Source organism: Shewanella hanedai (genome assembly GCF_007197645.1).
GTDB classification, from domain to species: Bacteria; Pseudomonadota; Gammaproteobacteria; order Enterobacterales; family Shewanellaceae; genus Shewanella; species Shewanella hanedai.
On sequence record NZ_VKGK01000012.1, the window covers coordinates 1 to 56,767 of the forward strand.

General features: G+C 43.4%; 56 protein-coding genes, 11 tRNA genes, 1 rRNA gene and 1 pseudogene (1 of these 69 cut by a window edge). 33 read left to right on the forward strand and 36 right to left on the reverse strand.

What is annotated here, in order from left to right:
- The 5 genes and pseudogenes from rrf to rimI all read left to right on the forward strand — a co-directional run.
- Nucleotides 1–112 (forward strand): 5S ribosomal RNA (gene rrf, locus FN961_RS11195); the annotation flags it as partial.
- A 393-nt stretch (nt 113–505) separates the two neighbouring features.
- Nucleotides 506–1,527: pseudogene (locus tag FN961_RS11200) on the forward strand (IS630 family transposase).
- A 728-nt stretch (nt 1,528–2,255) separates the two neighbouring features.
- A tRNA-Trp gene (locus FN961_RS11205) sits at nt 2,256–2,332 on the forward strand.
- A 279-nt stretch (nt 2,333–2,611) separates the two neighbouring features.
- Nucleotides 2,612–3,013, forward strand: coding sequence for a DNA polymerase III subunit psi (locus FN961_RS11210; RefSeq protein WP_229814688.1), 402 nt, complete (start codon nt 2,612–2,614; stop codon nt 3,011–3,013).
- A 47-nt stretch (nt 3,014–3,060) separates the two neighbouring features.
- The gene (gene rimI / locus FN961_RS11215) at nt 3,061–3,477 is read left to right on the forward strand and encodes a ribosomal protein S18-alanine N-acetyltransferase (protein WP_229814687.1); all 417 of its coding nucleotides are present in this window, start codon (nt 3,061–3,063) and stop codon (nt 3,475–3,477) included.
- Between the two features lie 60 nt (nt 3,478–3,537).
- On the opposite strand, the gene lipA is transcribed toward rimI, so the two are convergent.
- From lipA to ybeD, 3 genes are all read right to left on the reverse strand, one after another.
- Nucleotides 3,538–4,503, reverse strand: coding sequence for a lipoyl synthase (lipA, locus tag FN961_RS11220; protein WP_144040276.1), 966 nt, complete (start codon nt 4,501–4,503; stop codon nt 3,538–3,540).
- Nucleotides 4,496–5,155 carry a lipoyl(octanoyl) transferase LipB gene (gene lipB, locus FN961_RS11225; RefSeq protein WP_144040277.1) on the reverse strand — a complete coding sequence of 220 codons (660 nt, stop codon included), beginning with the start codon at nt 5,153–5,155 and terminating at the stop codon, nt 4,496–4,498. Before lipB ends, lipA begins: the two co-directional genes overlap by 8 nt.
- Before the next feature lie 152 nt (nt 5,156–5,307).
- Nucleotides 5,308–5,586: a DUF493 family protein YbeD gene (ybeD, locus tag FN961_RS11230; RefSeq protein WP_144040278.1), complete on the reverse strand. Its 279-nt coding sequence runs from the start codon at nt 5,584–5,586 to the stop codon at nt 5,308–5,310.
- A gap of 221 nt (nt 5,587–5,807) precedes the next feature.
- On the opposite strand from ybeD, the gene FN961_RS25820 reads away from it, so the two are divergent.
- Nucleotides 5,808–6,005 carry a hypothetical protein gene (locus FN961_RS25820; protein ID WP_185972776.1) on the forward strand — a complete coding sequence of 66 codons (198 nt, stop codon included), beginning with the start codon at nt 5,808–5,810 and terminating at the stop codon, nt 6,003–6,005.
- 27 nt (nt 6,006–6,032) lie between these two features.
- Here FN961_RS25820 and FN961_RS11240 read toward each other — a convergent pair whose 3' ends face one another.
- The 11 genes from FN961_RS11240 to leuS all read right to left on the reverse strand — a co-directional run bounded on the left by FN961_RS11240 (nt 6,033) and on the right by leuS (nt 18,212).
- Nucleotides 6,033–7,205: a serine hydrolase gene (locus tag FN961_RS11240; RefSeq protein WP_144040279.1), complete on the reverse strand. Its 1,173-nt coding sequence runs from the start codon at nt 7,203–7,205 to the stop codon at nt 6,033–6,035.
- 170 nt (nt 7,206–7,375) lie between these two features.
- Nucleotides 7,376–8,173 carry a septal ring lytic transglycosylase RlpA family protein gene (locus FN961_RS11245; protein ID WP_373293401.1) on the reverse strand — a complete coding sequence of 266 codons (798 nt, stop codon included), beginning with the start codon at nt 8,171–8,173 and terminating at the stop codon, nt 7,376–7,378.
- Nucleotides 8,160–9,167, reverse strand: coding sequence for a lytic murein transglycosylase B (gene mltB / locus FN961_RS11250; protein WP_373293400.1), 1,008 nt, complete (start codon nt 9,165–9,167; stop codon nt 8,160–8,162). Before mltB ends, FN961_RS11245 begins: the two co-directional genes overlap by 14 nt.
- A gap of 155 nt (nt 9,168–9,322) precedes the next feature.
- Entirely contained in the window at nt 9,323–10,429 is a 1,107-nt protein-coding gene (gene rodA, locus FN961_RS11255) for a rod shape-determining protein RodA (RefSeq protein WP_144040280.1), read from the reverse strand.
- Nucleotides 10,429–12,282 (reverse strand): penicillin-binding protein 2, encoded by a 1,854-nt coding sequence (mrdA, locus tag FN961_RS11260; protein ID WP_144040281.1) that lies wholly within the window; start codon nt 12,280–12,282, stop codon nt 10,429–10,431. Before mrdA ends, rodA begins: the two co-directional genes overlap by 1 nt.
- An 82-nt stretch (nt 12,283–12,364) precedes the next feature.
- A complete protein-coding gene (rlmH, locus tag FN961_RS11265) occupies nt 12,365–12,835 on the reverse strand; it encodes a 23S rRNA (pseudouridine(1915)-N(3))-methyltransferase RlmH (RefSeq protein WP_144040282.1) in 471 nt (156 codons plus the stop codon).
- Nucleotides 12,835–13,164: a ribosome silencing factor gene (gene rsfS, locus FN961_RS11270; RefSeq protein WP_144040283.1), complete on the reverse strand. Its 330-nt coding sequence runs from the start codon at nt 13,162–13,164 to the stop codon at nt 12,835–12,837. Before rsfS ends, rlmH begins: the two co-directional genes overlap by 1 nt.
- 128 nt (nt 13,165–13,292) lie before the next feature.
- A complete protein-coding gene (gene nadD, locus FN961_RS11275) occupies nt 13,293–13,916 on the reverse strand; it encodes a nicotinate-nucleotide adenylyltransferase (RefSeq protein WP_144040284.1) in 624 nt (207 codons plus the stop codon).
- A gap of 7 nt (nt 13,917–13,923) precedes the next feature.
- Nucleotides 13,924–14,964: a DNA polymerase III subunit delta gene (gene holA / locus FN961_RS11280; protein WP_144040285.1), complete on the reverse strand. Its 1,041-nt coding sequence runs from the start codon at nt 14,962–14,964 to the stop codon at nt 13,924–13,926.
- A gap of 61 nt (nt 14,965–15,025) precedes the next feature.
- Nucleotides 15,026–15,532, reverse strand: a complete 507-nt coding sequence (locus tag FN961_RS11285) for an LPS-assembly lipoprotein LptE (RefSeq protein ID WP_144040286.1) — start codon at nt 15,530–15,532, stop codon at nt 15,026–15,028.
- Between the two features lie 88 nt (nt 15,533–15,620).
- The gene (gene leuS / locus FN961_RS11290; RefSeq protein ID WP_144040287.1) at nt 15,621–18,212 is read right to left on the reverse strand and encodes a leucine--tRNA ligase; all 2,592 of its coding nucleotides are present in this window, start codon (nt 18,210–18,212) and stop codon (nt 15,621–15,623) included.
- A 120-nt stretch (nt 18,213–18,332) separates the two neighbouring features.
- Here leuS and FN961_RS11295 point away from each other — a divergent pair, with 120 nt between their 5' ends.
- Nucleotides 18,333–18,833, forward strand: a complete 501-nt coding sequence (locus FN961_RS11295; RefSeq protein WP_144040288.1) for a zinc ribbon-containing protein — start codon at nt 18,333–18,335, stop codon at nt 18,831–18,833.
- An 80-nt stretch (nt 18,834–18,913) separates the two neighbouring features.
- Here the strand turns inward: FN961_RS11295 and lnt are convergent, their stop codons facing one another.
- The 6 genes from lnt to FN961_RS11325 all read right to left on the reverse strand — a co-directional run bounded on the left by lnt (nt 18,914) and on the right by FN961_RS11325 (nt 24,910).
- Nucleotides 18,914–20,458 carry an apolipoprotein N-acyltransferase gene (lnt, locus tag FN961_RS11300; RefSeq protein WP_144040289.1) on the reverse strand — a complete coding sequence of 515 codons (1,545 nt, stop codon included), beginning with the start codon at nt 20,456–20,458 and terminating at the stop codon, nt 18,914–18,916.
- A gap of 42 nt (nt 20,459–20,500) precedes the next feature.
- Nucleotides 20,501–21,376, reverse strand: coding sequence for a CNNM family magnesium/cobalt transport protein CorC (gene corC / locus FN961_RS11305; RefSeq protein ID WP_144040290.1), 876 nt, complete (start codon nt 21,374–21,376; stop codon nt 20,501–20,503).
- A 50-nt stretch (nt 21,377–21,426) separates the two neighbouring features.
- Nucleotides 21,427–21,903: an rRNA maturation RNase YbeY gene (ybeY, locus tag FN961_RS11310; protein ID WP_144040291.1), complete on the reverse strand. Its 477-nt coding sequence runs from the start codon at nt 21,901–21,903 to the stop codon at nt 21,427–21,429.
- On the reverse strand, nt 21,893–22,936 hold the full coding sequence (locus FN961_RS11315) for a PhoH family protein (protein ID WP_144040292.1): 1,044 nt from the start codon (nt 22,934–22,936) through the stop codon (nt 21,893–21,895). The genes ybeY and FN961_RS11315 overlap by 11 nt, the downstream gene beginning before the upstream one ends.
- Nucleotides 22,937–23,083: 147 nt before the next feature.
- Complete coding sequence (gene miaB, locus FN961_RS11320; protein ID WP_144040293.1) at nt 23,084–24,508, reverse strand: tRNA (N6-isopentenyl adenosine(37)-C2)-methylthiotransferase MiaB; 1,425 nt, start codon at nt 24,506–24,508, stop codon at nt 23,084–23,086.
- Between the two features lie 99 nt (nt 24,509–24,607).
- Entirely contained in the window at nt 24,608–24,910 is a 303-nt protein-coding gene (locus tag FN961_RS11325; protein ID WP_144040294.1) for a hypothetical protein, read from the reverse strand.
- Between the two features lie 260 nt (nt 24,911–25,170).
- Here FN961_RS11325 and FN961_RS11330 point away from each other — a divergent pair, with 260 nt between their 5' ends.
- The 13 genes from FN961_RS11330 (at nt 25,171) to FN961_RS11390 (ending at nt 30,040) form a co-directional block, all read left to right on the forward strand.
- On the forward strand, nt 25,171–26,307 hold the full coding sequence (locus FN961_RS11330; RefSeq protein ID WP_229814692.1) for an FAD-dependent monooxygenase: 1,137 nt from the start codon (nt 25,171–25,173) through the stop codon (nt 26,305–26,307).
- Nucleotides 26,308–26,565: 258 nt separating this feature from the next.
- Entirely contained in the window at nt 26,566–27,150 is a 585-nt protein-coding gene (pth, locus tag FN961_RS11335) for an aminoacyl-tRNA hydrolase (RefSeq protein WP_144040296.1), read from the forward strand.
- A 143-nt stretch (nt 27,151–27,293) separates the two neighbouring features.
- On the forward strand, nt 27,294–28,385 hold the full coding sequence (ychF, locus tag FN961_RS11340) for a redox-regulated ATPase YchF (protein WP_144040297.1): 1,092 nt from the start codon (nt 27,294–27,296) through the stop codon (nt 28,383–28,385).
- 278 nt (nt 28,386–28,663) lie between these two features.
- Nucleotides 28,664–28,740 (forward strand) — tRNA-Met (locus tag FN961_RS11345).
- A gap of 84 nt (nt 28,741–28,824) precedes the next feature.
- Nucleotides 28,825–28,909 (forward strand) — tRNA-Leu (locus tag FN961_RS11350).
- A 45-nt stretch (nt 28,910–28,954) separates the two neighbouring features.
- Nucleotides 28,955–29,029, forward strand: a tRNA-Gln gene (locus FN961_RS11355).
- Nucleotides 29,030–29,049: 20 nt separating this feature from the next.
- Nucleotides 29,050–29,126, forward strand: a tRNA-Met gene (locus FN961_RS11360).
- Nucleotides 29,127–29,239: 113 nt separating this feature from the next.
- A tRNA-Leu gene (locus tag FN961_RS11365) sits at nt 29,240–29,324 on the forward strand.
- Between the two features lie 46 nt (nt 29,325–29,370).
- A tRNA-Gln gene (locus FN961_RS11370) sits at nt 29,371–29,445 on the forward strand.
- 99 nt (nt 29,446–29,544) lie between these two features.
- Nucleotides 29,545–29,629, forward strand: a tRNA-Leu gene (locus FN961_RS11375).
- Between the two features lie 21 nt (nt 29,630–29,650).
- A tRNA-Gln gene (locus tag FN961_RS11380) sits at nt 29,651–29,725 on the forward strand.
- 110 nt (nt 29,726–29,835) lie between these two features.
- Nucleotides 29,836–29,920 (forward strand) — tRNA-Leu (locus FN961_RS11385).
- A 45-nt stretch (nt 29,921–29,965) separates the two neighbouring features.
- A tRNA-Gln gene (locus FN961_RS11390) sits at nt 29,966–30,040 on the forward strand.
- 689 nt (nt 30,041–30,729) lie between these two features.
- Here the strand turns inward: FN961_RS11390 and FN961_RS11400 are convergent.
- From FN961_RS11400 to lolB, 3 genes are all read right to left on the reverse strand, one after another.
- Nucleotides 30,730–31,677 carry a ribose-phosphate pyrophosphokinase gene (locus FN961_RS11400; RefSeq protein ID WP_144040298.1) on the reverse strand — a complete coding sequence of 316 codons (948 nt, stop codon included), beginning with the start codon at nt 31,675–31,677 and terminating at the stop codon, nt 30,730–30,732.
- Nucleotides 31,678–31,742: 65 nt separating this feature from the next.
- Nucleotides 31,743–32,597 (reverse strand): 4-(cytidine 5'-diphospho)-2-C-methyl-D-erythritol kinase, encoded by an 855-nt coding sequence (gene ispE, locus FN961_RS11405; RefSeq protein WP_144040299.1) that lies wholly within the window; start codon nt 32,595–32,597, stop codon nt 31,743–31,745.
- The gene (gene lolB / locus FN961_RS11410; RefSeq protein ID WP_144040300.1) at nt 32,594–33,238 is read right to left on the reverse strand and encodes a lipoprotein insertase outer membrane protein LolB; all 645 of its coding nucleotides are present in this window, start codon (nt 33,236–33,238) and stop codon (nt 32,594–32,596) included. The genes ispE and lolB overlap by 4 nt, the downstream gene beginning before the upstream one ends.
- Nucleotides 33,239–33,513: 275 nt before the next feature.
- Here lolB and hemA point away from each other — a divergent pair, with 275 nt between their 5' ends.
- Genes hemA through prmC form a run of 3 tightly spaced genes read left to right on the forward strand, consistent with a single transcriptional unit; the run spans nt 33,514 to nt 36,766 of the window.
- Nucleotides 33,514–34,764, forward strand: a complete 1,251-nt coding sequence (hemA, locus tag FN961_RS11415; protein WP_144040301.1) for a glutamyl-tRNA reductase — start codon at nt 33,514–33,516, stop codon at nt 34,762–34,764.
- A 13-nt stretch (nt 34,765–34,777) separates the two neighbouring features.
- Nucleotides 34,778–35,863: a peptide chain release factor 1 gene (gene prfA, locus FN961_RS11420; RefSeq protein WP_144040302.1), complete on the forward strand. Its 1,086-nt coding sequence runs from the start codon at nt 34,778–34,780 to the stop codon at nt 35,861–35,863.
- Nucleotides 35,864–35,923: 60 nt separating this feature from the next.
- Nucleotides 35,924–36,766, forward strand: coding sequence for a peptide chain release factor N(5)-glutamine methyltransferase (gene prmC / locus FN961_RS11425; protein ID WP_144040303.1), 843 nt, complete (start codon nt 35,924–35,926; stop codon nt 36,764–36,766).
- Nucleotides 36,767–36,897: 131 nt separating this feature from the next.
- Here the strand turns inward: prmC and FN961_RS11430 are convergent, their stop codons facing one another.
- Nucleotides 36,898–37,203 carry a DUF6482 family protein gene (locus FN961_RS11430; RefSeq protein ID WP_144040304.1) on the reverse strand — a complete coding sequence of 102 codons (306 nt, stop codon included), beginning with the start codon at nt 37,201–37,203 and terminating at the stop codon, nt 36,898–36,900.
- Nucleotides 37,204–37,567: 364 nt separating this feature from the next.
- On the opposite strand from FN961_RS11430, the gene FN961_RS11435 reads away from it, so the two are divergent.
- Entirely contained in the window at nt 37,568–38,737 is a 1,170-nt protein-coding gene (locus FN961_RS11435; protein WP_144040305.1) for a hypothetical protein, read from the forward strand.
- A 122-nt stretch (nt 38,738–38,859) separates the two neighbouring features.
- Here FN961_RS11435 and FN961_RS11440 read toward each other — a convergent pair whose 3' ends face one another.
- Entirely contained in the window at nt 38,860–39,279 is a 420-nt protein-coding gene (locus tag FN961_RS11440) for a GNAT family N-acetyltransferase (RefSeq protein WP_144040306.1), read from the reverse strand.
- Between the two features lie 174 nt (nt 39,280–39,453).
- On the opposite strand from FN961_RS11440, the gene FN961_RS11445 reads away from it, so the two are divergent.
- From FN961_RS11445 to FN961_RS11465, 5 genes are all read left to right on the forward strand, one after another.
- Nucleotides 39,454–39,849 carry a SirB2 family protein gene (locus FN961_RS11445; protein ID WP_144040307.1) on the forward strand — a complete coding sequence of 132 codons (396 nt, stop codon included), beginning with the start codon at nt 39,454–39,456 and terminating at the stop codon, nt 39,847–39,849.
- Nucleotides 39,849–40,637 (forward strand): transglutaminase family protein, encoded by a 789-nt coding sequence (locus FN961_RS11450; RefSeq protein ID WP_144040308.1) that lies wholly within the window; start codon nt 39,849–39,851, stop codon nt 40,635–40,637. Before FN961_RS11445 ends, FN961_RS11450 begins: the two co-directional genes overlap by 1 nt.
- A 149-nt stretch (nt 40,638–40,786) precedes the next feature.
- On the forward strand, nt 40,787–42,040 hold the full coding sequence (locus tag FN961_RS11455) for a DUF819 family protein (RefSeq protein ID WP_144040309.1): 1,254 nt from the start codon (nt 40,787–40,789) through the stop codon (nt 42,038–42,040).
- Between the two features lie 64 nt (nt 42,041–42,104).
- Nucleotides 42,105–42,953 (forward strand): 3-deoxy-8-phosphooctulonate synthase, encoded by an 849-nt coding sequence (kdsA, locus tag FN961_RS11460; RefSeq protein WP_144040310.1) that lies wholly within the window; start codon nt 42,105–42,107, stop codon nt 42,951–42,953.
- 150 nt (nt 42,954–43,103) lie between these two features.
- The gene (locus FN961_RS11465) at nt 43,104–43,976 is read left to right on the forward strand and encodes a DMT family transporter (RefSeq protein WP_144040311.1); all 873 of its coding nucleotides are present in this window, start codon (nt 43,104–43,106) and stop codon (nt 43,974–43,976) included.
- 28 nt (nt 43,977–44,004) lie between these two features.
- Here the strand turns inward: FN961_RS11465 and FN961_RS11470 are convergent, their stop codons facing one another.
- From FN961_RS11470 to FN961_RS11480, 3 genes are all read right to left on the reverse strand, one after another.
- Complete coding sequence (locus tag FN961_RS11470) at nt 44,005–44,646, reverse strand: phosphatase PAP2 family protein (RefSeq protein WP_144040312.1); 642 nt, start codon at nt 44,644–44,646, stop codon at nt 44,005–44,007.
- A gap of 97 nt (nt 44,647–44,743) precedes the next feature.
- Nucleotides 44,744–46,771 carry a flavohemoglobin expression-modulating QEGLA motif protein gene (locus FN961_RS11475; RefSeq protein ID WP_144040313.1) on the reverse strand — a complete coding sequence of 676 codons (2,028 nt, stop codon included), beginning with the start codon at nt 46,769–46,771 and terminating at the stop codon, nt 44,744–44,746.
- Nucleotides 46,758–47,138, reverse strand: a complete 381-nt coding sequence (locus FN961_RS11480) for a MaoP family protein (protein ID WP_144040314.1) — start codon at nt 47,136–47,138, stop codon at nt 46,758–46,760. Before FN961_RS11480 ends, FN961_RS11475 begins: the two co-directional genes overlap by 14 nt.
- A gap of 167 nt (nt 47,139–47,305) precedes the next feature.
- Between FN961_RS11480 and FN961_RS11485 the strand changes: the two genes are divergently transcribed.
- Nucleotides 47,306–48,145 carry a LysR family transcriptional regulator gene (locus FN961_RS11485; protein WP_144040315.1) on the forward strand — a complete coding sequence of 280 codons (840 nt, stop codon included), beginning with the start codon at nt 47,306–47,308 and terminating at the stop codon, nt 48,143–48,145.
- On the opposite strand, the gene FN961_RS11490 is transcribed toward FN961_RS11485, so the two are convergent.
- The 4 genes from FN961_RS11490 to FN961_RS11505 form a co-directional block, all read right to left on the reverse strand.
- Nucleotides 48,146–48,250, reverse strand: a complete 105-nt coding sequence (locus FN961_RS11490; RefSeq protein WP_144040316.1) for a MetS family NSS transporter small subunit — start codon at nt 48,248–48,250, stop codon at nt 48,146–48,148.
- Entirely contained in the window at nt 48,247–49,731 is a 1,485-nt protein-coding gene (locus FN961_RS11495; RefSeq protein WP_144040317.1) for a sodium-dependent transporter, read from the reverse strand. Before FN961_RS11495 ends, FN961_RS11490 begins: the two co-directional genes overlap by 4 nt.
- Nucleotides 49,732–49,912: 181 nt before the next feature.
- The gene (locus tag FN961_RS11500; RefSeq protein ID WP_144040318.1) at nt 49,913–50,884 is read right to left on the reverse strand and encodes a ketopantoate reductase family protein; all 972 of its coding nucleotides are present in this window, start codon (nt 50,882–50,884) and stop codon (nt 49,913–49,915) included.
- A 16-nt stretch (nt 50,885–50,900) separates the two neighbouring features.
- On the reverse strand, nt 50,901–51,278 hold the full coding sequence (locus FN961_RS11505; RefSeq protein ID WP_144040319.1) for a VanZ family protein: 378 nt from the start codon (nt 51,276–51,278) through the stop codon (nt 50,901–50,903).
- Between the two features lie 177 nt (nt 51,279–51,455).
- Here FN961_RS11505 and FN961_RS11510 point away from each other — a divergent pair, with 177 nt between their 5' ends.
- The gene (locus tag FN961_RS11510) at nt 51,456–51,941 is read left to right on the forward strand and encodes a YajQ family cyclic di-GMP-binding protein (RefSeq protein ID WP_144040320.1); all 486 of its coding nucleotides are present in this window, start codon (nt 51,456–51,458) and stop codon (nt 51,939–51,941) included.
- An 82-nt stretch (nt 51,942–52,023) separates the two neighbouring features.
- Here the strand turns inward: FN961_RS11510 and FN961_RS11515 are convergent, their stop codons facing one another.
- The 4 genes from FN961_RS11515 to FN961_RS11530 form a co-directional block, all read right to left on the reverse strand.
- Nucleotides 52,024–53,460, reverse strand: a complete 1,437-nt coding sequence (locus FN961_RS11515; protein WP_144040321.1) for an AmpG family muropeptide MFS transporter — start codon at nt 53,458–53,460, stop codon at nt 52,024–52,026.
- A 161-nt stretch (nt 53,461–53,621) separates the two neighbouring features.
- Nucleotides 53,622–53,951 carry a hypothetical protein gene (locus FN961_RS11520; protein WP_144040322.1) on the reverse strand — a complete coding sequence of 110 codons (330 nt, stop codon included), beginning with the start codon at nt 53,949–53,951 and terminating at the stop codon, nt 53,622–53,624.
- A gap of 91 nt (nt 53,952–54,042) precedes the next feature.
- The gene (locus FN961_RS11525; RefSeq protein ID WP_144040323.1) at nt 54,043–54,627 is read right to left on the reverse strand and encodes a peptidylprolyl isomerase; all 585 of its coding nucleotides are present in this window, start codon (nt 54,625–54,627) and stop codon (nt 54,043–54,045) included.
- Between the two features lie 36 nt (nt 54,628–54,663).
- The gene (locus FN961_RS11530) at nt 54,664–55,230 is read right to left on the reverse strand and encodes a YajG family lipoprotein (RefSeq protein WP_144040324.1); all 567 of its coding nucleotides are present in this window, start codon (nt 55,228–55,230) and stop codon (nt 54,664–54,666) included.
- A 157-nt stretch (nt 55,231–55,387) separates the two neighbouring features.
- Between FN961_RS11530 and FN961_RS11535 the strand changes: the two genes are divergently transcribed.
- A complete protein-coding gene (locus FN961_RS11535; protein WP_144040325.1) occupies nt 55,388–55,963 on the forward strand; it encodes a porin family protein in 576 nt (191 codons plus the stop codon).
- A 105-nt stretch (nt 55,964–56,068) separates the two neighbouring features.
- Nucleotides 56,069–56,767, forward strand: the 5' portion of a protein-coding gene (locus tag FN961_RS11540) for a DUF2804 domain-containing protein (protein ID WP_144040326.1). 369 nt of this gene lie beyond the right edge of the window; the window shows 699 of its 1,068 coding nt (coding positions 1–699); it begins with the start codon at nt 56,069–56,071; the stop codon falls past the right edge of the window.

Sequence of the window (56,767 nt, forward strand, 5' to 3'; positions counted from 1 at the left end):
GAAACCATAGCATTGTGGCCCCACCTGATCCCATCCCGAACTCAGAAGTGAAACGCAATTGCGCCGATGGTAGTGTGGGGTCTCCCCATGTGAGAGTAGGTCATTTCCAGGCGCCTATTTATTCTCGAAAGAGAAGCGATAAATCCCTAGTACTTTGTACTAGGGATTTTTCGTTTAAGCCTGGGAAAATGACAGAACGAACATGGGGAAAGAAAATAGCGCATGCGAAGCATGCTTCCCTTCATGTGATAGGTAGAGATTTGCTCGAAGCTGGACCATTGGAAGGCGCCTTCGCTGCAGGCTAAAAATCACTACTTCCGAGAACAATTTCCGCTGAGCGGGCTCCCCCCAGTTCAGCTACTTCGTCACTTCTCGCTACAAAGTAGCTGAATGCTGCGCATCCAATACACTACTTTTTCGCGCCCATGTGTTCCCTTCGGGGATAATACCAATCAGTAATGAGTTGTGATCTAATAGATACACCACAAACCACCAGTATCCCTCTTTGAAAAATTACACAGCAGAAGAGATCTTGGCCCTATCTAGAGCTGAAAAGGAACCCCGTAAAAGGATCCGATTGTTGGCAGTGTCTCTATTTTTAGAAGGACACCGCCGGAATGAAGTCGCCAATAGACTTAAAGTTGCCCAGGGCAGTGTTAATACATGGGTAGCAAAATATCTTGCTCATGGCCTTAAAGGCTTGGATGCTAAAAAGAATAAAGGTAGAGATAGCTATCTTACAACACGGCAAAAGCAACAACTTAGCGCCTATATCGAATCAAATAGCATGAAAAACTCTGGTGGCAGACTGACAGGCGATGACATCCGAAAATATATTCAGCACTATTTCGATGTTGATTATCACCCTAACGCTATTTATAAACTATTAACTCAGCTCAACTTTAGCTGGATAACCAGCCGTTCCAAGCACCCCAAACAGTCACCTGAAGCCCAAACGGCTTTTAAAAAAGTTTCAACTGGAAACGATCCTTAACATCCCAGGTAGCGTAGCACTTGAACAGGTCGATATTTGGTTTCAGGATGAGGCTCGCCTTGGGCAACAAAACACAACGACACGTTTGTGGGCGAGAAAAGAGACGCGTCCTAGGGCGGTGCGTCAGCAACAATTTGAATATGTTCATTTCTTTGGCGCTGTTTGCCCGCAAACAGGAGAGACTGAAGCGTTAATTACGCCATACCTAAGTAAGGATATTATGCGTACTATCACTAACAAAGCCTGGTAGACACGCGGTTGTTGTTATGGATGGTGCAGGCTGGCACACCGACGATATCGCGGATGAATTTAACAATTTGAGTATCATCAAGTTACCCCCGTACTCGCCAGAGCTAAATCCGATAGAACAAGTATGGAGCTGGTTAAGACAGCATCATCTTGCTAATCGCAGTTTCAAAGGTTATGAGAATATAGTAGATGCTTGTTCGATTGCTTGGAATTACTTTATCAGTGACTCAAAGAGGGTAATGTCATTATGCCGAAGAGACTGGGTAATTATGACTAAGTGTTAAGATGGACCGGTATAAGTCGCGAGAAAACACAATTTCACATGCAGTCCAAAGCTGCTAACGCAGTGTGGCCGTTAATTGCGTCCATGGGGTTACGGCATTTCCGCCATCCATAGTGGTCAGGGTATCCTTGCTAGATACCTATTTAAGTGATTTGTTGGAAGGCTTCTAAGAGGAATAAAATCAGTTGTTCATGAAACGTGCTTTTTTCGTTTTGACTGGGAAGTTACCGAGTGAACTGAGGGAGGTTACGGGAATTGTAATTTCGAGTCTCCAATTAATATTAAAGATTGCTGCGATGTACGGGCTGTTTAGGGGGGCATACTTATGATGTTATTGCTTCTCATCACTAAGCGGGTGAAGTAACTGTTAATGGCCTAGTATGTCTCTAAATCGATTGCTGGTTTTTATAGGGTTCGTGCCTACGTGACAGTATGATAGCTGCCATGTCCTCAGAACTGGTTATAGGGCGCTTGGGATAGCATTTTGTCGGGGAGAGTTAGAATGGGTATCTTGAGTATGGGAGTTGGATATTTCTGGAGTTTCGTTAATACCATTTATTTGTATGAGGGGGGAGAGAATTGGGTTTTTCCTAGCTGTAATTTAGCTGGTTTACTATACTAAGTGTGGAAATGTTAAACTTCTTGAGTAAAAAGTGCTCGGTCGAACGTTATTATTCGAAATAGTACTTTACCTTTTAAGGGAGTTTACGCATAATGCGTCTCGTCAACAGGGGTGTAGCTCCAATTGGTAGAGCGGCGGTCTCCAAAACCGCATGTTGTGAGTTCGAGTCTCCCCACCCCTGCCAAATATAGAAAAAGCCGAGCATTAGCTCGGCTTTTTTGCATCTGAAATTCAATCAATTGATCAATGCGAGCCTATTTACACTGATTGGTATAACAGTATTGTTGATTGAGTATACTTCTCTAAAGGTGTCCCACACTGACATCATTCTCTCCATTTAATCGATGCCAGACTTCCATTTTGCGACTATTACAAAATAACGAATCAATGGTAGGTTGAGTACATCGTGCAGCCCGAATAACGATGAACTGATCATCGACTTTAGTGATATCGGTATAAGGATATGGCAGTAATAAACTGGTATCCTAGTGAGTATCAATCTTTACATTTAAGTGATCGAATCGTGGAAAAACCGGCATATCTGGACGCAATGGGAATTACAAGGTGGAGCCAGGAAAAAGAGGCGAAGCAGAGTTATATTGTTTTGGTTGATCAGGTCACCTCTGAATTAGAAAGTCATCCCATTATAACGACGGTATTGTCCTTAGTAGACTGTCCTTTTACTCATTGCACATTTACAAGTTCATTTGTTAAAGGCGCGGATGTTATTTGGGATATGCGCAGAATGAAACTGCCGAAGTCGAATGCTGTTTTAACCTCAGCTCCTTTGAATGAATTGGAGAAAACCGTTGAAAGTAAACGGGAGCTCTGGAGCCAAATAGTTGTTCAGCAAGAGGCTAACTGATGTCAGGTGTTGGGAAAAACATTGAAGTATCTCTTATTAGTGCTGATATGAGCACTCAAATGGCTGCTATTGCCACTACAGCACATTCCCACCCTATGAGCCTTGCTACAATAGAAAGTTGTTTTGGCCCCTTATACAGCTCTTTTGGTGTCTACATCGAAGGCCAATTGCAAGGCTTTGCCATTTCCCATCAGATTTTTGAAGATGCTACGCTAATGGATATCTGTATTGCACCAGATTCTCAAGGGCTAGGGCTTGGGCGTTCGTTATTAGACAGTGTGATCAAATCTGCTAGTGAGAAAGGGGCTGAGACACTTTTTCTTGAAGTTAGGGAGTCTGGCATCGCGGCAAGAGCGTTATACATCAAAGATGGATTTAGTGAGACCGGACGCCGTAAAGGCTACTACAGAACTGGCGACGGCAGTGAAGATGCGATCTTAATGGAACTAAGCTTAATTAGATAAAAAAATAGCGTCAATCAGGAGGCCTGTGACGCTATTTTCGAATAGAAAATGATATATGAATTACTTCACTTCTTTTCCTTGAGCTTGAAGGTCTGCATGGTAACTTGAGCGAACCATTGGCCCACAAGCTGCATGAGTAAATCCAATACTGTCAGCAAAAACTTTTAGTTCATCGAACTCAGCAGGCGGTACGTAACGCTCAACTGGCAGGTGGAACTTTGAAGGTTGCAGGTATTGACCTAGTGTCAGCATTTCAACATTGTGAGATCGAAGATCTCTCAATACTTGCGCTATCTCTTCGTTAGTTTCACCTAAGCCCATCATCAAACCAGACTTAGTCGGTACGTTTGGATGACGCTCTTTAAACTTTTTAAGCAGATCTAATGACCACTGGTAATTCGCACCTGGACGCGCTTTACGGTAGTGCATTGGTGCAGTTTCTAAGTTGTGATTGAAAACATCAGGTGGCTCAGTAGACAAAATATCCAATGCAGCGTCGATACGCCCACGGAAATCAGGTACTAAGGTTTCAATCTTGATCTCAGGGTTGAGTAGACGGATCTCGCGAATACAATCAGCAAAGTGCTGCGCACCACCATCACGAAGATCATCACGATCGACAGAAGTGATAACCACATACTTGAGCTTCATATCTCTGATGGTTTGAGCTAGCTTTTTAGGCTCCTCCGCATCAGGTTTAAGTGGTCTACCATGGGCAACGTCACAAAATGGGCAACGACGGGTACAAATAGCACCTAAGATCATAAACGTTGCTGTGCCATGGTTAAAACATTCTGCAAGGTTAGGGCAAGACGCCTCTTCACAAACTGAATGTAAGCCATTGTCACGCAAAGCTTGTTTGATTTCGACAATTCGTTGGCTTGATGCGGGAAGCTTTACTCTTAACCAGTCAGGCTTACGCAGCATTGTTTCGCGCTCAGAAGGAACGACTTTTATAGGGATGCGTGAGACTTTATCGGCATCTCTGAGTTTTACACCTGGTTGTAATCTTTCTGGCCTACTCATATGATTGTGACAATCCTTGATGGTGAACTAGATTCTGATAGCCTAAGTTTTGGCTAAATGTTTTCACGAGTTGCTCGCCTGCCTCTGCGACAGTTTGAGGCCCGCCTAATTGCTTGCATTGCACCATTTCCAAGCCTGCATAACCACAAGGGTTAATTCGCTGAAATGGGCTCATATCCATATCGACATTAAGCGCTAATCCATGAAAGGAACAGCCCTTACGGATCCTAAGTCCTAGTGATGCAACTTTGCGTTCATCAACATAAACGCCAGGTGCATCAGCTTTGGCATAAGCTTTAACTTCATAGCTTTCAAGCATCTGAACTATGCTATTTTCGATATCGGTGACCAGTTGACGTACACCAATCTTAAGTCGTTTGATATTGATAAGAGGATAAGCAACAAGTTGACCTGGTCCGTGATAGGTCACTTGACCGCCGCGATCGACCTGTATAACTGGAATATCACCAGGATTCAAAATGTGTTCACTCTTGCCAGCTTGACCTTGGGTAAAGACTGGAGGGTGCTCAACTATCCACAATTGGTCCGGGCTGGAACTATCTCGGTTATCCGTGTAGTCCTGCATCGCGTGCCATACTGATTCGTAATCTTGTTCACCAAGATACCTTACGTGCAACGTGCTCTGAGACAAGGGCAACCTCTCGCCTTAAACAATAATGGCGGTATTATACGCCTCTAACTTATAATTGTAAGCTAGATCACACTTACAAAGCAGCCTGATAATAGATCCGCGCTGTTGAAGCTTCAAACAATATCAAAACAAGTTATCAGCAAGGACTTAAATTATAGGACGCGTTTGACGCCTTCGATAGCTGCAAGCTCAATATAGAGGGATTCGATCTGCTCTTTGCTTTGAACTGTCACTCTGATTGTGATTGAGCTATAGGTGCCTTTGCTTGAAATTTTAGTACTTGGAGCATAGTCGCCAGGGACATGCTTTTGCACTACTGCGACGACTCTATCAGCCAGAGTATCACTTGCATCGCCAACTATCTTAAATGGAAAAGAGCATGGGAGTTCCATTAGTTCGTGAAATTTTGTGTTTAAGTCAGTGTCAGTCATAACGGGATTTTCCTAAGGAAGCCAAATACGAGTGGTTGGATCTATATGGTGCTAATTATACCAAATTCAAGTGGGCGTAGAAATAAGAAAGCCACCGAAAGGTGGCTTCAATTAACAGTTATTAATGGGGGGTATACCAATCAATATAAGAAAGTGATCTACTCAGAGTGTTTTTTGGCAAACTAGTTTAAGGCGAATGAATGAGGGAATGGTGCTCCCTTGTGAAGTTATTCAACGCAGAAGTGGGCAGCCAAAAGCACTCCTTAAAGGCGATTTTTAGCGTTCCAGATACTGTGTCAACGAGCTTAAACGTAGAACAACTATGTTCTTCACTCGTTGCAAGCCACATGGATGTGGTGAATGTCATTAATGCAGGAGCAATTAATGACCTTGTCTCTGAATCGCTAAATTATCGCTGAGCGAACACATCTTTACAATGTTTGGTATTAGCTAAACCAGCCTGTAAACATTTGCTGGAAATAATCCATTAACTTGCTAAACCAACTGCCTTCATTGACTTCTTGAAGTGTTACAAGTGGGAACTGAGCGATATCTTTACCATTTAGTTGGAAGTAGATACGGCCGACTGTTTCCCCTTTTGCTAAAGGTGCAGTTAGCTCTTTTGTTAGCTCAAAGTTTGCTTGTAGGTTTTTAGCTTGACCGCGACTAATGGTAATAGGGGTATCAGTGATAACACCTAAGTCCACAGTCTCTTTATCGCCATACCAAATTTTCTGAGTGACGAAGCTGTCGCCAGCCTTGTATGGTGTAATCGTTTCAAAGAAACGGAAACCATAGTTTAGGATTTTTTTGCTTTCAGCTTTTCGAGCTACTTCACTTTTGGTTCCCATAACAACAGCGACTAGGCGCATGCCGTCTTTTGTTGCTGAGGTCACTAAGTTATAACCCGCACCTGAGGTGTGGCCAGTTTTAATACCATCGACATTTAGGCTCTTATCCCACAATAGACCATTACGGTTATATTGTTTGATGCCATTAAAGGTGAAAGACTTCTTGCTATATACCGCATACTCTTCAGGAACATCACGTATCAGTGCTGCACCTAAAATAGCCATATCATAAGCCGTTGTCTTATGGTTTTCAGAGTCGAGTCCGTGGGAGTTCTCAAAGTAACTATCTTGCATACCGAGCTGTTTAGCCCAAGAGTTCATCAGATCAACAAAACCATCTTCAGTGCCTGCAATATGTTCTGCCATGGCGACACAAGCATCATTACCTGACTGGATGATAATTCCGTGGTTCAGATCATCTACCGAGACCTGCTTGCCAACTTCAATGAACATCTTTGAGGAGTCAGGAAAGTTCTTTGACCATGCTTTTTGACTAATAGTGACTTGGTCATCAGGTGAGATATTGCCAACTTTGATCTCATGACCAATGACGTAACTGGTCATCATTTTTGTCAAACTGGCCGGATTTAAACTTTCGTAGGCATTCTCTTCAGCGATGATTTGCCCTGTGTTGTAATCCATTAAAACGAAGGCTTTAGCGGCTACGGTTGGCGCATTTGGCGTCACAACGGGAGCAGCAAAAACAAAAGAGGATGCAAGACTAGTTGCAAGAATAAGGGATTTTAAAGGTCGGTTTAAGAAATTCATATCAATTAAGGCACATCTTATTTGGTTATATTCAGGATCGTAAGCTTTCGCGAGTATATCACTAGTCGACAAGCTAATTCAGTGAAGGTTCATTAATCTTTTATTATTAGAGAACTTGTAAGTTCAAGCTCTTCTCTGGTTATTCGTATTTTCTAGCATCCATTTGTGCACTATTCAGAGATCAGATAACTCTGTGGAAAGCCATTCTCTTTTAGTTCTAGGTTGAGTTTAGTGGCTAATCCTTGTTGGCCAATAGGACCGAGTTGCAGTTTGTAGAGATTATTGCTTGTTTGCAATCGAGTCTTGACCTGATATTTGTTCTCTAATGTCTTGGCCAGATTATCCACTTTAGATTTATTGGATGATGCCAATACTTGAATGTAATGAACTTTGGTCTCTTTAAGTTCTGCTAAAGCGATGGATTCAGGGTTTTCAATGTAGATCACCTCAATTGCTACTTTTGCCGTTCCGGTTTTTAGCATATCCAATCTATGCGCTGCCGCATATGAGAGATCAATAATTCTGTCTTCATGGAAGGGACCTCTGTCATTGACTCGAACGATGACCTCTTTGTTATTGGCAAGGTTAGTGACTTTGACATAGCTTGGCAGTGGCAGTGATTTATGGGCTGCTGACATGGAATACATATCATAGGTTTCACCATTAGAGGTTAGATGCCCATGGAACTTGCTGCCGTACCACGACGCAGTACCACTACTGCGATAGCCTTTACCTGTATCCATGACTTGATAAGACTTACCAAGTACCGTGTAGTTTTTCTTATTCCCGCCACGACTATAGGCTTCATATTTAGGATGAGCATCTTCAACTTTTGTGACGTCTGGTGCGCTACTCGGAGCCTGATCATTTGCCATGGTATAGCGACCATTGTTAGAACTTGAGCAAGCAGTGACAATTAAAGTAAGGCAAATAATGGCTATCCAGTTGAACATTTTATTGAGCATCATGAGCCTTTTTTAATTCTTGGCTAAATTGATAAACGGCCATGGCATAAAGCGGGCTGCGATTATAACGAGTGATCACGTAGAAATTCTTAAGCCCAATCCAATACTCACTTGTTGCTTCCTGTTCAAGCTCTACGATAAGTGCTGGCTGTGATATATCGAGATCGATTGACTCATCCAGCGAAAGCGTTGGAGTTAATATATCTGCGACTTGGTAATGTAAACGTTCACCAGCCCAGACTTTCAAGGGGGACGGGAGCCCGCTCTGTGTTTTTAAAGGGATTGCAACAGGCGCGCCAGCGACCCAGCCATGTTGGTGGAAATAATTAGCGACACTGCCGATGGCGTCCACAGGGTTATTGAGTAAGTCTCTTTGACCGTCATTGTCGAAGTCGACCGCATAGTGTCGATAACTTGAAGGAATAAATTGACCATAGCCCATGGCTCCCGCGTAAGAGCCTTTCAACTGGTTAATATCGAGCTGCTCCTCTTTGGCTAAGGTTTGTAAATTACTGAGCTCTTTTCTGAAAAAAGTGGCTCTTGGTGGGTAATAGAAACCCAAGGTATACAGGGCATCGACAACGGGGTAGTTACCCATGTAACCGCCATAGAAGGTTTCGATGCCAATAATGGCGATAATAACTTGTGGATCAACACCAAACTCTTTGGCGGCGCGGTTAACCGTCTCTTCATGTTTCTTCCAAAACGCCAAACCCGCCTTCAAACGCTTCTCTGTTAGAAAAATAGGGTGATACTGGTACCAAGGTTTAGCTTCCCATGGTTTAGTCATGGCATCGATTACACCTTGATCGAACTTAGCTGAAGATAGAAACGTGTCTATCTCTTCATTCGAGAAGCCTAAGGCAAGTTGCGTTGTTTGGAATTCAGATTTTAGTGAGGATGCAGCATTTTCGATATTAGTGTCTGAAACTGTGGTGGCTGAAGCGCCAATGGAGAATGTGGCCAAGAGTATTGTGGCTAAGAATTTAGGCATCATTTAATTATTAGTTCCCTAATATAACAGCGAGTAAACAGAGTCGGTAGACGGTATCATTACGCCGCTCCAAAAGAGACCCTAGTTTTGAAAGTTAAAGGTTAACAGGCTTACCTTAATCGCCCATGAAACGGTTATATTTACATGGGTAATTGAGTTTATCTGTCAACAAAGCGCCTGTGAGTGTGAATACTCATCAAGATGCCAAATCCTGTCATCAACGTTAGCATGGAAGTTCCACCATAACTAATTAATGGTAAAGGCACACCCACCACAGGTAGTAGACCGGATACCATGCCGATATTAACAAAGATATAGACGAAGAAAGTTAAGGTAATACTGCCCGCTAATAAACGAGCAAAGCTGGTTTGTGCTTGTGAGGCGATAACTAAACCACGCCCAATGACATACAGGAATATGGCAAGTAACAGTACACTGCCAATTAAACCAAACTCTTCACCGATCACGGCAAAAATAAAGTCGGTATGTCGCTCCGGTAAAAATTCAAGTTGAGATTGGGTGCCATCAAGCCAGCCTTTACCTAGCATCCCACCTGAGCCGATTGCAATTTTAGACTGAATAATATGGTAGCCAGCACCTAGTGGATCTTTTTCGGGATCGATCAAGGTGAGTACACGAGTACGTTGATAATCGTGCATAAGAAAGAACCACAATACAGGCAACATCGCAAGGACACTGCCGATGAAACCACCCACAATTCGCCAACTCATTCCCGAAAGGAAAAGCACGAATATCCCCGATGCTGCCACTAGAATGGAGGTGCCGAGATCAGGCTGTTTAGCGATAAGCAGAGTGGGGATTATGAGTATAATCCCTGCACCTAACAGATAACGCTTTTTAGGAGGAAGTGGGAATTTACTGATATACCAAGCCATGGTGATCGGGAAGGCGAGTTTCATTAGCTCCGAAGGCTGGAATTCCATAAAACCTAGGTTTAACCAGCGTTGTGCTCCCTTATTGATCTCACCAAAGAAGTGCACTCCTATCAGTAAAATTACCCCTGCAATATAGATTGGGAATGCCCAGCGTCTGAGAACTTCAGGGTTGATCTGTGCAACAACAAACATCACAAATAGAGATAATCCCATGCGAAACAATTGACGTTCCATTAGGGCTAAATCTTCTCCGCCAGCAGAATAGATCACGACAAGTCCAAAGCACATCAACGCTAAGAGCCCAAGTAATAATGGCAAATCGATATGCATTCGCTGCCAGATATTAGGCCTATGGCTTTGTGGATTCATTAATTGAACTCCAGATTGTCTCGTAACATGTATTCATCGAGTAGTGCTCTGGCAACAGGGCCGGCATTGACGCCCCCCCAACCTGCGTTTTCAAGCACGACAGCCAGTACTATTTCCGGATTTTCATAGGGCGCATAGGCGATAATGAGTGCATTATCTTTTAAATATTCATCAATCGTTTCAGCATCATATTTTTCATCTTCAGCAACGCTAAATACTTGAGCGGTACCCGTCTTCATCGCAGCGGTATAACCCGCATCCTTGAAGCGAGATTTATGCGCGGTATTCATCATCGATTCATTGATAATATCCCAGTTATTTTGGTCATTAAGTATGATCGGAGCCATCTCATCGACGGGGGAATCTATCTTTGATGTGTTGTCTTTAATGGAACTGAGCATGTGCGGCACGAGTCGCCGTCCTTTGTTCGCCATAATAGCCGCTGCATTGGCGAGCTGTAGAGGAGTAGTTGTCCAATAACCTTGGCCAATACCGACTGATATCGTATCACCTATGTACCAAGGCTGATTGTAACGCATGCGTTTCCAATCTTTAGAAGGCATGTTACCCGCAGACTCTTCAAAAATATCGACACCTGTTCGCTCACCGAAACCAAAAGGTCGCATAAAGCTGGCGATCTTATCGACGCCTGTTTTATAGGCTAGATCGTAAAAATAGGTATCACATGAGCCCATTAATGCTGTATTGACGTCTACCCAGCCATGGCCCCAGCGTTTCCAGTCTAGGTACTTACGTTCTACGCCAGGGATCTGCCAATAACCAGGATCCCAAACTCGTGTCTTTGGTGTCACGATTTTTTCATCTAATCCTAATAGGGCAAGATGAGGCTTAATGGTTGATGCTGGCGCATATTGACCTTGCGTTGCGCGGTTAATCAGCGGGCGAGCACGAGAATTCAGGAGGCCACCGTATGCTTTACTGCTTATCCCATGGACAAATTGGTTAGGGTCATAAGTGGGACTGGATACCATGGCTAAAATCCCACCATCACGGGGATCGATCGCGACAACAGATCCACGGCGTCCATCAAGGAGTTCTAATGCTTTCTTCTGTAGTTCAAGATCTAATGTGAGGTAGATATCTTGACCCGGTTCAGGGGCAACAGACTTGAGAGTTCGAATGGTACGTCCGCGGTTATTCACCTCTTCTTCGAGGTGCCCAGGCTTACCATGCAGCAAGTTTTCATAGAATTTTTCTATGCCTTGCTTGCCAATATATTTAGTACCGGCATAGTCTTTCCACTTATCTTCTTTTTGTAACCTAAGCTTATCTTTGTCGTTAATTCGACCAACATATCCTAGCGCATGCGTCATTAAGCCATTATATGGATAATGACGTTTCAAGCCTGCGACGACAGAGATCCCCGGGAAATCATGCTGATTAACACTAAAAATAGCCACTTGCTCTTCTGTAAGAGGAGTCTTGAGCGTGAGGGGTTTAAAGCGTCGGTGATATTTGAGAGATTTAGTGAAATCTTCCTGTTCATCGGCACTTATTGGAATAATTTTGCTTAATCTTGCAAGGGTTTCAGGAATGTTTTTGACTTTTTCAGGGGTCAATTCTAACGTGAAAAAGGGCTGGTTCTCGGCGAGAATTTTGCCATGTCTATCAAAGATCAAGCCGCGGCTAGGTGCGACAGGGACAACCCTAATACGATTGTCGTTAGAGCGGGTTTCATAGTCAGTGTAAGAGCGTATTTGTAGGTGATATAAGTTACTTAGTAATATCCCTAGTAAAAGGATCACACAAACAAAAGTAAACAAAGCTCTTCGTTTGAAAAGTGACGCTTCTGCTGCATGGTCATGCATCGTAATCCGCTTTCTTGGCGCCACTTACGCTTCTCCAGCTTAGATATAAGTATTAGATACATAGCCTAGATTAATACTCGAACTAATTTCTACCTAATTTCCCTAACTATTCTCTATGGTAAGGGTGATTAGTGTTAACGCTCCATGCTCGATAGAGGCTTTCAGCAACAACGACCCTGACTAAGGGGTGAGGTAAAGTCAATGCAGATAAACACCAGCTTTGGGTTGCAGCTTGCTTACAAGAGGGAGCTAGACCTTCTGGACCGCCAATAAGTAAACTGACATCGCGTCCATCCAACTGCCAACGACTTAACTGTGTCGCTAACTCTGGAGTTGTCCATGTTTTACCTGGAAGATCTAAGCTGACAACGTGATTTCCTTTCGGGATGACTGCTAACATTTGCTCGCCTTCTTTATGTAGAATTCGCGCTATATCAGCATTTTTTCCTCTTTTGCCAGCTGGGACCTCTACCAGTTCGAGCGCCATGTCTCTAGGAAATCGACGTTGATATTCCTTAAAGCCTGTGGTGACCCAATCTGGCATACGCGTGCCTACTGCGACCAGCTGTATTTTCATTAAGCTGGCTTTTCAGTCCATAGCTTTTCAAGCTCGTAGAAGTCACGAGTCTTATCTTGCATAACGTGAAGGATCACATCACCAAGATCTACCAGTACCCATTCACTGCTTTCACGGCCTTCAACACCATTGATATGAAGGTTAGCACGCTTAGCTTCAACCACTAGGTTTTCAGCAATTGCTTTTACGTGAGTTTTTGAAGTACCAGAACAAACCACCATAAAATCAGCGATATTTGAACGTTCTGAGATGTCTAAAACCACGACATCTTTTGCTTTTAAATCTTCGACTTTGTCGATCACAAACAGTTTTAGCTCGGCGCTTTCCACGCGTTATTCCTTAATAATTTTTTGACAGCGCGGAAGTATAACAGGTTATATCTAATCGCATAAGAGATTGCTGCTATAGAAGCGTAATTTGATTAAGTAAGAATCAACTTTAGATATTAAGAGAATGTTTAGTAGAGCTTTTTATCTTTAATATACTCAGTAATGATATTGGGTAAGGCATCCGTCGGGAGGATCTGTTGGGCTAGCTGCTGGCGGATGTTGGTGGAGGAGTACGCCTGTGGTGTGACTTGAATGGGAATGATGAGCCCAGATTTACGTTCGGCTATCGCCTCTGGTGACGACAGTCTTATTTGGTATTCGTCAGCGATGGCGTTGTCAGGGGCTAAGTTCCAGCCTTGGCGCTGACAAACAACGAGATGGCAGAGGTTGAACAGAGACTGCCACTTGTACCAGCTCGTTAAGTTAACCAGTGAGTCCATTCCCATAATGAAGTAGAACTCATCGTTTGGATGACTTTGGGTTATCTGCTCAAGAGTGGTCACTAAGTAGGAAGGCGTTTCCCGTTTGACTTCAATGTCGCACAGTTTAAATTCTGCATATTGATCACAGATCAACTGTGTCATCTCTACACGATGTTGCGTACTGACAGATGTCGCAGTTTTATGAGGTGGAATATGGTTTGGCATTAGCCAAACCTTATCTAAACCCAATTGTTGTTTCGCTTCGAGGGCTGGGCGAATATGCCCGAAATGTATCGGATCGAATGTGCCACCTAAGATACCGATGCGCATAAGCGGACTATTCCTCTTGGTTGAGCTTTATGTGAGCCAAGACTTGATGTGCTTTAGGATCGAAAAGCAGACTCAGGTGACTCATGCCTGTCCAATCTTCAATGCCTTGTTGTTTCAGCTTGAGCTCGATCGCAGACGCACTGACAAGCAGCTTTTCTATATGGGCCAGAGTGAGCCTGTTAAGCGCTGACTGGTACAAGGATTTACGCTTATCCCATATTCTTAGCTTACCCCATAAAGATTGCAGTGATTGATTACTATCTAGTGCTGTTCTTAGTTGCAGCAGTATGGAAAGTTCTTTAAATACCCCCCACAAGATGATGGGCATTGCGACACCTTCAGCTTTTAGTTGGGCGAGAATATGCAGCGACTTGTCTTGTTGATTATTGAGCATGGCATCGGTGAGCTGAAATACACTAAAGCGAGACTGGTCTTCAAAATAGGCAGAGAGCTGATGGCTGTCAATTCGATCTTGTGGGCTTAACAGTTGTAGTAGCTGCAGTGATTGATCGGCAGCCAATAAGTTGCCTTCATAGAGGCTGAAAAGCATCTCTCTGGCATCACGGGTGAGTGTAAGCTTAAAGTGTTCTATTCGTTCATCGAGCCAGCGTTGAAATTGCGTACCTTCTGGCGTGGCGCAGGGTACATAAACACCTTGGGCATCGAGTGTTTTAAACCATTTACTTTTGGTTTGCTCTAGAGCCAGCTTAGGCCCGGTAATGATAAGAAGAACATCAGGGTTTGGCATCTGCATCAAGCTCTGGAAAATTGCACCGCCTTCGCTGCCTGGTTTAGCCTGAGGGAGGATTAATTCTATGATGCGTCGACTTGAGAATAGACTCATGGCTTGCCACTGGTCGACGAGATCATGCCAGTTAAAACCCGTTTCCTGCGTCAATTGTATCTTCTCTTCAAACCCCTCTTTTTTAGCTTGAGCGTGGATCTGACCTCGGCTAGTTTCGCAAAGCCACGGGTCATCGCCAAAGACAAGGTAGCATTGCTGAAGCGGTTTGAGATGACGTGAAAGTTGATCTGGGTAAACCCGCATCAAATTACCTTAACAAAGTTATGAGGTGTAGTGCCTCATTGAGAGGTGTGATACCTGAGTATCACTTGACCTCAATGGTGGCAAGAGTCTGGATCATCTTATCCGCCGCTTGAACACGCATCTCTTTTAGCAGCATCTCCATTTCACGGCTTTTTGCGAGTGCGGTTCGAGGATCGTCTAAATAGTCACGATGGATATCAACATCGAACTGTTGAGCATCTTGGTCTGGGAGTGAGACTGAAAATGTAACATGGTAGGTCAACTCGTACTCAGCAACATTGCCCGTAGGGTAAAGCGAGAGGGTCGTTCTATCCAGTGAGTCATTTAATATCTGTAAATTAGGTATGTTGTCAGCCTCTTCAGCTAATGTAATACCTTGCAGGCGTAAACGCTCACGCACTAGACGGGTGAGTTCACTGTATTGATCTTGACTGCTCAGATGTAGGGTTCTTAATTGCTCTGGGATCGAGTAATTACCTTGCAGTTTAAAGCCGCAACCTGCAGTGAACATAATGCTCAATACCAGTGTTATTTTGATTGCTGCGAAACATAGGCGTTTTATAAGCATAATCGAGACATGTATTCCTTTGACTGATGTCATTTAATTCTAGTTAGCAGACTGATACTGAGAAAACTCAGTATCAGTCTGTTTTAGTCTAGTTCGCCACGATATTGAGCAATTTGCCCGGTACGTAGATCACTTTGCGAACCGTTTTACCTTCGGTGTGTTTTACGACACCTTCTTCAGCAAAACCTTGTTCTTCGACGGCTTCTTTTGTTGCATCAGCAGGCACAGTGATTTTAGCGCGAAGCTTACCGTTTACTTGAACGATGATAAGCTTGCTGTCTTCAACAAGTGCTGATTGATCAGCTTCAGGCCAGCGCACATCTTCGATGTTTTCTGGATTTCCAAGGTCGTTCCACAAGGTAAAGCTAGTGTGTGGAATGATAGGGTAAAGCAGACGTACCACCGCTGATAGTGCTTCTTGCATCAAGGCTCTATCTTGCTCTGTTTCCGTAGGTGCTTTTTGAAGACGATTCATCAGCTCCATTACAGATGCAATCGCGGTGTTGAACATTTGACGACGTTCAACATCATCACCGACTTTAACGATAGTCTTGTGTAGCTCACGACGTAGTTCTTTTTGCTTAGCATCAAGAGACTTAACGTCCAGCGCGACAGTTGCACCTTTAGCTACGTGGTCATGAGCGACTTTCCACAAACGCTTAATGAAGCGATGGGCACCTTCTACACTCGACTCTTGCCATTCAAGTGTTAGCTCTGGAGGAGCAGCAAACATCATGAATAAACGCACAGTGTCGGCGCCATACTTGTCTACCATCTCTTGAGGATCGATGCCGTTGTTTTTAGACTTAGACATTTTGCTCATGCCTGTATAGACAAGCTCATGTCCTTGGCTATCAACTGCTTTGACTGTACGACCTTTATCGTCAGTTTCCTGAACGGTTACATCAGATGGAGAAACCCAAACCCGTGCGCCTTTCTCATTGTTATAGTAGTAAGCATCAGCTAACACCATACCTTGAGTCAGTAGTCGTTTTGCTGGTTCATCAGAGTTTACTAAGCCTGCATCACGTAGCAACTTGTGGAAGAAACGGAAGTAAAGTAAGTGCATACATGCATGCTCAATACCGCCAATATATTGATCCACTGGTAACCAGTAGTTAGCCTTGGCAGGATCTAACATTTCATCGGCATGAGGGCTACAGTAACGCGCGTAGTACCACGATGATTCCATAAAGGTATCGAAGGTATCAGTTTCTCTAAACGCTTCTTGACCATTAACCTGAGTCTTTGCCCACTCTTTGTCAGCCTTGATTGGGCTTTGGATCCCATCCATGACCACATCTTCAGGCAAAATGACTGGAAGTTGATCTTCTGGTGTTGGTACAACTGTGCCATCAGCAAGGGTAACCATAGGGATTGGTGCTCCCCAGTAACGCTGACGAGATACACCCCAGTCACGTAGACGGAAATTAACCTGACGCTTGCCTTTACCTTCAGTGGTGAGTCTTGCATCGATAGCCTCAAATGCCGCCTGGAAGTCGAGTCCGTCTAATTCAGGGAAAGCATCACCTGAGTTAAATACGATACCTTTCTCGGTATAAGCTTCTGCACTAATATCGAGTTCACTATCACTAGGCTTGATAACACCTTCGATAGTTAAGCCATATTTTACAGCAAATTCATAATCACGTTGATCGTGAGCAGGAACTGACATCACAGCGCCAGTGCCGTAGTTCATCAATACGAAGTTAGCAGCCCAAATAGGCACTTGCTTACCGCTTAATGGATGAATGGCATACAGACCTGTAGCAACACCTTTCTTTTCCATCGCAGCCATGGCGGCTTCAGTGGTATCGGCGTTTTTGCACTCTTCGATAAATGCAGCAAGTTCAGGGCTGTTAGCAGCCGCTTTTTCTGCCAAAGGATGGCCAGCAGCAACAGCGACATAAGTCACACCCATAACAGTGTCAGGACGTGTCGTGTAGATGTCGAAAGACTCATCACTATCGGCAACTTGGAAAGTCATCTCGATGCCTTCACTGCGGCCAATCCAGTTACGCTGCATGGTCTTAACTTGCTCAGGCCACTCATCGAGCTTGTCGATGTCATTTAACAGTTCTTCAGCGTAATCGGTGATCTTAATGAACCACTGTGGGATCTCTTTTTGGACCACAGGGGTATCACAACGCCAGCAACAACCGTCTTGTACTTGCTCGTTAGCGAGTACAGTTTCATCGTTTGGACACCAGTTCACTGAAGCGGTCTTCTTATAAACTAAGCCTTTTTCATACAACTTAGTGAAGAACCATTGCTCCCAGCGATAGTACTCAGGTGTACAAGTTGCGATTTCACGACTCCAGTCATAACCGAATCCCAACATTTTTAGCTGGTTTTTCATGTAATCGATATTTTCGTAAGTCCAAGGCGCTGGTGCAGTGCTGTTTTTAATCGCGGCATTTTCAGCTGGTAGACCGAAGGAGTCCCAACCGATAGGCTGAAGGACATTCTTTCCCTGCAGGCGCTGGTAACGAGCGACAACGTCACCTATGGTGTAGTTACGAACATGACCCATGTGTAGACGACCCGATGGGTATGGGAACATAGAGAGACAGTAAAACTTCTCCTTGTTCTCATCTTCGGTGACTTCAAAGGTTTTCGTGTCTTGCCAGTGCTGCTGCACTTTAGCTTCAATTTCTGAAGGTTGATATTGCTCTTGCATCAATATTTCCCGGCCATGCCGCCCATTATTTGATCTTGCGCACTTTCCGCGCGAGTTAGTTCCGCATAGAATAAACTAGAAGTGAGTCATTAAAAAGGTTCGGATGAAGGAGTATTGAATATGAGTGCAAGAAGTGCGGAGCTACTATCGCTTTATGAAGCACTATTGGCGAAAGTTAAAGTGGATTACCTTAACGATAACTCAATGACTGTAAAGGAGTTATTTTCTATCATCACCAATGGTAAGGAGTACCTTTCTCTTAAAGACCAAGCTAAGGAGGATGAGGTCGCTTTAGTTGAACAATTTTTAAAACGTGATATCGCCAGCTATCTTCAGGAAAAAAATGATAACGATTTGAGCCACAGTCCAACAATGATCACTGTTGAGAACACAGTTTGGCATTGGTTGAGTGGTATTACTGACCGTAGTCAGATTGAGTGGCATGAAGTATTACAGGACTTTAAACACCAAGGTCACTACCAAAGTGGTGAGATTGTTGGGCAAGGAAATATGGTGTGTGTTCACTGTAGCCATGAGATGAAAATTGAGTTTCCCGGCGTGATCCCTGATTGTCCTGAGTGTGATCAGAGTGAGTTTACCCGAGAGGCACTAGCACCATAACTTATTGTTTAGCTCTAGTGAGTTTAATTGAAATAAAAATACCCGCAGTAGCGGGTATTTTATTGATGAAAATAAACACATCAATGCCTGTGTTTTATATATCTAAATAGGAACAGCAAAAATAAAAGTGATGACCAGATAAGTATGGGCCACTCACCCCACTTAGAAAAGCCAGTAACCCCTTTCATGAGTGGAATGTCAGCAACCAGAACACCTGCTTCAAACTGAGGCAGTCTATGGGTGATATTACCCTGTTCATCGACCACTGCTGTTACCCCATTGTTGGTGGCCCTGACTAAAGGGCGGCCCAGCTCGATGGATCGCATTTGAGCTATCTCCATATGCTGCAATGGCCCATTTGAAGTGCCAAACCATGCATCGTTAGATACGGTTAACAATAGTTCCGTGTCTTCATTGACGTTGGCTCTTAGTTGTTCTGGAAATGCGATCTCATAGCAAATGGCTGGTGCTACCTGATGGCCAACCGCATTTAGGTTTGGCTGTTGATATTCGCCTCGCGCAAATGAAGACATCGGAAGGTTGAAAAGGGGGGCAATAGGCCTAAGTAGCGCTTCAAAGGGGACGAATTCACCGATGGGTAACAGGTGATGTTTTCTAAACTCATTGGTCCCACCAATTTTATAATCAGCTTCACTTTGTTCTGGGCTGCTGTGATTACCCAGTACAATAAGTGAGTTATAGAAGTTATCTTGTTGGTTACTGATAATACCGGTAATAATTGCGCTGTTGTTTAGGTTGGCAACTTTATTGGCATTATCGAGAAAATCAGACACCATGGACTCTGGAGCCGGAATGGCGGCTTCTGGCCAGATGAAAATATCTGTATCGGCCAGCTCATCTCGGGACAGATCCATGTATTTCATCATGGTTGGCCATAATGCGTCAGGTTCCCACTTCATGCTCTGGGGGATATTACCTTGTACTAGCGTGACCTTAACAGATTCACCATTCGGTTCAACGCTCGAAAACATTGGGCTGATGCAAGTGGCGAGCGCTAGCAGCGGCAGCATTATTGCTGTGCTATACCAGCGTTTTTGCAAACATAAAGCCAATGCACCAGCAAACATAGCGATAAGATAGCTAAGCCCTAAGACGCCAATAACACTGGCAATCGCTTTAATCGGTCCTTCGGTTTGGGAGTAACCCGCCCATAACCAAGGAAAACCGGTTAACACCCAGCCTCTGGCCCACTCCGTTAACATCCACAACACGGGAAATAGGAGCAGGTTTCTAACGAGTTGGTTTTTTGGGGTTAGTTTTTGTAGCAGATAACCACACAATGCAGGATAAAGAGCAAGGTACAGCGCCAGTAGCGACATTAATCCGATAGAGGCGATGAGTGGCAGCCCGCCAAACTTGTCCATGCTGACGTGGACCCAGCTGATCCCAACAGAGAAACAGCCAAAGCCGAAGCTAAGCCAAAAGGTAAAGCTCTCTTTAGCCGATAAGTTTCGGCTCATATGAAGAACCGTTGCCATGGCGACTAAGTAGATTGGCCATATAGAATAGGGAGCAAAAGAAAGTGCGGTGCTGGCACCGGCAATATATGCCAGTACCACACGCATTTTTGCATGATGGGCGGATGCCCGAAGTTTATTCAGCATTCCAGCCTCATCATAGAAAAATTTACCTAGATCAAAAACGTGTTATTCGTTTTTCTCTTCGGCATCTGGATCGGGGAGTTTGATTCTAAGTTGCAGTAATCGACGAGTGTCTGCGCTTACGACTGTAAACTCGATATCACCGATGAGGACTTTCTCATTACGTTCTGGCAAGTGACCAAAAGCGTGCGAGACTAAACCACCGACCGTGTCGAATTCTTCGTCGCTAAACTGAGTATTGAATGTTTCGTTGAACTCTTCAATAGGCGTTAGCGCTTTGATCATATAGACCAGCTTACTAATCTTTCGGATCTCGGTTTCTTCAGTTGTATCATGATCGAATTCATCTTCGATTTCGCCAACGATCTCTTCGAGAATATCTTCAATTGTAACTAGGCCAGAAACGCCACCATACTCATCGACGACAATCGCCATGTGGTATCTTTGGGAGCGGAACTCTTTGAGCAGTACATCAACACGTTTGCTCTCAGGAACAACAACGGCAGGGCGGATAACTTGTCTTAATGAGAAAGGCTCATCGCTGTTCTTAAACCCATATTGAAGCAGGTCTTTTGCAAGCAAAATACCTTCAATGTGATCTTTATCTTCATTAATCACAGGGAAGCGTGAGTGCGCTGTTCCTATGACCGTAGAGAGAAGTTCTGTTACCGAATCATCTATTTGAAGTGCCACGATCTGTGCTCTTGGGATCATGATATCCCTTACACGTAGATCGGATACTTCTAAGACGCCATTAATCATTTCTCGCGTGTCTTGAGAGATAACTTCACGGAGCTCTGCACCGTGGATTACATCAACAAGATCGTTGCGATTTTGAGGTTCGCCCTGAAACAGCTGACTTACTTTTTCTAACCAGCTCTTCTTTTGGGCGCTGGTACTCGGTGGGATATCATCACTCATAGTTGTTTACTTGATCTAAAATTTAGCATTAATTGTTAAATTTAGAACAGTTATAGCTCCTTGTACGGGTTGTTAAAACCTAACTTTTCAATGAGTTGAGTCTCTATTGACTCCATCTCTTCAGCTTCGGCATCGTTGATATGATCATACCCTAGCAGATGAAGACAACCATGTACAACCATGTGGGCCCAATGTGCTTGTGAGGGCTTGTTTTGCTGTATTGCTTCCTGTTCGACAACCGATGCACAGATGATTAAATCACCAAGCAGTGGGATCTCAATTTCAGGTGGTGCTTCAAAAGGAAATGAAAGCACGTTTGTCGGCTTATCTTTTCCTCTATAGGTACTGTTAAGGTTTTGACTTTCGACATCATCGACAATTCGTATTGTCAATTCAGCTTCAGTCATGGTATTTCCGAGTGCAGTGCGCACCCAAAGTTCAAAATTATCTTGTGTCGGTAGCCTGTTATTATCAGTGGCTATTTGTAGATCCAGTTCGAGTTTAAGCTCTGGATGACTAGTGCTCATTTTCTGATGTTTCCTGAAGCTTGTAATGATTATCACGCTTGGCTTTGGCAAGTTGAGCACGTTGGTCATGCTCCTCGTAAGCTTCAACTATTCTGGCCACTATCGGATGACGGACGACATCTTTTGCCTGGAAAAAGTTAAAGCTGATCTCTTCGACTTCACTTAATACTTCAATGGCATGGCGTAAGCCAGACTTTTGATGTTTTGGCAGATCTATTTGAGTGATATCACCTGTGATAACGGCACGAGAGTTAAACCCAATACGGGTTAGAAACATCTTCATCTGCTCAAGGGTGGTATTTTGACTCTCATCGAGAATAATAAATGCATCATTCAGTGTTCGGCCGCGCATATAAGCCAGTGGCGCGACTTCGATGATATTACGTTCTATCAACTGCTCAACTTTCTCAAATCCTAGCATTTCAAATAATGCGTCATACAGCGGGCGTAGATAAGGATCGACTTTTTGACTTAGATCGCCAGGCAGAAAGCCAAGCTTTTCTCCCGCTTCGACAGCTGGGCGAGTCAGTAAGATACGACGTACCTCTTGCCGCTCCAGTGCATCAACAGCAGCGGCTACAGCGAGGAAAGTTTTACCTGTACCAGCTGGACCGACGCCAAAGGTGATGTCATGGGTAGTGATGTTGTCAACATAATCGCTTTGATTTGGGTTACGTGGCTTAATAACGCCGCGTTTAGTCTTTATATAGAGTGCCTTGTCATCTCTTGGCAATTCAGCTTCAAGTGCTATCGCTTCTTGAATGGCAAGATGGACTGTATCTGGTTCTATGTCTGGCGTACTGCCTTTAACCGGCTGAGTCTCGACATATAGTGTTTTAAGCATGTTATTCACACTTAAGCAGTTCTTAGGCTGTCCCACAATTTGGAAGTGATTATCACGGTAGCTTATTTCAACCCCGATCCGACGTTCCAACTGTTTAATGTTGTCATCAAAAGGTCCGCATAGAGACTGTAAACGTCGTGTATCAGCAGGCTCAAGGTAAAGATTAAGCGTGGTTAACTTGTTTGACAAAAATAACTCCAGATGGGCAAAAACATATACTCACAGTTTACGAGCGAAACAGGACAATTGCTAATGCTATTTATGTCTATGTTACTCGAGATTAGAGGCAAAAAAGCGGCATGAAAAATGCCGCTTTATTTACATGTCTAGACAATGCTATGGGATATATTGAGTGACACCAATATCGTCATCTTTCTTATGTTTAGCAAGAATATCTGATGGCTGAAGCGAACGTCGAAGATCCATTTCATCTTCTCCGCGAATAAAGGTACCGCGCAGCGAGTTAGTGTATACATCGACAATTTCTACATCGACGAAGCTGCCAATATGTTTAGGATCGGCTTCGAAGTTAACTACTCGACTCGTTTCTGTACGCCCTCTAAGTTCCATCGGATTTTTTACCGAAGGGCCTTCGACTAAGATACGTTGAACTGTACCTAACATCTGGCGGCTAAAGCGCATCGCTTGTTGGGTGATTCTATCTTGCAAGATAGCTAAGCGTTCTTTCTTCTCATCTAAGGTAACATCATCGGGTAGATCCGATGCTGGTGTACCAGGACGTGCGCTGTAGATAAAGCTAAAGCTATGATCAAATTGAATATCTTCAATTAACTTCATGGTATCAGCAAAATCTTGCTTAGATTCGCCAGGGAAACCAATGATGAAGTCTGAGCTGACCTGAATATCCGGGCGCGCTTTACGAAGACGACGAATAATCGATTTATACTCGATAGCCATGTGTCCACGCTTCATCTGCGTCAAGATTCTATCTGAGCCAGATTGCACTGGCAGGTGCAGGAAGCTCACCAATTCAGGCGTATCTTCGTAAACATCAATAATGTCTTGAGTAAACTCGATTGGGTGGCTGGTGGTGAAACGCAATCTGTCGATGCCATCAATCGCCGCAACATAACGCAGAAGCTCTGCAAAGGTACAGATCTCATCATCATGAGTTGCACCGCGGTAAGCGTTGACATTTTGGCCTAAAAGATTGACTTCACGTACACCTTGGGCTGCAAGTTGTGCTATTTCAAGAATAACATCATCAAGCGGGCGACTGACTTCCTCACCACGTGTATAAGGTACTACACAGAAAGAGCAATATTTACTGCAGCCTTCCATGATAGAGACAAATGCACTTGGACCATCGGCGCGTGGCTCTGGTAGACGATCGAATTTTTCAATTTCAGGGAAACTGATATCAATAACGGCTTTGCCGCCTTGTTTAATCTGATCGATCATCTCAGGCAGACGATGCAAAGTCTGAGGGCCAAAGATTAAATCAACGCATTGAGCGCGCTCTTTAATCACTTTTCCCTCTTGAGATGCCACACAACCACCGACTCCGATAATCAGATCTGGGTTTTTGTCTTTTAATTTTTTCCAGCGTCCAAGTTGATGGAACACCTTTTCCTGAGCTTTCTCACGGATAGAACAGGTATTTAACAGGAGAATATCAGCTTCAGCTGGGTCTTCAGTTAAGGTATACCCTTTATATTCGTCCATAAGATCAGCCATCTTAGATGAGTCATACTCATTCATTTGACAGCCCCAGGTTTTAATATGGAGTTTCTTACTCATCAGTTTATGTCACTCTTGGAACCACGGGAAAAATAGCGCAACATTTTACCTCTTGAGCAAGGTACTGACCAGCTTTTGGACTGTTTTATTGAAAATTATCTATTCTGCACCGTTAACTTTCTCTTTAAGAGGGGGATTTATCACTGATATATAAGGTGGTGTGCTCGCCATCTTCAGGGTGCTTGTGCGAGCCTGTTGATAGATATCGGCTTGGAGTTGCAGTCTAAAATTGACTAACATTTCCGTGGTATATTGATATAGGGCATATTCTATCGGCGTTCTATAAGCTACAGTCATGGATTCCATTGCCTTATTGACGCTCTTCTCTATCATAAGATCAGCTGCGGCTGTAAAGGGTAAGAAGCTTGCAAGAATAAAGGCTATGGAGGGGACGATTTTCATAATGTGCTCACTTTTTCAGATTTATTTACTCGGTAAACTGAGTGTAGAACATGGTTTTATGTGTAAAGGGTTCAGTTTGTAAGCGAGTGTTAGATTCTTTTCCGTTAGTAACATTTACGCAGATATTTAAATATTCCGGTCATAGTTGATCGCAGTTAAGCGGTTAAATTTAAAAAAAGAGATGATGGTATGGGGATTCAATCGTGAGTGAGTCACAAGTTAATACTATAAAGAAAGACGTTGTCGTCATCGGTGGAGGAATGGTGGGCGCGGCCACTGCTATCGGTTTAGCGCAGCTGGGCCTAGAAGTTGCTGTCGTTGAAGCGTTTCAACCCAAACCTTACACTGATGAGCAAGCATTAGATATTCGTGTGTCAGCCCTTAGCGTGGCTTCTGAAAGTTTATTAGACCGTCTAGGTGCGTTAACAAGTTTAAGCAAGATGCGAAGAGCCGCCTATTTAGGCTTGGAAACTTGGGAGATGGAGGGATGCATTACTCAATTTCATGCAGACCAAGTTGGTGCTACTCACCTTGGCCATATCGTTGAAAATCGCCTTGTCCAGTTGGCGCTCTGGGAACAATTTACCTCTTTTGACAATATCGAACTCATTAGTCCCGTTACCGTTGAGCGTTTTAGTCGTAAAGAGAGCCTTGTTGAAATATTCCTTAGTAATGGAACCTGCATTGAGGCTTCACTGCTTGTTGGGGCTGATGGTGCCAATTCACAGGTTAGACAATGGGCTGGTATTGGATTAACGGGGTGGGATTATGCTCAGTCGGCGATGTTGATTAACATCAAAACAGCTCAAGAGCAGCAAGATGTAACATGGCAGCAATTTACGCCCAACGGGCCTCGATCTTTGCTTCCTTTGCCAGGTAAACATGCCTCTTTGGTTTGGTATGATGATGCAGCTCGAATTGCACAGCTTTCTCAAATGAGTGATAAAGCACTCTCGGAACAAATTAAGCGTCATTTTCCAGCAAGACTAGATAGAGATTTTGAAGTATTACAAAAAGGAAGTTTTAAGCTGACTAGGCGCCATGCTCAATCTTATTACTCAGATAATGTGGTGATTTTAGGAGATGCGGCCCACACAATTAATCCATTGGCAGGGCAGGGAGTGAATATTGGCTTTAAAGATGTAGAAGCGCTTATCTCCACAGTCTCATCTAAATTGAGTCAAGGTGAGCCTTGGTGGGAGAAAAATGCATTAGCTGCATATGAGAAATCACGTTATCACGACAATCAGTTAATGATGACAGCAATGGATCTGTTTTATGCGGGCTTTAGTAATGATCTCTTGCCATTAAAACTTATCCGTAATGCAGCCCTGAAAGTGGCAAATATAGACTCTCCTATTAAAAATAAAGTACTTAAATATGCGATGGGGCTTTAATAACCATTAATCTGTTGGCTTTTGTTTGTTGTGACAAAAGCCTTAAGCCTCTGGACAAACCTCGCTCATAAGCCGCTAATCTCAGTCTTTATTCTCTTCGAGTTTTCATTATTAAAGAGTGCAATCTTCTAATCGTTTGTTGACTTGGACATTGAGTGTTAAAATACCGCGTTTTATCTGCACCGCATTTGTGATTAGTGTAAAAGCTGACGTTAAAAGGGGCTGCGATGAGTCGCACTAAACGAAAGAATAGGCCGTATGAGTAATATAAAGCTAATCGTTGGGCTTGCCAATCCAGGTGAGAAATATGCTCAGACTAGACACAATGCTGGGGCTTGGTACGTGCAAGAGCTAGCACGAGTGTGCGGTGCTACCTTAGTGGCAGATAGTAAATATTTCGGCTTAACAGCCAGAGTTACCCTGCACGGGAAAGATGTACGCTTACTTATCCCATCCACATTTATGAATCTCAGTGGTAAGTCTGTTGGGGCAATGGCTAATTTCTTTCGTATTGAAGCGGATGAGATTTTAGTGGCTCATGATGAGCTGGATATGGAACCTGGCGTGGCCAAATTTAAACTTGGCGGCGGTCATGGCGGTCATAATGGTTTGAAAGATATCATCGCGAGTCTTGCAAATAATAAAGGTTTTTACCGACTCCGAATTGGGATCGGTCACCCCGGTGATAAAAGCCAAGTGAGTAACTACGTGTTAGGTAAAGCCCCTGGGGTTGAGCAGACTGCGATAGAAGAGATTATTGATGAAGCGGTTAGGTCAACAGAAGTGCTATTTAATGAAGATATGGCTAAGGCCATGAACAGATTGCACGCCTGCAAGGCGTAGCCTCTATTTACTCACAAAGGTTCTTTGTGAGTAGCGTAAGATTAAATTTGATGAAGCCGCCTCTAGCGGCTTTGTATATTTGTAATAAGTACTTAACTAACGGTGAGACTGTTGGTTTGTAATTGATATTTAAGGTAAACAATATGGGTTTTAAATGTGGCATCGTAGGCTTGCCAAACGTAGGTAAATCAACCTTGTTCAATGCGTTAACTAAAGCGGGTATCGAAGCATCAAACTTCCCGTTTTGTACTATTGAACCAAATACTGGTGTTGTACCTGTACCTGATGCCCGTTTGGATGCATTAGCACAGATAGTTAACCCTGAGCGTGTTTTACCAACTTCAATGGAGTTTGTGGATATTGCAGGTCTTGTTGCCGGCGCTTCTAAAGGTGAAGGTCTGGGGAATAAATTCCTTGCCAATATTCGTGAAACTGATGCTATTGGTCATGTTGTTCGTTGTTTCAATGATGACAATATTGTCCACGTTGCAAATAAAGTATCGCCTGCTGACGATATCGAAGTGATTAATACCGAATTGGCATTAGCGGATCTCGATTCTTGTGAGCGTGCCATATTCCGTCAAGCTAAACGTGCTAAAGGTGGTGACGCCGATGCTAAGTTTGAAGTCGCAGTACTTGAAAAGATGCGCCCTATCCTTGATGACGGCAACATGTTGCGTTCAATGGATTTGAGTAAAGAAGAGCTGGCAGCAGTTGCTTACCTTAACTTCTTAACGCTTAAACCAACGATGTACATTGCTAACGTAGCTGAAGACGGTTTTGAAGATAACGAACATCTTGATGTTGTTCGCGCCATCGCAGCTAAAGAGAATGCGGTAGTTGTTGCAGTGTGTGCCGCTATTGAATCTGAACTTGCTGAAATGGAGCCTGAAGATCGCGCTGAGTTTATGGCTGACCTTGGTTTAGAAGAGCCAGGTTTAGATCGTGTTATTCGTTCAGGATATGATTTGTTGAAGTTGCAAACTTACTTTACCGCTGGTGTTAAAGAAGTGCGAGCTTGGACCGTACCTATCGGTGCTACAGGTCCACAAGCTGCAGGTGTGATTCATACCGACTTCGAACGTGGCTTTATTCGTGCTCAGGTGATGGCTTATGATGATTTTATTACCTACAAAGGTGAAGCTGGAGCGAAGGAAGCGGGTAAGCTAAAAATCGAAGGTAAAACATATATCGTTAAAGATGGCGATGTCATGCATTTCCTCTTTAACGTATAAAGCTACACTGTCTAATTTTTGTTATTGTCTGTAGTTAGGCTGTAATAAAATAAAATGGCTCAATTGAAAAATTGAGCCATTTTTGTTTTCTGTTTTTATTATACTGTAAAAAAAGGACATAAAACGGGCCTAAATTGCGCATCTAGCCACCACTTTGACGAAGTTATAGCCGAACGATTGCGATCGTAAAAAATAGCGAAAAAAGCTGTTGACCTAGATGAGTTGAATAAGCATAATACGCCCCGTTCCTCAGCAAGAGGGACAAGAAATAAAACGATGGCAATATAGCTCAGCTGGTTAGAGCACAGCATTCATAATGCTGGGGTCGCAGGTTCAAGTCCCGCTATTGCTACCATCTTTCTCAAGATGTTAAACTAGAGAACTGTAGTGAGAAAATGGTGGTGTTGATATTGAGCATGCCGATTTTGTCTGTTGCAGTGCGGGAGTGGTGGAATTGGTAGACACGCCAGATTTAGGTTCTGGTGCCGTAAGGTGTGAGAGTTCAAGTCTCTCTTCCCGTACCATTTATTAAAGACGGTTTGCTTAGGCGAGTTGTTTAAAAGTTAGATTGGGATATCGCCAAGCGGTAAGGCACCGGGTTTTGATCTCGGCATTCCCAGGTTCAAATCCTGGTATCCCAGCCATTTTCAAAAGTGGTTAATGTGGCAATATAGCTCAGCTGGTTAGAGCACAGCATTCATAATGCTGGGGTCGCAGGTTCAAGTCCCGCTATTGCTACCATCTTTTCTTCAGATGTAAAATGAAGGTTGCAGTACAGGAGTTGTGGTGTTGATATTAGACACGCCAGATTCTATTTACAGTCATCTTAATCAAGATGTAAAACTAGATGCAGTGCGGGAGTGGTGGAATTGGTAGACACGCCAGATTTAGGTTCTGGTGCCGTAAGGTGTGAGAGTTCAAGTCTCTCTTCCCGTACCATTTATTAAAGACAGTTTGCTTAGGCGAATTGTTTAAAAAGTTAGATTGGGATATCGCCAAGCGGTAAGGCACCGGGTTTTGATCTCGGCATTCCCAGGTTCAAATCCTGGTATCCCAGCCATTTTTAAAAGGTTAATTTTTTGACCTTGTCTTAGTAGCAATTAGGTTCTTACCTTTTTATATTACAGATGAAGCAAGGAAACTTGCACTGAAATTCGATGCGGGAGTGGTGGAATTGGTAGACACGCCAGATTTAGGTTCTGGTGCCGTAAGGTGTGAGAGTTCAAGTCTCTCTTCCCGTACCATCGAGTTTTAACAAGATTTATTGGGGTATCGCCAAGCGGTAAGGCACCGGGTTTTGATCTCGGCATTCCCAGGTTCAAATCCTGGTACCCCAGCCATTTTAGACCTGTCTTCGGCAGGTTTTTTCATCTTAATCAAGATGTAAAACTAGATATAGCATTGGATGGTAGTGTTGATGTTAGGCACTCTGTTTTTCTGCTAGTGCAGTGCGGGAGTGGTGGAATTGGTAGACACGCCAGATTTAGGTTCTGGTGCCGTAAGGTGTGAGAGTTCAAGTCTCTCTTCCCGTACCATTTATTAAAAAGTAGTTCGCTTAGGCGAGTTATTAAAAGTTAGATTGGGATATCGCCAAGCGGTAAGGCACCGGGTTTTGATCTCGGCATTCCCAGGTTCAAATCCTGGTATCCCAGCCAAATACAAAAAAGCTCGTCTTATGACGGGCTTTTTTGTGTCTGAAATAAACTCACTAGCCCTCCGCTACATTCACCCAAACGTTATCTCTTTCGATCACAGTCTAATTTCCTAAGCCCTTACTTATATTCGATTGGCATATTGGCTTCGCTCATTAGTTTAAGCTCTTCATACGCTTATCAGTCGCATTGTTGTGGCTTGATAGGGGAAGGTGTCGCGAATCAAACTATGATAGCTGTGAGCTTTGTGTGCGAAGTTAATACCAATCAGTATAAGAAGTTGATCTACTCAGAGTGTTTTTTGGCAAACTAATTCAAGGCGAATGGATGACATAATGGTTATTCCCTTTTAAGTTCATTCAACGTAGAAGTAGGCAGCCAAAAACACTCCTTACAGGCGAGTTTTAGCGGTTCTACTCCTGTGTTAACGAGCTTAACCGTAGAATAACTATGCTCTTCACTCGTTGCCTTGCTTCAGGACCGCTAAACTCTCGCTGAGCGATCAAATCTTTATACTGATTGGTATAAGAGGTGAGGGATTGGTTTGTCTTGATGACTCAAAGTGTAACTGATGTCATCGTTACAACTCGCTATGAAAGGAAGTGTCATCGTGGTTTGCACTGCATTGTTTTATGGGCATAAAAAAACGCACTCATTGAGTGCGCTTTTTGATGTAACAAGCAGTAAATTAATTAGTGCTTAAACATCGCTGAGATTGACTCTTCGTTGCTTACGCGACGAATTGCTTCAGCCATTAAGGTCGACATCGTCAACTGAGTGACTTTATCAAGTGCCTGGATCTCTTTGCTCAATGGAATGGTGTCAGTTACGATCACTTCATCAATAACTGATTCAGCGATGTTTTTGGCAGCATTACCTGAGAATACTGGATGAGTCGCATAAGCGAATACGCGGTTAGCACCATGCTCTTTCAAAGCTTCAGCAGCTTTACAAAGGGTTCCACCAGTATCGATCATGTCATCAACGATAATACAGTCACGGCCTTGTACGTCACCAATGATATGCATCACTTGTGCAACGTTTGCTTGAGGACGACGTTTATCGATAATCGCTAGATCTGAATCATCAAGAAGTTTGGCAACAGCACGAGCACGTACAACACCGCCAATATCAGGAGAAACAACAACTGGGTTATCAAGGTTCTTAGCCAACATATCTTCAAGTAGCACAGGGCTACCAAATACGTTATCAACAGGAACGTCGAAGAAGCCTTGGATCTGTTCAGCATGAAGATCACAAGTTAGTACACGGTCAACACCTACACTAGATAGGAAGTCAGCCACTACTTTCGCTGTAATAGGCACACGAGCACTACGAACACGACGATCTTGACGAGCGTAGCCGAAGTAAGGGATAACTGCTGTAATACGACCAGCTGAAGCACGACGAAGCGCATCAACCATAACGATAAGTTCCATTAGATTATCGTTTGTCGGTGCACAAGTAGATTGAATGATAAATACATCCGCACCACGTACATTCTCGTTTATCTGGACACTGATTTCGCCGTCACTGAAAACGCCAACATCCGCGTCTCCAAGTTTACAAAATAGACGGTCAGCTATTTTCTTAGCGAGACTAGGTGTTGCGTTACCGGCAAAAAGTTTAATGTCAGGCACTGTATCAACCTCAGGCGTATGCTTCATTTATTGGCTGGGGTAAAAAATACCCCAGAAAGTATTCTTTAAAGTTGCGCTAAACGTAACTCTAAAGGCGATATATTTGTCCCTTTAGCGACAAAGCCGGTCATGTCACTTGGCAATTTAGCCAAGACATCCATTGCTTGCTGCTGCAGCTCGAATTCCCCGAATATACAAGCGCCGGTTCCTGTCATTCTAGACGGCGCATATTCTATCAGCCAGCCCAAGGTTTTGGCAACTTGAGGGTGCCTTTTTACGACAAGTTGTTGGCAATCATTTTGCCATTGGCTACTCATGAGTGAATTAAGATCTAATTTTGGCGTATTTCGGTTAAGGTCAGGATCTTGAAATATTTCAGCGGTGGATACATGCACGTCAGGGACTAACACTAGGTACCAATATTCCTTAGGCGATACTGGTGTGAATTGTTCACCAACACCTTCGGCAAAAGCCGATAAACCATGAATAAAAACAGGTACATCGGCGCCAAGTGATAAACCTAGTTCAGCGAGTTCGATTCGGCTTAACCCTGTTTTCCAAAGTGCATTTAATGCGACTAAACAGGTGGCTGCATCTGATGATCCGCCACCAATACCTCCTCCCATTGGTAGACGTTTATCCAGCCAAATTTCAGCACCTTGGCTCGTTCCTGATCTCTTTTGCAGCAATTTTGCGGCACGCAGAATTAAGTTATCGTTATCAGCGACAACATCGCCGATATTTGAGTGCAATTTGAGTGCAGAACTCTCAGTGACTTTAAAATCTAATACATCACCATGTTCGATAAACTGAAACAGAGTTTGTAGCTCGTGATAACCGTCTTCACGTCGATGGTTAACATGTAAAAATAGGTTTAATTTAGCGGGAGCTGGCCAGCCAAGTGATACGTGGTTGCTCATTTAGGGCTCTTTTGATTATTTGTTGGTTCTGTTGTCGCGAGTGCCTGCCAGTGGCTGATCTGAATTTTAAGCCTCAGTGGCCCCTTGGTCAGTTGCAATAATCTAGGTAGCTGAGCGCCGCTCTGTTGCTGCCAACTTTTAAACTCGACTTTCCATGGCGGTGTATCGCTTAAAGAGAGAATGACTTTGGGTCTCAATTGTTCGTCTTGGCTAATGACCTTATCGTCGACATCTGCTTGCCCTGTTATCCATAACGGCAAAGAGTCGACAGGAATTGACCAACCGGTGATCTCTGTTAGTAACTCTTGAGCATCGTGATGTTTATAAACTTTACCGTCGACCTCTAATTTTGCAATGCCATGCTGAGTTGTCAGCGATAACACCGTTGTGCCAAGCATGGTGGTTAACTTGAGCTCATTGCTGTCTGGTGTATGCAACCAGTAGAGATTAGTACTGAATTTGTCGTCAGGTGTTCTCACCGCAAGTTTGCCTTGCATCTCCCATGCTTGGGCTTGTGATACTTGGCTAACGTTTACTGGAATTAGGTCATTTGGCGTCTTGGTGGCACAAGCTGACAGTAAAGAGAGACTGAATATCATCCAGAGAAGCTTAGTTTTTGTGAAGTAGCTCAAATTATTCATCTATTGCTGATATTGAAGGCTAATATGATACGAGGGACTGATAAGAATACAATGGAAATTAGTAAAATTACTGAAATCCTTGCTCTATCAGACTTGTAAGCATATACCTGTAAAACAGTTATTACGCTTGAAGAGGGAATTTAATTAGAAAAATGAATAAGAATTAAGATTATTATTCGGTTTTGTTAAGCATATTCTGTTTTTAGTCTATTCAATTCAGTAGAATGAGTAACAACTCGCAAGATAACCAGACCTTAGAGACCAGAACGAGTCAGATGAGCCTTGTAGCAATCGGTATTAATCATAAAACAGCCACGGTCGACCTTCGTGAGAAGGTAGCCTTTGCACCAGACAGAATTCATGATGCTATGAAGAGTCTGGCAAAGTGCACTAAGACTGGCGAAGCTGTGATCATATCAACCTGTAATCGAACAGAACTCTACACCAACACAGGTGATGAGGCTGAGATTATTCGTTGGTTCGAAGAGTATCACCAACTTTCCCATGAAGAGGTCGAGCCTTGCTTATATAAATTTAAAGGCCAAGGAGTCGTTAAACATCTAATGCGTGTCTCTTCAGGTTTGGACTCCTTGATTTTAGGTGAACCACAAATCTTAGGGCAAGTGAAGCAGTCTTTCGCTAAAGCGAGAGAGGCGGGCTCAGTTGCCATTACCATGGATCGTTTGTTCCAAAATACGTTTTCTGTCGCCAAAAAAGTGCGTACAGAAACGGAAATTGGTGCAGCAGCTGTGTCGGTAGCATTTGCAGCGGTTAGCATGGCCAAACATATTTTCTCCTCTATCAAGTCGACAAAAGTCTTGTTGATTGGTGCGGGTGAAACCATAGAACTAGTGGCAAGACACCTAAAAGATAACGGCGTTGCGTCCATGGTCGTTGCAAACCGAACACTTTCACGCGCCGAAGGCATGTGTGAAGAGTTTGGTGCGACAGCTATTACACTCGAACAGATACCAGATTATCTCGCTCAAGCTGATATCGTGATATCATCTACCGCGAGTCCCTTACCTATATTAGGTAAAGGGATGGTAGAAAAAGCGCTAAAGCAGCGTCGTCACCAACCAATGTTGTTGGTAGATATAGCAGTTCCTCGAGATATTGAAGCCGAGGTTGCCGACTTAGACGATGCCTTCCTCTATACAGTGGATGATCTGCAAGGCATTATTGAACAGAATATGGCCTCCCGAAGGGAGGCTGCCGAGCAAGCCGAAATAATTGCTGAAGATGAGTCACATCTTTTCATGGAGTGGGTACGATCGCTAGAGTCGGTCGACAGTATCCGTGAATACCGTACCCAAAGTATGGCGATAAAAGATGAACTAGTTGAGCGTGCGATCAATAAGTTAGCCCAGGGCGGTGATAGTGAGCAACTATTGCTTGAACTGGCGAATAAGCTAACGAATAAATTGATCCATGCACCAACTCAAGCCTTAACAGCAGCGAGCCGCCAAGGCGATTTGAATAGCATTGGCCAGCTTAGAAGTGCGCTCGGATTAGATAAAAACTAAGGTTAGCGTTTTAATGAAGGACAGTGTGATCCGCAAGCTTGAAGGCTTGCTTGAACGTAATGAAGAAGTGTTGGCTTTGCTAAGTGATCCAAGCGTGATCTCAGATCAGGACCGTTTTCGTGCGCTTTCAAAAGAATATTCTCAGCTTGAAGACGTGGTTAAAAGCTTTACCGCTTTTCAACAAGCAACGGAAGATCTTGAAGCCGCAAAAGAGATGCTTAATGAAGATGATCCTGAGCTTAAAGAGATGGCTCAGGATGAGATTAAAGACGCTAAATCTGTACTAGAAAAGCTAGAAGATGAGCTTCAAATCCTACTGCTTCCTAAAGATCCTAACGACAACAAAAATGCTTTCATTGAAATCCGTGCTGGTGCCGGTGGTGATGAGGCCGCTATTTTTGCGGGCGATCTCTTCCGTATGTATAGCCGTTTTTGTGAAAAAAATCGCTGGCAACTCGAAGTCATGAACGCTAACGAAGGCGAACATGGTGGCTTTAAAGAAGTTATCGTTAAAGTGTCTGGTGAAGGCGTTTACGGTAGACTTAAATTTGAATCTGGTGGACATCGAGTACAACGTGTTCCAGAAACCGAGTCTCAAGGGCGCGTTCACACCTCTGCATGTACCGTTGTGATCATGCCTGAAATTCCAGAATCAGAAGCAATCGAAATTAATAAAGGCGATTTGAAAGTTGATACTTTCCGAGCATCGGGTGCGGGTGGACAGCACGTCAACAAAACTGATTCGGCTATTCGTCTTACTCACATCCCAACAGGTATTATTGTCGAGTGCCAAGATCAGCGCTCGCAGCATAAAAACCGAGCTCAGGCTATGAGTGTGCTAACTGCGCGTATTCAAGCGGTTGAAGATGAGAAGCGTCGTAGTGCAGAAGAGAGCACTCGACGAAATCTTGTCGGCAGTGGTGACCGTTCTGAGCGTATTCGTACTTATAACTTCCCTCAAGGTCGATTGAGTGAACACAGAATCAACCTGACTCTGTATCGCTTAAACGAAATCATGGAAGGTGAGTTAAACATGCTTATCGATCCCTTAATACTAGAAAACCAAGCTGATATGTTAGCGGCGTTAGCGGAAGAATAATTCGAAAGAATCAATCTTACTCTAAGCTACTTAAGCAAGGTTTCAAATTAAGGACATCATTTGTACCATACATTATCCGAGGCCCTAGCATGGGCCTCACCTCAGTTGCTTGATGTTTCTGACACTCCTAAGCTTGATGCTGAGGTGATGCTACTGCACATCATACATAAACAACGGGGTTACCTTTATACTTGGCCCGATGAGCGTTTAACATCGGAACAGATAACAGACTATACCAAGATGGTCGCCAGACGTGTTATCGGCACGCCGATAGCCCATATTGTTGGCGAACGTGAGTTTTGGTCACTGCCTTTTATGGTCAATCCGACCACTTTGATCCCTCGACCTGATACTGAAATTTTAGTTGAAACGGCGCTTAACTTACCCTTAGCTGAAACAGCTAAAGTGTTGGACTTAGGCACCGGAACAGGGGCTATCGCCTTGTCTTTGGCTTATGAAAAGCCTCAATGGCAGATCACAGCGGTTGATAAGATCATCGAAGCGGTAGCGTTGGCAAAAGCGAACCGAGCGCATCTAAAACTGCCTCAGGTAGAGATTGTGCAAAGTGACTGGTTCGATTCAATTAGCTGTTACGACTTCGATCTTATTGTTTCTAACCCACCTTATATCGATGAGACGGATGCTCACCTTGAAGAGGGCGATGTTCGCTTTGAACCTCACAGTGCATTAACGGCATCAGAGCATGGTTTTGCGGATCTGTACCACATTGCAGAATGTGCTCGAGATTACCTGAAACCAGGTGGATATCTGCTGCTTGAGCATGGTTTTGGGCAAGCGATACAGCTTAGAGATAAGATGATTGAACTTGGCTATGAAAATGTCGCCACAGTGCGAGACTTTGGTAGCAATGATCGTTGCACACTTGGTCGTTGGCCAAGATAGCCTCTTACGCGATCTTTGAATAAGCTGGATCTGGACGCCATTGGTATTTGTTTATACCAATGGCGTTTTTCTTTGTCTAACAACAGTAATGAAAACATGACCGAGTGTGTAATATATCCCTTGAATGTGGCTTAGAGATGTATCACCTCCTTGTAATTCTTGCTAGTCGGCAACCCGCACATTTCATCGTAAGCGCTTTGGTATTCAAGTTCGACGGTATGGTATTGATGACTGCGGAGGAAATTTTTTGCTTGGGCGAGTGAATTAAAACATCTAATACGCTTCCCCTCACTTAATTCAACGAAGTTGTCTTCACTGTCTATCGTCCCCACTAGATATTGGTTGGAGTCTGCAACACCAATTATCCTTGGGTAAAGCTGTTGAGTTTGCGATGCTTTTTGATTTAGGCTGCTTTCTTTAACATGAATATCCATCATTTTCTCCTTGGTGGTTAGTAGTGAATACGTTCGAAACATGAAAAAGCTCATAATTTGAACAATTGAGCCCCTGTTTCCCCCAATGCCCCTAAAACGCACTTCCAAAAGTGCGATACAGAGCTGATTAATCATATCCGGCGTAACTGTCTGTCTATGGTCGATCTCATCATCTTACCTGTGTTTTTCAGCTTGGGTTCTTTTAGTTATTCAGCCGTTTTATTGATCAATATTGCTAGTGGTGTTAATTTAACTCTTCGTGTCTTATAAATACTATAAATATTATTTGGTCGATGTGAGTAGTATTTATTGATGTTGATATGAATTTAATAATCAAAACATGAATATAGAGAATGAAGAGGCAATTATGTACCAACTGAAAAAATCAAAATCAGTTTTACTTATGCTTTCCCTAGTAACGGCTGGACTCATTAGCGCAGGTATTAGCGTCGAAACAGAGGCTAAAGAGCAGCCTTCTGGGTTTTATACACGTGGTGATGTATCAAAAGCACCAGGTACTCGTAGTGGTTATGACAACCCAAACGTGGCTGACTCACAAAAGCCTACAAACTGGGGGAAAAATGTCGATGGTATTGTTGTGCAGCTAGAGTGGGCATCTTTACAACCGAACTCCCCATTAAGAGCGGGAGAGAGAGCTGCATTAGATACCACTTGGATTGAAAGGGCTATCGATGACATTGAAACTTGGAATAGTGTTCCTGGGAATAATAAATTAGGCATTAAGCTACGGGTATTTGCTGGTATTTATACTCCACAGTGGGTTAAGAATGAGGCTGGTTCATCCACGTTGGACTTCAAGGGCAGCAGCTTCGATGGTGATTTCCCCCATTTTTGGAAAACCGCTTTTCAGACTCGATTCAAAGAGCTTCACCATGAATTGGCTGCTAAATATGATTCAGAGCCGTTAATCAAGGAGGTATCGATATCGGGTTGTATGATAAAAAATGCCGATATGCATCGTGCTCGCGGTGAATATCAGAATATGAATATCTTGATTGATGCAGGACTCACTTGGCAAAAAGATCGTGCCTGTCAAAACTGGCAAGTAAATGCGGTTGCAGGAAAGTGGGATAATACTTGGGTATCTGTAGCGCGTCCACACTTCAGAGAGTTTAAAAAGATGTCGTCAAAACCTTCTCGCTCTGACTGGCCATTAAATACCAGCGTGATGAAAGAGACTGTTGAGACATGCCGTAAAGCTGGGAGTTGCATCAGTGGTAATAACAGTCTTGAGCAGGAAGATAAAGACGCTGATGCATTTAATAATGATCAACATGCTATCTACTATGCTGCGAGTAAATATCGTGGAAGCAGATCCAAGGCTCCGCTCTACTTCCAGACAGATGTTAAGATTATTCAAGGCTCAGGTTTAATTCATAATATTATTGGTTGGGGAATTAAGAACAGCCATGTTGAGATGATTGAACTTCCCACTTTGAAGGCGTTTAAAAATTATGATGATAGTTATTTAGGTAGCAGTGCTATGCAGAAAAAGCGTACTAAGTTAAAGAACTAGCCTTTTAGTTTGTGACTTAATCTATCATTTTGAAACCTGTTAAGCCCTAGTTCGAGTTTGACTGATTTAGGGCTTTTTATATTTCAGCGTATGTTTCGTTTTTGGCAGTATGCACGTACCATTTATTCTTTAAGGTGCTTTACCATAAAGTATTTACAGCCTGTTTTTGGGTAGGCTTGTTGAGTCCATTGAAGTGTATACCCTCTGGCTTCGTAGAAAGGGCGGGCTTGAAAGTTTAGGGTGTCCAAGATTGAGTAGATGCAACCTCGTTTTCTGGCGATAGATTCAGCTTCTGCAAGTAATTGAGATCCAATGTTTTGCCCCCTGAGAGATTCGCTGACCCACAGGTTGTCGATCTGAAGCCAATTCCCAAAGGTGCGGGCTGAGAAACCAGCTAACAGCTCTCCTTCTTTATTTTCTAGCTTAAGCCCAAGTGAAAGGCGCTCTGACACTTCCCAGTTTTGCCAATTAAATTCAGCAATCTTCTGCTCAATTGTATTGGCAAACTCCTTACTGTCGTCGAGTATAAAAGTTGGGCTCATTAGCGTTTCCATGTTCAATCATCTTGGACACAGCTTAAACCAGATCGAAAAATATCGACAACTGGATTAAAGGTGTTTGTTTTATGGTCACTTGAAGAGATTATGAGCATGATATTGGTGTAGATTAAGGGGATCAGGTACACTAGCGCCTTTGTCAGCGAAGTAAGTATTGAAATGGAAACTTTGAACAATCTGTATCCGGTGATTAAGCACCTTCATTTGACTCTGGTTGCAGCGAGCGTACTCTTTTTTATCGTACGTTTTGTGCTACACCTTCGTGAATCTCCAGTGATGGAAAAGAAGCTAATCAAAATAGCTCCCCATGTGATTGACACTTTTTTAATTTTATCAGGCCTTACCTTGTGCGTAATAATCAATCAGTATCCATTTGAGGATCCTTGGTTAACAGAAAAATTAGGTGCTGTTCTCGCTTACATCTTATTAGCTACAATAGCCCTAAAGGCTAATCGCAATAAGTTGTTTAAAACCTTTGCGGCTTTAGGCGCTATTGCTTGGGTGGTTTATGCCGCTAAGCTTGCCGTGTTTAAACAAGCCATGTTGTTAGGATAATGACCACTTTGCCACTTAAAAATGAGATTGAGTTGCCTGAAATGGCATTCGAGATCGGTGCACATCTCAGCTTTTCTAAAGCTGAGTCTGCTAATTGGGCTTGGCTTGAACTTGCAGGCTCTGTTCTTAGCCATTATGTGGTCGATCGACATGAGCGACTAACTGAACTACTACGCTGGTTCTATCAAGATTTAGGGTTTTGCATACGCCAACCTTACTTTAGTGTCGAGGCGGCAGATCTGGGGACTTGCATCAGCAGTCGTCAGGGAAACAGTACGACTTTAGCCACGGTATTGATGCTGCTTGCTAAGCAGTTAGATCTTAAGCTGGAGCCTTTGCTTCTGCCTGGTACTACGGTACTGATGAGCAAAATTGACGGTGTGGTTAAGTATATTGATCCGCTAAACGGCAATGAGTTAACTCGTCATCAGTTACACGTTTTGGTACGTGGTGAGCTAGGTAACGGAGTGCCCTTTAAGGCCAGTTATCTTAAGCCTGTAAGTTTGAAGCGTTTAGTGTCGAGAATGATCCATGAGCTCAAAGCGGGTTGTATCGTGTCGCACAAGTTTGAACCTGCCATGGAGTGCTGTAATTTATTGCTGCAGTGGCATCCTGATGATCTTAATTTGAATCGTGAGCGTGCTTTTATTGCTCAGCAGTTAGGTTGTATCAGTGTCGCAGCTGCTGACCTTAAGCATTTTGTGGACAACAGTCCTCATGATCCTGTGATTGAACTGGTGAAAATGCAGCTTAAAGAGTTAAGAGAAGAGCAAGAGGTATTTCACTAACTCCATATGTTAATCACGGTAGGCATTGCCTACCGTTCTATTAAAAATAATAAACCGAATTAGAATCAAAAAATCAATCAACAAATAAAATCAAAAAATAATTAGAAATTAAAATAATAATAAAACTATGGATGGGAGAATACACCGCTATGAGTAGTACTGCATTAGTTACTAATGATGCCACAGGGCTCGGGATCTTGGCTGTCATACTGGGGTTTGTATTTTATACAAGCAATAGCAAAAATCGATTTTGGACCAAGTTCTATACCTTTATCCCTGCACTGTTGATGTGTTATTTTTTACCTTCACTACTCAACACTTTCAACATCATTGACGGTCATTCGTCGCAACTCTATTTTGTCGCCTCGCGTTATCTTTTGCCTGCTTGTTTAGTCTTGTTGATTTTAAGCGTCGATCTTAAGGCTATTGTGTCTTTAGGTCCCAAAGCGCTGATCATGTTTTTGACGGGTACCGTGGGTATCGTGGTTGGAGGTCCTATTGCGCTGCTTATTGTGTCAGCGATGAACCCTGAAGTGTTAGGCGTTCAGGGGCCAGAAGCGGTATGGCGTGGGATGACGACATTAGCAGGTAGTTGGATCGGTGGTGGCGCCAATCAAGCGGCCATGAAAGAGATCTACGAAGCCGGTGGTGACATCTTCTCTATCATGGTGACTGTTGATGTGATCGTGGCGAATATATGGATGGCAGTCTTGTTGTTTATGGCATCGAAGGCGAAACAGATAGATGCGAAAACAGGAGCGGATACATCAGCACTGGAAGCATTGAAAGATAAAGTAGAAAAATACCACGCTGAAAATGCTCGCATTCCCAGTCTTAAGGACTTGATGATGATTGTGGCTATCGGTTTCGGTATCACAGGATTAGCCCATGTGGTTGCTGATTTTTTAGGTCCATTCTTCGAGTTAAATTACCCTTGGACGCGAGATTACAGTCTGACCTCTAAGTTCTTCTGGTTGATTGTGACTGTGACAACAATTGGTTTAGCCATGTCCTTCAGCCCAGTACGTCATTTAGAGGCAGCGGGCGCGTCTAAAGTGGCTACGGCATTCCTTTATATTTTAGTTGCAACCATCGGCTTACACATGGATGTCTCTAAACTGTTCGATCCAGAAAACCTTTGGTATTTTGCTATTGGTATTATCTGGATGCTGGTTCACGCATGTCTGATGTTGATCGTGGCTAAATTGATAAAAGCGCCGCTGTTTTATATGGCGGTAGGCAGTCAGGCCAATGTTGGCGGCGCTGCATCTGCTCCTGTTGTTGCGGCAGCATTCCATCCGTCATTGGCACCAGTCGGTGTATTATTGGCGGTATTAGGCTATGCTGTTGGCACTTATATGGCTTGGATATGCGGCCAGATCTTGCAGATAATCGCGAGCTAAATGAGTCGCTACTAAATTGATTAACGCCAAGGTATCGCCTTGGCTCTTTAAGAGAGAAGTTCTGATGAGTAATAAAACCATAGGTTTAGGTTCAATCGAAATCGCAAACGATAAACCTTTTGTGTTGTTTGGCGGTATGAATGTGCTTGAGTCTCGCGACTTAGCAATGAAAATTGCAGAAACATATGCCGAGATCACTCAGAAATTGGGTATTCCTTATGTGTTCAAAGCCTCTTTCGATAAGGCTAACCGCTCTTCAGTTAACTCTTACCGTGGTCCGGGTATGGAAGAGGGATTAAAGATCTTTCAAGAGATTAAATCAACCTTCAACTTGCCATTGATTACCGATGTACATGAAATTTACCAGTGTGCACCTGTGGCTGAAGTGGTTGATATTATCCAGTTGCCGGCTTTCCTTGCTCGCCAGACTGATCTGGTTGTGGCGATGGCTAAAACGGGAGCAATTATCAATGTGAAGAAGCCACAATTCCTAGCGCCTCATGAGATGCGTCATATCATCAGTAAGTTTAACGAAGCGGGCAATGACGAGATCATTCTGTGTGAGCGTGGTTCAAGCTTTGGGTACAACAATCTAGTGGTCGACATGCTAGGTATGGATGAGATGAAGCAGACAGGTTACCCCGTCATCTTTGATGCGACTCACGCGCTTCAACGTCCTGGCGGCCGTGCAGACAGTGCTGGTGGTCGTCGTGCTCAAGCTACTGAGCTTGCTCGCAGTGGTATGGCATTAGGTCTTGCTGGTCTGTTTATCGAGGCTCACCCTGATCCTGACAACGCTAAGTGTGATGGCCCTTGTGCGCTGCCATTGAACCAGTTGGAAAACTATTTGACGCAGATGAAGGCAGTTGATGACTTGGTTAAGTCATTCGATGCAATTGATACCAGTAAGTAATACTTATACTGATTGGTATTAGCCCATATTTCACGATATGGGCTTTATCTATTTTAGCAATAGTGAATATTCGCCATTGTAGGTCGTTTGTCATCGAGCGATAGGATATCCTTAGTACAACTAATACCCTCCCAGAAGTTATTGTCAACTATGTGGATCTTGTTTACCTTCCTTGCAGCTTCTATGCAGGCATGGCGTAATGCATTTCAAAGCAAACTGAGTAAAGAGGTGAGTATCGCGGGGGGGACTCTTGCGCGTTTTCTCTGGGCGGGTCCCATCGCAGCAGCCTATCTTGCAGGACTTTACCTTTGGCGACCCGTGGCGTTACCCACTTTCACGTTTGAGTTTGCTTTCTATGTCCTAGGTGCATCAGCGATGCAGATCCTTGCTACGGCCTTAATGGTGAAGTTATTTAAATTGAAAAACTTCGCTGTTGGCGCAGGCTTGGCTAAGAGTGAAGCTTTGGTTGCGGCCATACTCGGCGTTATTTTTTTTGGTACCCAGCTATCACTGTTAGGTTGGTTAGGTGTGTTGATTGGTGGCTTAGCCATTTTTATGATGGGCAGCCGTCAGGGACTTAAAGATATCTCTTTGCCAACGGCACTGATTGGTTTGGCTTGTGGCACCGCATTTGCGTTAACTTCGCTCTGGGTGCGAGAAGCCAGTTTGAGCTTAAGCTTACCTTTTCCCTATAGTGCGGCTTGGGTATTATTGCTGGTGATCTCGATTCAAACATTGGTGCTATTGATCTACCTGATGGTGAAGGAGAGCAATACATTAACCATGCTTTGGCACCGACCTAAGCTTACATTTTTAATTAGCACGACGAGTTGTATTGGTTCTATAGGTTGGTTTAGCGCCATGTCTTTGCAGGCGGTTCCTTATGTGAAAACATTAGGGCAGGTTGAAGTGTTCTTTACTCTATTGATTGCTGTGTTTTGGCTTAAAGAGGGGGTAAAAATTAAGGATATGTTGGGACTGATACTTATCGCGATCGCTGCCATGCTGGTGATGTGGAGTTAGCGGCTCAGCTTGAGCCGCGAATGGGTGTTTACTTGCTGATTTTTTGACGTTGGCTGATGACCAAATGTGCGCAAAGTATGCCGATCCCCGCTCCTGCTAATAGATCACCTAGATAGTGGAAATTTTGTGCGAGTTGACCGACAAATACACCTAGCATGGTCGCTATCCAAAGCAGGCGGTAGCGAGGAAAGTGGAACCAGAATACGGATGCAAGGGCGAAGGTAAAGAGTGAATGACCAGAGGGGAAGGAGTTGTATGCTAGACCTTCAGCAAACGGATGAAAGCCCTCAATGCGATCATTAATCCATGATGGATTGTTGTCAGTCCAAGTTTGTGGCCAAGTACGGCCAAAAAGCGCTTTAGCCCCGAACCTGACGACTGATGCAAGCATAAAGGTGAGTGCCAAATGGATGGCTAAGCCAGAAAATCGATTTCTTACCTTTGAGAATATGCAGCTAACCAGCACTATCAAGGCGAGTGCCTCTAAAAGCATTGGAATATTACTGAGTAATTTAGTGAATGAAGTTGCACTATTTTGCTGGTAAATAAAGTCAGCTAAATGCCGATCAATAAAGAAAATACTAAGCAAGGTGATGAGAAGTATAGCGCTGTAAAAGAGTGTGCTTTTCTTCATTGAGTAAAAAAGAAAAGTAGGGGGATGCGTCGGCATTGTGATGACTCTAGGGTTAATTCAATGGCGCCTAATTTACGCTGTTTGAGTAAGAGATGCATGCCAAAAACTTAAATTTTGGCATGCATCAATTGAGTTAACCTCTTAAGCTCTCGATTAGGAAACTCAAACTAGAGGCTTTATCGTCTTCAGTCTCATCTTTATTAAGCTGGTCAGAACTCTTATCTTGCTGAGAATTGATAATAAATTTAGGCGGTGTTAACCAGTTTCGTTGTACTAACTCGTCGATAAGATCCAGATATTGAGAACCTGTTTTTCCGATCATAAGGTTAGTTAAATCGCGTTCAGCAGAGAGTTGTTTTATGGTTACAAACCCACTTAAATACAGATGATCTTTTGTTAATCCACCGCCACGATATACTCGTGTCGTAGTCACAAATGCATCATCTTTACTCATACCCATCTCATCGACTAAAAAGCTATAGGTGTGGTAGAAGTTTTGTTCTTTGAGCATGGAGTCTACAGCCAATACTCGGTAGGCGAGAGTGTTAAGCCTGTTATGCGCCATGTAACCAGCATTATATTCAGCCATGATGGCCAAGCCTTCTTGAGTTTCGGTCGCACCTGGTAACCCTAAACGTAGTGCTTTTAAGGGTTGCTGACGAGAGTTCAAGGTTGTGGCCATATGAACACCTAACTCATGGTGGTTTAATCGCTGAACCTCTGCAAAGCTAAATTTGGCATGAGTATTCACTTTTAATTGTGGTGGGGTTGAGCTCACCATAGCACGAGCTAGAATAGCGCTGCTTAGATTCACTTTACACTTCATCCCCCAATCACTTGCTTGCTGCTTCATCAGCTCACAAGCGCTTTTAGCATCCAAAATCTCGCCACCATTTTCTTCTATTTCTTTTGCATAAAGTAGAAATTTGGCGTTGTTAATTGATTGAGTATCGGGTCTTCCATAATGGCGAAGCGAGTTATATAGAAATGACTCCTGACCGACGCTCGAGAGCAGATCTACTTCTTCACTTAGCGAGTGGATCATATCTGAGTAGAGTTGCTTCATTGCAGGGTCTGAGATACTTTCGATTGGAACCCGATATAAATTTTGCTTGAACCCATTGGCATCGATGGGGAGTTGTTTATAGTGAAAATTCGGTGTAAATCTGCTTGGAGCTCGCTCGAATCGACGTCGTTCAGCGGTTAAATTCACCGGGTTTACATATTTTAAGGTCTCTACTCCCTGAGCCAACTTATATATCATCGCGTCGACATTAAGCACTGCTGGCTCTATCGCAGAGCTCAGCATATTCGCTCCGCATACCTTGCTTCTCAGGTTTATTTTTCGTTGAAAAAAGGCGCTGGTTTCACTTAATGACTGTTTCAGCCCAAGTTTAAGTGCGTCGACAACCAGAGGGAATACATCGCCATTATTGGCATCTAAATAGACTTTTTTTATCTGAGTTGATAGGACTAGAGTACGATCAAAGTGTGCATTTGTGTGAGTGGTTAGGTAACCCATGCCGCGGTTAACGGCATTAAGATCGGCTGAGGTATCTATATTCGGAACCGAGCTTTTTTTCAGTTCGGCGTGAAACTTATTAACTACAGATTGCCATCTAGACATGTCAATTTGAGCCGTAGCAATATCAAACAGAGGCGCGACTTTATCAGTCTCTAGAGGCGTATAGGCTTTTATATCAAAGACGATCACTTTACCAAACTGAGATTCCAGTTTAGTTATTAGGGCGCTATAGATTTGAAAGAATGCATCGTGCTTGTAATGGCTTAGGGATCTTTGTTTTGTTGTCAGCGGCTTATCCCAAAGCTTCTGTTTTGTCGTTAGCTTGTAGGATGTAGATAATGCCTTTGGACAATCGAGATCGTATTCAAGTCGCGAGTCAAGGCAGGTTAGCGTGATAGGTTGTGAGGCGATAAGCTCATCGGTTAGCCTCGCTGCATGTGTATCACGCTCTTCTTTGGTAAGTTGGCAGTGCTTTAGTAGATCATCGCGTAATTCATGACCTGTATGGATCGCTGTGCAAACAACCGGAAGGTATTGCTCTATCTTTATATGACAACCAGAAGATGAGAGTTGTCCAGAAAACACCTCTCCACGTTTGATAAAAGATAGAACTTCTTCAAGACTATAAACTTGCATTTAATTGTGTACCTTCATTGGGCATTACATTCGTACCAGCCATTATCTTGCTTGGTACCTTGTAGGAGTGGGAGCTATTCAGACTGTGGAAGTGTTTTGGTTCGCGTGTCAGCTTGATATATTTGAGCCAAACGAGCTCTATTTTAGTTTGGGCTTGATCTGGCTGATTAAGGGCTTGCACAAAGTGTGCTTCCTCTATTGTTTGTGGCGCTAATAGCGCTGATTCTAACCCAAGCATGGTATGCCCATACAGACTGAGTAACTCTGATTCAGCTAAGGTAAAGTCTCCGCTCTTTCTAAAACCTCGAGCAAAGTTGATGTTATCAATGAAGCATTTTTGACTACGACGAAATGATTCTTCAGACATACAGGACCTCAAAAAATGGTGGTTACTCAGTGGGTTTGAGTTATTGGATTAATCGAGACGTTAGGGGGTTTATCGTTAAAAGAGAAACAATATATTTTTGTCGTCACCATAAGAATTTATTGTTATTCTGCGGCTGACTCAACGTGGAGTCGACATAAGAAAAATCGATGGACGTTAAAGTATTTAAAACATTCTTAGAAGTCGCTAAAACGCGCCATTTTGGTCGCGCAGCTGAGAATTTATACATCACCCAAGCCGCTGTGAGTGCGCGAATTAAACAACTCGAAATATTTTTTGGGCAGACGCTATTTATTCGACACCGAAATAGCATCAAGTTGACCTCATCAGGAGAGCGATTGATTGCCTATGCCGAAGTGATGGTGAGTACGCTGGAGCATGCGCGTAATGAGTTAGCGCTGTCGGATAGCAGAACCCTGCAACTGACGATGGCGGGGACTCCCAATATTTGGGATGCTTATTTGCAGCAATGTTTAAGTGAAGTTGCAGAAGCCTTTTGTGGCTATGCATTCCAGGCGGAGGTTTTGAGTCGGGAATTGTTAAATAGGCACTTGCTTGAGCGAACCTTAGACATGGCTTTTGCATTTGAACCACTGAAGAGCGATGAATTAGTCAGTAAAAAGATAGCCAATATCAAGCTTGAATTGATGGCATCGAGCCACTGTTCTGTGGATGAAGCCTTATCTCAGCGATATGTTTATGTGGATTGGGGCACCCGTTTTTCATCCGAACATGCTGAGCGTCATGGTCAAAAGAGTGCGCCTTATCTTCGAACGTCCACAGGAGGTATTGCACTCGATTTTATTCTGAGAAAAGGCGGGGCAGCATACTTGCCCACTTCTATTACCGCGCCTTACCTTGCCACTGAACAGCTTTATCATGTTGAGGGGAGCGAGCCATGGGAGCGCCCCGTATATTTCACCTATAGACGTGACACGATTTCATTTGAAGCCATCGCTAAAATAGAACGCTTAGTTATGGCTGAATAGTCATTGTTTCTTTGATTTTTTCATTGCGATAGCAATGCATATTCCGGCTCCGCCCCAAGTGATAAGTAGGGCGGATGTCATCATTATTATGGCGCCTGTGCTCATAGTTCCTCCTGCTTTGTGGCTAGATTAATTAATAGTGAAACAAACAACATAAAGGCAATCAATCCCCAACCTAATAGCAGTTGATCTGTAATGGGGTAATCTCCATAGCCATTGTTAAATGTGTTGAAAAGGTTTTTGACTAAAATGATGGCTAGCATGGCTGGACTGATAAAGCGTAAGCAAATATCCATCCAGCGGCCAATGCTAAAATCAGAGATCTTGTTAGCATATTCACGAATATCGGCAATTTTGAATAACCAAGCCAATATGATGAGTTCAACGAAGCAACTGGCAAGTAATGCGACGTTATTGATAAAGTAATCGATTAGGTCGAGCAGCAATAATCCGCCATTGGTGGCAAAGGCCATCGAGATAACAAAGCCTGTTCCACATACGATTACCGCCGCTTTTTTACGTGGCATACACAATTTATCTATTAAGGCTGAGGTGACGGCTTCAATAATAGAGATGTGAGAGCTCAGACCTGCCACGACCAAGGCAAAGAAAAATAGTGGGCCAAATATGTAAGGAGCTGGGAGCAGATTAATCGCTGCGGGGATGGTCACAAAAGCGAGTCCCACACCGGATGAAACCACTTCGGTTATCGGCTTCGCTTGCTCTTGAGCCATGTAGCCTAATATGGCAAAAATTAGCACACCGGCCAGAATTGAAAAGCCACAATTGATGAGGACGGTCATAAAGGCGTTATTATTAATATCTGACTTTTCAGGTAGGTAGCTTGAGTAGGCTAGCATGATCGCAAACCCAACACTTAAGGTGAAGAATATTTGACCGTAAGCCGCTGACCAGACTTTTGCATCGAGGATTTTGCTAAAATCAGGCTGAAACAGATAGTTGAGTCCCTCTAAAGCACCTGGTAGGAAAATGATTCTGCCGATTAGTACTAACACCATGATAAAGAGCAGTGGCATCATGATTTTACTGGCGCGTTCAATCCCTCCTCTAACGCCAGTGAAAATAGCGATAAAGGTGAAGGACCACGCTAAGGTCATTGGGATGGCGATATTGAGTTGGAAGTTACCTAAGTTGGTGGGAGAGTGATCGCCTATCTTCAAGTATTCAGTGAAGAAAAAGGCATTTGTGTCAGCCCCCCAACTTTGATCAAATGAAAAACCGAAAAAAGAGATAGCCCAACCAATGATCGCAACATAGTAGATTGCAATGACCGCGGCAATTGAGACCTGAAACCAGCCGAGCCATTCGAGCCTGAGACCAAAGTTTTCACCGAGTTTTGCGAAAATTTTTGGTGAAGCTCCACGTAATTTATGACCTAAACTGAACTCCATTATCATGAAGGGGATACCAGCGGAAATCATGGCGAATAGATAGGGGATGAAGAAAGCACCGCCACCATTTTCATAAGCCATATAAGGGAAGCGCCAAATATTACCAAGGCCGATTGCTGAGCCTACCGCGGCGAGAATAAAGCCAATACGCGAATTCCATTGTTCTCTTTGCATAAGTTCTACTTTTATCTAATTGTTTTTTTAACAGAGTAGTTAGCTATGAGTATGCCGTCTGACGTTTATTTTTCAAGCTATTTTGTTAAGCGTAAGTTGCGAGTGTTGTTCAGCTCTTGTTTTAATGTTGAATAAAACTTAGCGGGATAACTTAATTGGAAGGGGGTTATACCAATTGGTATTAGATTGGATACTGAGATTCAATTTTGGTGATCTGATTGTATAGGTCTTCATTGGTTTTACAGTTCAGGTGGTGGACTCGAGCACGGGCGACGATATAGCCATTGATTGAGCCCACTTCTGTTTGTCGCTTGTTTGCTACATCTTGATGCATAGACGAGAAGTTATTCGCGGTGAGCTTAATCACTTCATATACTCGGTTGGTAAGTACTAACTTGTCGAGTTCAACACCCTCTAGCTTAGCCACTTCAACAAGCTCTGAGATGATCATTTCGATTATTGGTCTATAGCGAATATCAGCTAAGGCACCATTTCGGCACTGCTCTATTGCTGTTAGAGGGTTGATAGCGGCATTGATGGCGAGCTTCTGCCAAAGTAGGGGCAAGACAGGCTCACACCATTGACTTTGAGGGATGGCACTAAGCAGCAGATCTTTAAGTCTATTCGGCAGTTGAGGCCCGCTAGCATGGCCTAATTGAGAGCTGCCGCAACCAGTTTGCTGTATATGCCAAGTCGCCAGTTTAAGTGCTCCTTGTGACGTAGTTCCGACACTCAAACCTTGAGTCGATAGCTGCTTTTCAATCTGAAGATGAGGGCCCATGCCGTTATGCAGCAATAAGAGGTGACAATCCTTAGGAATACGCGTGAGGATAGAGTTGATGGCCTCATTAACTTGATAGGCCTTCACGCATACAATGATAACTTGGGTATCTCGCATTACTTGAGCCAGTGCGTCATGAGTATCGGACTGGCTTACTGGGGAGAAGAGTTCGGCTGATAAATTGGAGGTGTTATTCTCTATCGAGGTCAAAGTGAGTGTTTGCTGACGTGTGTTTCCCCCTCGAGTAATAAAGTAGGGAGCACACCCCGTTGCCGTCAGTTGATGAAACAAGAGTTGTCCTATGGCACCAGCACCTAAAATTCCGACCTTTGTGTCCGAAGTTGAAGTGAACCTTGATTTGTGTGTGCTCATAACGGTTTTCCTTGGCTTATTCAGGTTCGGAAATATGAGATGCTTTGATATAGCGTTGGTAGCCCCAAAGGCAAGAATAAAACAACAGAACTCCAAGCATATCGGCAACAAAGTCAGCGATTGAAGCACTGCGATAGGGCAATGTCGATTGCACCAATTCGATAAAAATCCCGTAGCATGCAAGCGTGATAGTGAGCAGATACCATTTAGGCTTAAAGGCGAGATGAGTCAGATAAGAGAGGCAGAAGAAACTACCCAAATGGCCTAGTTTATCCATGTTAGGGATCGTCTGCGGGAGCAAATAGGTGTAGTTGGGTCGAGAGAATACGAGGTAACTGATCGCAATCAATGTTACGAGCAAAGCCAACTTAAAAATATTTCGTCTAGATATCACGGGTTCAGGCGCATTTGGTCATTTGGGTAATCATAGGAAAATGTGGCTTCCTTGTCACTTATAAAAATCACTAATTTAGCCATATTGGATATCTTTCACATCTTTAGTCTCGATTCCACTTCATATGTAACTGAGGTAAACTAAGACTACGATAAATACAGGTACAGGACACATGAAATGCCTTCAATGGATATAGTTTCAGAAGTCGATGAAGTTGAATTAAGAAACGCTGTTGATAATTCGGTACGTGAACTAAAAACACGTTTTGATTTTCGTGGCAAAGAAGCGAGTATCGAATACAAAGATCATATCGTAACGCTATCGGCGGAAGATGATTTTCAGTGCCAGCAACTGGTGGATATTTTACGCATGCAATTGAGTAAGCGTAATGTTGATCCGTCAGCGATGGATGTTGATGATAAGTCGGTACACAGCGGTAAGACATTCTCATTGAAAGTCCGCTTTAAAGAGGGCATCGAAGTCCTAACGGCTAAAAAGCTAGTTAAGATGATTAAAGACAGTAAGTTAAAAGTACAGTCTTCAATACAGGGTGACTCTGTGCGTATTACTGGCAAGAAGCGTGATGATCTGCAGGCGGTAATGGCATTAGCGCGTGAATCTGGCTTAGATCAACCTTTCCAGTTCAACAACTTCCGCGATTAGCTTGTAAATTTTAGCTTTCTGCGAAAAAATTAAGATAAAAGAGGTTTAAAGAATAGCGCTTTAAACCTCTTTTTAGTAAGAGCTAAGTCTTAGTAATAGACGCTTCATCAGATGTTTCTTTGTCGTCATCATTCATCTTATTTTGAACATTATCATGACGAGTGCGTTTATCGACAATATAGACAAGCAGCAGTACGGGGAAGCCGATCACGCTGGCGGAAATAAAGAAATTGATGTAACCGAAAGCATCTACATAGGCGCCGGAAAACCCCGCAATAAATTTGGGGAACAGTAACATGATTGAAGATAACAGGGCATATTGAGTCGCACTGTAGCCCGTGCTGGTTAAGCTCGAAAGATAGGCGATAAAGGCAGCCGTTGCGATACCTGCACTAAAGTTATCGATAGAGATGATAATGGTGAGTAGAGAGACATCATAACCAATCATGGCTTGGTAGGCGAAGAGTAAGTTAGTGACCGCTACTAATAGCGCACCGATAAAGAGGATCTTCATGGTGCCGTATCGTGCTAGTAAGATACCACCGAACCCAGCGCCGACTAAGGTCATTATCAAGCCGTATATTTTACTTATTGCGGCGATCTCATCTTTCGCAAATCCCATATCTACATAAAAGACATTGGCCATTATTCCCATGACGATGTCTGATATTCGGTAGCATGAGATGAGCAATAAGATCAGAATTGCATTGCGTCCATAGCGTTTAAAAAAGTCTAAAAATGGCAACACGCTTGCGGTGTAAAACCAAGATAGAGTACCAGCAACGATTTTTGGATAGCGTTGACTAAACTCTGTTCTAATCTCTTGCTCTTTCTCATCAGCAATTTTCATTTCAACTTGCGGCTCTTTGCTAAATAAAGTGGTCAGAATTCCCACTGACATCAGGCCAGCCATGATTAGATAAGCCGTTTGCCAAGCAACGAGATTGTATGCATCACTATTGGGTTCTATCCAAGCTGCAATGGTAAGGGCACCAGCGGTAGCGACAATCATGGCGCTGCGATAACCGACTTGATATGCCGCTGCTAGGGCGGCTTGCATCTTCTCGGGAGCGGACTCAATACGAAAAGCATCAATCACGATATCTTGAGTTGCTGAGGCAAATGCGACCATTAATGCAAAGAGGGCAAGACGCTCCAGGTCTTTAACGGGGTCGCTAAATGACATGCCCACGATAGCGGTCACTAACAGGATTTGCGCAAACAACATCCAACCTCGTCGACGGCCTAACAAGCGGGTGAATATGGGGAGTGAGAGCCTATCGACTAAAGGAGACCAGGCCCATTTGAAGCCATAAGCTAGCGCTATCCAACTAAAATAACCTATTGCGGTTCTGTCTACTCCCGCTTCTCTAAGCCAAAAAGAGAGCGTTGAGAACACCAACATCAAGGGCAAGCCAGCGGAGAAACCAAGTAATAATAGGACTAAGACTCGTTTGTGGCTATAAATAGAGAGTGCGTCTTTGAAGCGAGAAAGCGATGAGTTTGCTGCTAGAGACATAAAAAGAGTTCTAAGTTGTTATTAGGGCTAGCTTAAGGGCGAGCGTCCCTTGGTTCAAGGAGAAAAGTGATAACAGCAGAAATTAATCTTTTATACTGATTGGTGTTAAATATAAAAGCCCAGACAGTGATGCCTGGGCTTAGCTTTCTATATCGTTGAACTTATTCGGAACAGGGTCTGTTACCTATGCATCCTTTGGGTATTTGACCACCGAGACTGAGAAAATCACAACACTCATCTATCTGTTTACGTAGATATTGATTGCCGCGGATCATCCAGTCTGGCCATCGGTCAAAAGCATGCAATAGGTGCCAAAAAACTCGCTCCATATCCGTTTGCGCGTCACCCTGATGATTGAACTGTTGCCACTCTTCTAGGGTGTCCCATAGATATAGCTGTACCTCGTTAAAACCGAGCTGATTACTCAGAAAGGCTTTTCCATATAGGGCCAGCTGGGGCGCTTTATTATCGATGAACTCATTAGGTGTCATCAGCCGCCTCCTTTTTTTATACTCATTGAGTATAGAAGACAATGGACTTAATTTCTGATTATTTGTGATAAATAATCATTCTCATTCAATCTTATTTCCTGGGGAGAAGTGTAGCCTTCTCTAAGATAATGTCTTTTATAGGAAAGTCTGGCCATTGAAGTTTCAGGTTTTGTTCAGTTGCAACATTCGACATTGCTTGAATAACGTCAGCCCCTTTGATGATTTCACCAAATACTGCATAACCCCAGCGCCTAGATGATGGGTCTAGTCTCACATTCTCGCCAACATTAAAATAAAATTGGCTGGTGGCGGAGTGTGGATTTTGGTCTCGAGCCATGGCGATGGTACCAAAGGTATTCGACAGTCCATTACCCGATTCATTGACAATAGGCGCAGCGACAGGTCTCTCTTCCTGTTTCAGATCCAAGCCCCCACCTTGTACGACAAACTCGGCAATCACACGATGGAAGAGTGTGTTGTCATAGTGCCCTTTAACAACATAAGTAAGAAAATTATCGACGGTTAGTGGTGCCCGGGTTCTGTCTAGCTCGACCACTATTTTCCCCATACTGGTATCGAGTTGTACTTGTGGGTAGAGAGTATTGGGCTGAATGTCGATGGCAAATGCAGTTTGGCTCAGACACAATAGAATTAAGGCGTTAAATATACGCAGCATAAGGCTTCCTTGTTATGACAAATGACTAATTGGCTATTACTGCTGAATAAATTCATTAAGCTCAGGATCGGTTATTATTTTTGTGCTTAACTCATCGAGCAATTTATTGATGGCGAGTTCTAGGGTGGCAAAATCTGCGCTGAAAGGGCCTGTTACTGTATTTTTGGCCGTATAACGTTTTGTAAGAGTATTGCGACCGTTTTTTGCGATGACATTGATAATGATATTACTGTTAGCTTCGTAGTTAAATGTGCCGGTGTTTACGTCAGTTAATAACTGCTCTAATTGTAATTGGATCTGCTTAGTTGAACTGGGATCTATTTGATAACCCGCTTTGGTAAACCCCTTACGAAACACCTCATCCATCTGTTTTCTTGGTGCTTCAGAAGGGCTGATTAACTTGGCAGCTTGATCGTCATTATTAAACCGGACAATAAAGTTAGCCGAACGAGTATCAATAGTCTCTATGGCTATGGCTTCAGGCGACTGTAGCTGGGACTCGATGTTTGGTGCTTGCGGGTTGAGTGCGATATGACTCGGCATCTGAGAAGCGCAGCCTGATAGTGCAATCACGGCTGTTAACGAAATAAATAGACGTTTCATGATGGTGTTATCTTAATTTAAATGGACAAAACTGAATGGCGTTAGCATACCAGAATTAGGATGGGTTTCCACAGCTGGAGGATTCTAAGTTTGGTTAAGATTGGGTACAGCTTATTTTGTTAATATATCGGTATTAACTCTTCATATGAACGTATAAATGATTAAATCTATTTTTATGTCGTTACCACTTTTAGCTTCATCTCTTATTCTTAGTCAATCAGTGAATGCAGAAGACTCTAATCATTATATTGGTGGGACGCTAGGCTATGGCTTCCATGACTTTGAAACTGAAAAATATGGTAATGCTAACTTTAGTGACAGTATTACCTTTGATCTGTATTACCAATATATGATCAATGACCATTTCGGGGTTGAAGTCGGTGGCATGTCAGGATCTGGTGGTGCTTTCAGTATCTTATCCGATATCTGGAATGATGTGAAAGGGCTAAGTTATCGTGGCCTACGGACCGCTGCATACGCTAAATTACCACTGAGTGCCAGTAATAGCCTATATGCTAAAGCTGGTACAGCTTATCAATGGATTGATTATGATGTTGTTCTTCAAGATAAAGAAAGAGTTAGTGTTAGTGAAACTGATAATGGATTTTATGGTGCTATAGGTTGGGAGTTTAGGTTCCGTAACGGACTTGCTTTAAATGCGGAATATCAACATGTGCCAATGAGAAATTTGACGCTGAAAAGTTATAACTTTGGTATTAATTACCCGTTTTAAATTATATGTTCTAGAACTAATCAATAAGCTATAGGAGTTATTGACTTTAATCTCAAAGCCCATCAAGTTAGAGTAAAAATTCAAATTCTACACAGGAAGTGCTCAATGGGGATTTCTCAACGTCGGGTAGGTATGATCAATACAGTGGGTGCTCCAGAGGATATTATTAACAGTCGGGGTAGGCCAATTTTTGGTTATTTCGATGGTCCGGTATCATCCTTGGGACTCGATAAGTTCAAGTACTCTAATGAGATGGATAAACCCGCTTCAATACTGAGCCGTTATTTTCACTATAAACAGTTCCAATTTGTCAGCTTAGTGACACCGCGCTACATCATTGGAGTCGCGATTGCCGATATTCGTTATGTGGGAAGCGCATTTTGTTACCTTTTTGATATCGCTAAGAACAGGTTAGTCGAGACAAGTTGGCTTAAACCGCTTGGCTTAGGTTACAACCTAACGCCTTCACCGATGGACGGAACAGCTGAAATAGCCGGCCGCAAGGGAGCCATTGCGTTTAATCTATCCCAAGGTATCTGGTCTTTATCGATTGATACATCAAACATTAAAGCGGAATTGACGTTATCACCTCCTGTGCTGAGTTTACCCATGGCCATCTGTAATCCAACGGGTTATAGCGGCTGGACCTATACCCAAAAGCATAACGGGCTAAAACCCCAAGGTCAGTTAACGATAAATGATGAACCTCAACCTTTGAACCAAGTGCTAGGCAGCTATGACTTCTCAGCAGGTTATATGCGCCGAGAAACAAGTTGGCGTTGGGCTTGTATTAATGCTCACAGT

What these genes read in the sequence shown, in the direction of transcription:
- FN961_RS11485 (WP_144040315.1), top strand. Translation starts at nt 47,306, where the DNA reads ATGGACGTTAAAGTATTTAAAACATTCTTAGAAGTCGCTAAAACGCGC.
- FN961_RS11465 (WP_144040311.1), top strand. Translation starts at nt 43,104, where the DNA reads ATGTGGATCTTGTTTACCTTCCTTGCAGCTTCTATGCAGGCATGGCGT.
- FN961_RS11470 (WP_144040312.1), bottom strand. Translation starts at nt 44,646, where the DNA reads ATGCCGACGCATCCCCCTACTTTTCTTTTTTACTCAATGAAGAAAAGC.
- FN961_RS11515 (WP_144040321.1), bottom strand. Translation starts at nt 53,460, where the DNA reads ATGTCTCTAGCAGCAAACTCATCGCTTTCTCGCTTCAAAGACGCACTC.
- FN961_RS11500 (WP_144040318.1), bottom strand. Translation starts at nt 50,884, where the DNA reads ATGAGCACACACAAATCAAGGTTCACTTCAACTTCGGACACAAAGGTC.
- ybeY (WP_144040291.1), bottom strand. Translation starts at nt 21,903, where the DNA reads ATGAGCACTAGTCATCCAGAGCTTAAACTCGAACTGGATCTACAAATA.
- hemA (WP_144040301.1), top strand. Translation starts at nt 33,514, where the DNA reads ATGAGCCTTGTAGCAATCGGTATTAATCATAAAACAGCCACGGTCGAC.
- pth (WP_144040296.1), top strand. Translation starts at nt 26,566, where the DNA reads ATGAGTAATATAAAGCTAATCGTTGGGCTTGCCAATCCAGGTGAGAAA.
- FN961_RS11430 (WP_144040304.1), bottom strand. Translation starts at nt 37,203, where the DNA reads ATGATGGATATTCATGTTAAAGAAAGCAGCCTAAATCAAAAAGCATCG.
- FN961_RS11480 (WP_144040314.1), bottom strand. Translation starts at nt 47,138, where the DNA reads ATGTCTGAAGAATCATTTCGTCGTAGTCAAAAATGCTTCATTGATAAC.
- FN961_RS11455 (WP_144040309.1), top strand. Translation starts at nt 40,787, where the DNA reads ATGAGTAGTACTGCATTAGTTACTAATGATGCCACAGGGCTCGGGATC.
- FN961_RS11495 (WP_144040317.1), bottom strand. Translation starts at nt 49,731, where the DNA reads ATGCAAAGAGAACAATGGAATTCGCGTATTGGCTTTATTCTCGCCGCG.
- lolB (WP_144040300.1), bottom strand. Translation starts at nt 33,238, where the DNA reads ATGAATAATTTGAGCTACTTCACAAAAACTAAGCTTCTCTGGATGATA.
- ispE (WP_144040299.1), bottom strand. Translation starts at nt 32,597, where the DNA reads ATGAGCAACCACGTATCACTTGGCTGGCCAGCTCCCGCTAAATTAAAC.
- nadD (WP_144040284.1), bottom strand. Translation starts at nt 13,916, where the DNA reads ATGCGCATCGGTATCTTAGGTGGCACATTCGATCCGATACATTTCGGG.
- miaB (WP_144040293.1), bottom strand. Translation starts at nt 24,508, where the DNA reads ATGAGTAAGAAACTCCATATTAAAACCTGGGGCTGTCAAATGAATGAG.
- FN961_RS11295 (WP_144040288.1), top strand. Translation starts at nt 18,333, where the DNA reads ATGAGTGCAAGAAGTGCGGAGCTACTATCGCTTTATGAAGCACTATTG.
- ybeD (WP_144040278.1), bottom strand. Translation starts at nt 5,586, where the DNA reads ATGACTGACACTGACTTAAACACAAAATTTCACGAACTAATGGAACTC.
- holA (WP_144040285.1), bottom strand. Translation starts at nt 14,964, where the DNA reads ATGCGGGTTTACCCAGATCAACTTTCACGTCATCTCAAACCGCTTCAG.
- prfA (WP_144040302.1), top strand. Translation starts at nt 34,778, where the DNA reads ATGAAGGACAGTGTGATCCGCAAGCTTGAAGGCTTGCTTGAACGTAAT.
- FN961_RS11445 (WP_144040307.1), top strand. Translation starts at nt 39,454, where the DNA reads ATGGAAACTTTGAACAATCTGTATCCGGTGATTAAGCACCTTCATTTG.
- FN961_RS11535 (WP_144040325.1), top strand. Translation starts at nt 55,388, where the DNA reads ATGATTAAATCTATTTTTATGTCGTTACCACTTTTAGCTTCATCTCTT.
- FN961_RS11510 (WP_144040320.1), top strand. Translation starts at nt 51,456, where the DNA reads ATGCCTTCAATGGATATAGTTTCAGAAGTCGATGAAGTTGAATTAAGA.
- mltB (WP_373293400.1), bottom strand. Translation starts at nt 9,167, where the DNA reads ATGATGCCTAAATTCTTAGCCACAATACTCTTGGCCACATTCTCCATT.
- lnt (WP_144040289.1), bottom strand. Translation starts at nt 20,458, where the DNA reads ATGCTGAATAAACTTCGGGCATCCGCCCATCATGCAAAAATGCGTGTG.
- rimI (WP_229814687.1), top strand. Translation starts at nt 3,061, where the DNA reads ATGAGCACTCAAATGGCTGCTATTGCCACTACAGCACATTCCCACCCT.
- FN961_RS11490 (WP_144040316.1), bottom strand. Translation starts at nt 48,250, where the DNA reads ATGAGCACAGGCGCCATAATAATGATGACATCCGCCCTACTTATCACT.
- FN961_RS11520 (WP_144040322.1), bottom strand. Translation starts at nt 53,951, where the DNA reads ATGACACCTAATGAGTTCATCGATAATAAAGCGCCCCAGCTGGCCCTA.
- FN961_RS11325 (WP_144040294.1), bottom strand. Translation starts at nt 24,910, where the DNA reads ATGAAAATCGTCCCCTCCATAGCCTTTATTCTTGCAAGCTTCTTACCC.
- FN961_RS11330 (WP_229814692.1), top strand. Translation starts at nt 25,171, where the DNA reads ATGGTGGGCGCGGCCACTGCTATCGGTTTAGCGCAGCTGGGCCTAGAA.
- corC (WP_144040290.1), bottom strand. Translation starts at nt 21,376, where the DNA reads ATGAGTGATGATATCCCACCGAGTACCAGCGCCCAAAAGAAGAGCTGG.
- FN961_RS11435 (WP_144040305.1), top strand. Translation starts at nt 37,568, where the DNA reads ATGTACCAACTGAAAAAATCAAAATCAGTTTTACTTATGCTTTCCCTA.
- FN961_RS11245 (WP_373293401.1), bottom strand. Translation starts at nt 8,173, where the DNA reads ATGATGCTCAATAAAATGTTCAACTGGATAGCCATTATTTGCCTTACT.
- FN961_RS11475 (WP_144040313.1), bottom strand. Translation starts at nt 46,771, where the DNA reads ATGCAAGTTTATAGTCTTGAAGAAGTTCTATCTTTTATCAAACGTGGA.
- FN961_RS11450 (WP_144040308.1), top strand. Translation starts at nt 39,849, where the DNA reads ATGACCACTTTGCCACTTAAAAATGAGATTGAGTTGCCTGAAATGGCA.
- rodA (WP_144040280.1), bottom strand. Translation starts at nt 10,429, where the DNA reads ATGAATCCACAAAGCCATAGGCCTAATATCTGGCAGCGAATGCATATC.
- FN961_RS11440 (WP_144040306.1), bottom strand. Translation starts at nt 39,279, where the DNA reads ATGAGCCCAACTTTTATACTCGACGACAGTAAGGAGTTTGCCAATACA.
- kdsA (WP_144040310.1), top strand. Translation starts at nt 42,105, where the DNA reads ATGAGTAATAAAACCATAGGTTTAGGTTCAATCGAAATCGCAAACGAT.
- FN961_RS11285 (WP_144040286.1), bottom strand. Translation starts at nt 15,532, where the DNA reads ATGCTTATAAAACGCCTATGTTTCGCAGCAATCAAAATAACACTGGTA.
- ychF (WP_144040297.1), top strand. Translation starts at nt 27,294, where the DNA reads ATGGGTTTTAAATGTGGCATCGTAGGCTTGCCAAACGTAGGTAAATCA.
- leuS (WP_144040287.1), bottom strand. Translation starts at nt 18,212, where the DNA reads ATGCAAGAGCAATATCAACCTTCAGAAATTGAAGCTAAAGTGCAGCAG.
- FN961_RS11210 (WP_229814688.1), top strand. Translation starts at nt 2,612, where the DNA reads ATGGCAGTAATAAACTGGTATCCTAGTGAGTATCAATCTTTACATTTA.
- FN961_RS11525 (WP_144040323.1), bottom strand. Translation starts at nt 54,627, where the DNA reads ATGCTGCGTATATTTAACGCCTTAATTCTATTGTGTCTGAGCCAAACT.
- FN961_RS11240 (WP_144040279.1), bottom strand. Translation starts at nt 7,205, where the DNA reads ATGAATTTCTTAAACCGACCTTTAAAATCCCTTATTCTTGCAACTAGT.
- FN961_RS11530 (WP_144040324.1), bottom strand. Translation starts at nt 55,230, where the DNA reads ATGAAACGTCTATTTATTTCGTTAACAGCCGTGATTGCACTATCAGGC.
- lipA (WP_144040276.1), bottom strand. Translation starts at nt 4,503, where the DNA reads ATGAGTAGGCCAGAAAGATTACAACCAGGTGTAAAACTCAGAGATGCC.
- rlmH (WP_144040282.1), bottom strand. Translation starts at nt 12,835, where the DNA reads ATGAAAATACAGCTGGTCGCAGTAGGCACGCGTATGCCAGATTGGGTC.